Here is a 57,671-nt window from a genome sequence, read left to right as displayed (position 1 = left end):
ATATTAATGTTACGATGCTGGTGTCCGATATTAGCGTCGTACGCATGTTGACTAACAATGCCGCAGATGTGGGTATGTTGAGTTTAGACAATGCGCTTGCACTCCAGTCACGAGGTGGTGATCAGTATTGTGTGGCTCGCGTTATTTTCAGCTCTCATGGCGCTGATGCGGTGATTGCAGGGCGGTCATTCGCTTCCAAGTTATTAGCGGGCAAGCCGATACGAGTGGGTATGGAAGACAGTACCTTGTCACGTTATATCATGGCACGGTGGCTGCAACAAACCGGTATTGATGACAGCCTAATCCAACGGCGTATGTTGGTACCAAACGGCCATGCGTCGGCATTAATGAATAATGATGTGGATGTGATCATTACGTACGCCCCCTTTACGCGTCACTTGATTGACGACGGTGGGCTAGTTATTTTTTCAAGTCAGGATATTCCTGACGAAATTATTGATGTCATGATTGTTCGTACGCAAACGTGGGACGAACATCGTGAGCGGTTGCTTGAGTTTGCAACAGTGTCATGGGATGCTGCCTTAGCTAATATTGCCGAGGCGGAATCCGAGGTCATGGAAACGATTGCGAAGCTATCTGAGCTTCCCCAACCTGAGTTGTTATCGCTCATGAGTCAGATTAAATATTTCTCGGCTGCCGCTAGTACCGAATTTCTCCAGCAAGATTTTGAGCAAACCAGTACCCTAATTGGTGATCAACTGATTAATGCTGGTGTCATTGCTCAGTTACAGCGTCTTCCAGTGTGTGCGGGCATACTGGAATGAAGCTTCCATTACATCGCCGGCTTAGCATTCAAATAACCGTTCCTATTGTTATCATTGCGCTCTTTATTTTAGCGTCGTTAAGTTACTATTTGATTAAAGCGCAGCAAGAGGAATCCTATCGACGTGCTGAGCTCGAGCTGCGTTCAATGGTCATTGTTGCGCAAGGTTCATTGAGTCGAATTCTGGCGGTCGATCGTAATGATCTGCTCGCGGAATTAATCAGCGAGATGCGAGTGCATCCGCAAGTGCAGCACGTGTTTTTGCTCGACAGTAATGGGGAATTTATTGCTGATTACACCGTGAACCGAGCCTCCCGCTCGGTGGCAGAATTTGTTCATGAACTTGACCCAGCATTACTGCAACAAGTGGCTACTACCGAAGAAACCGATATTTCCTATCACCAAGAGCACAAGCATTTTGTGGCATTAGTCCCCGTCATTGCTGAATCAACGATCAGTCAGCAAGTTCGCCGTAATATCTTTGTGGTGGTGTACGACCATGATTACAGCTGGTTACAACTCAGCTCGTTAGCTATTTTCGAGCTCGGATTATTCCTTGCTGTGTTACTTACGCTGGGACTATTGCTTTGGTTAGGATTGCAGTTTGCTATCGTTCGGCCTGTGAAAACCCTAATGACTGGGGTGGAACGACTGGCGCGCCGTGAATCTCTTGATGATTTGCACGTCCCAGCATATAACGAGCTGCGGTTACTCAAAATGGCATTGATTAATGCGGCGAAGTCTCGGGACAAATATGAGGAGCGACTGCGGCGGCTAACTACCGCGGTCGAGCAAAGTAACGACAGTATCGTCATTACCGACCTTGATAATCGCATTCAATATGTGAATAAAGCCTTTACCACCATTACCGGCTATACCCCAGCAGAAGTGATGGGACATGATCCTAAACTGTTAGCGTCAGGGAAAACCCCTCGCGATACCTATCGTGCGATGTGGAACGCACTCCGTAATGGGAAAACATGGCAGGGTGAGTTATTTAATCGCCGTAAAGATGGGGTTGAATACCGTGAGTGGGCAACGATCTCACCACTTCGTAACGAACAAGGTGACATTATCAATTACCTTGCCAGTAAACAAAATATTACCGAACGCCGCGCGGCCGAAGCCCAACTTAATTTCTTGGCTAACTATGATGCATTAACTGGCTTGCCTAATCGACCGCAGTGTATTGCTAAGTTAACGGAATTCTTGGCGCAATGTAAACCTCATCATTTTGGTGGAGCCTTATTATTTGATGTGGATGATTTGCAACGAATTAACGATGTGCGTGGCTTTGAGTTTGGGGATGAGATTTTGCTGAAACTCAAGCAGCGCATTAGTCAGGTGGTCACCCAAGAACCAAATATACAGCTGGGAAGTTTGGGTGGTGATTTATTTATCGTGATGATACCTCCCTTTTATCACCATGATGCTTTGCAACAGTATTTGAAAAATCTCGCTGAGACAATACTGAAAGAGGTGCGCGAGCCTATACATATTTGTGGGGAACGTATTATTGTCACCATGAGCGCAGGCTTGGTCATTTATCCAGAATTTGGTAATACAGCAGAAGCCATCATTCGCTATGGCGAAACGGCCGTGCATCATGCGAAGGATGCAGGTGGTAACCAGCTGATGGTGTTTAACCCGGCCTATCGCGAAGCGCTGGAGCACCATTTCGAAATTGAATCGGCACTGCGTGATGCCATTGGCACCAAACAGCTCCACTTAGCGGTGCAACCGCAACATACCCCTGATGGCACCATGCATGGCGTCGAAATACTTTGTCGCTGGCAACACCCTGAACTCGGGCGAATTTCGCCGGGAATATTTATTCCGATTGCTGAAAAAAGTGATTTGATTGTGGAATTGGGGCAGTGGATTGTGGCCGAAGCACTACAAGTTGCCGCGCAATTACCCGATCATTTAACCGTGGCCATTAATATCAGTCCGCGTCACTTCCGTGAGCCGAATTTGGTGGAGCAAGTACTTGAGCAGATTCATCTGAGTGGGGTCAAACCATCACGTTTGGTGCTGGAAGTGACCGAAAACCTCTTGGTTGATGACCTGCAAGGAATCACGAATAAAATTAATCAGCTCAAAACACTGGGGGTGCAGTTCTCTATCGATGACTTTGGCACCGGCTATTCATCGCTTAGCTACATCAGTCAATTGCCTATTGATGAACTGAAAATTGACCAAGGGTTTGTGCAAGGTATTGGCTGTGAGCAGCAAAACAAAATTGTGGAAACCATTGTGTCGATGGGGCAACACCTTGGCTTGCGTGTGGTTGCTGAAGGGATAGAAACGAAGGAACAACTTGACTTCTTGGCGAGCTTATCGGACACCATTGTGTGCCAAGGGTATTATTTCCATGCGCCAATGTCGCCGAGTGCGTTGTTAGATGAAATTGCCCATAGTGCACATGTGCCAGCGGAGTAAGCGTTGTTGCTTACTCCGCCATCTAATACTTAACTGACGCCGTGTTCTTCAGCGACGCGATCAAAGTATTGCAGCACCTGTTTTGCATAGGCACGTTTAGCTAAGTAATCACCTGCGAAGAAATTTTTCTTAAAGCCGTAGGCGACAATATCTTTCAAGCGTTTCAATGGAATTTCCACTGCGGAAAGGGCCAACTCATATTCTTGCGTGACTGTGGTACGCGACACCAAGCGGTTGTCGGTACAAATAACAGTCGCAATCCGGTTGTGATACATGTGCTTGAAGTTATGGTTTTGAGCACTGCCAATGGCAGGATTGGTCTGTAAGTTACTCGTCATACACACTTCGATAGCAATCCGACGGTCGGCAATAAAGGATGCCAAACGTTGAGCGTATTCTTCTTTATCAGTGATGCGCGGATCTTGAATCATCTCTGGCGAAAAGAGCGAATAGCCGTGTCCCAGACGATCGGCATAACATAAGGTTAATGCTTCAAAAATACTTTCGGCCCCGTATGCTTCCCCCGCATGCACGGTTTTTAGCATAAAGTTTTGATGAGCAAATTCGTACACTTCTTTAAATTCGTGGGCGGGGTAGCCCATCTCTTGCCCCGCAATATCCAACCCCACAATGGGGAGGCCTTCTTCATCCCGCAACCGAACGCTGGCGCGAATCATTTCCATCGCCGCTGTTTTGATCACTTGCTTGGGTTCATGATCACGCAACATCTGGAATAGATGCGTGTAGTAAGGTGAAAAGCCTTTTTTGCCAAACATCCGCATGGCGCAATTGATAATGCCGTAATCAAACGGCGGGCGAGTACCGGCTAAGACGTCACTTTGGTTGTTGTACTCTGCCTTAGCGCGGGCTAAGCCACGGTTGACGCGGTGCATTACCGTATCGAAATCGATGCCACGGGCTGGATCCATCATGAGCTGGGGAGCAAAGCGAACTTCAATATAAATGACGCCTTCGGCAAGGTTGTCTTGGGCGAGCTCGTAGGCGGCTTGTTCAAGGTTTTCCATGTCGCGCAATACTGCACAGGTATATTGAAAGCCGTTCAGGTACTCCCCTAAACTTTGATACGACTCTTTAAATACCAAGTCGTATAAGCCTTCCACGGTGTACGAGGGCAATTCCACTTTGCTGCGCTTGGCCATTTCGATGAGGCCGGCAGGGCGTAGGCTGCCATCTAAATGCAAATGAAGGTCAGCTTTAGGCATCGCTTTTAAAAATGCGTGCGAGTATGCTTGCGTCATGAAGGTCTCCTGTCTGAATTTGGGGGAGTATATCAAATTCGCTGTGGTAAAATCACAGCCAATCGGTTTCAATCTCGACAAAATGTCACATAACTATTACAAACTATCATGGCTTCACTTTATTTTACGTATTCGGCGATGAACGCCGGTAAAAGCACTGCATTGCTGCAGGTGGCTCATAACTACGAAGAGCGCGATCAGCGTGTGTTGTTAATGACGCCTGCCATTGATAAACGTGCCGGGTATGGGCGGATTGCCTCACGTTTGGGCTTCGGCCGGGAAGCGCTCGCGTTTACCCCCACCACCGACCTTGCAGCCTTGGTTGAGGCACGGCACCAACGTGATCCGCTGGACTGTGTCCTGATTGACGAAGCGCAGTTTTTAACTGAGGCGCAAGTGTGGCAATTGACCGACGTTGTGGATCGGTTGGAAGTACCGGTCATGTGTTACGGTATTCGCAGCGACGCCTTTGGGAATGCTTTCCCAGGTAGTGCGGTGTTATTAGCCGTGGCAGATAAACTGGTGGAAATGAAAACCATCTGTTTTTGTGGTCGAAAAGCCACCATGAACTTGCGTGTCGATGAGCACGGTGAGGCGCTGCGTGAAGGTGAGCAAATTGCGATAGGTGGAAATGAGCGCTATTTGTCATGCTGCCGGAAACATTGGAAAGAACGACTGGGGAGATAATCGCCGTTTTTATATGAAACGGGGTATAATATGACTCCTTTCTTTCGCTAACGAATTCTTGAGGTGACTATGCAGTTGTCAGAACTGACGATACCAACCCCCGATGATTGGCACCTTCACGTGCGTGATGGTGACTTGCTTGCTACGACAGTACCAGCGACTGCCGCGGTGTTTGGCCGGGCGGTGATCATGCCCAACCTAGTCCCTCCGGTGACCACCGTTGAGCAGGCGCTGGCCTATCGTCAACGGATTCTCCGCCAACGTCCTGCGGGCAGTAAATTCATGCCGTTAATGGCGTTGTATTTAACCCAAAACACAACGGTTGAAACCGTGGCTGCGGCAGCGGCTGATTCTGCGATTATTGGGTTCAAACTCTATCCTTCCGGTGCAACCACCAACTCCGATGCCGGGGTGACTGATATTGAGGGGCTGGACGACGTATTTGCTGCGATGGCGCAATTGCAGGTTCCGTTGTTAGTGCATGGCGAAGTGACCGCGGCTGAAATAGATATCTTCGACCGCGAGCAAGTATTTATTGATCGCCAACTGCGCCCCTTGATGGCCCGTCATCCAGAACTAAAATTGGTGTTAGAGCATATTACAACGGCAGATGCGGTACGTTTTGTGGAATCGCAAGGGCCGAATGTTGTGGCCACCATCACGCCGCAGCATTTACTCATGAATCGTAACGATTTACTGGTGGGGGGCGTGCGTCCACATCATTATTGCTTACCGATTTTAAAACGCCGTGAGCATCAACTTGCGTTGCAGCAAGCCGCTATTTCTGGCAACCCGAAATTTTTCTTAGGCACTGACTCTGCACCCCATGCGCAATCGAAAAAAGAATCTGCGTGCGGCTGTGCGGGGTGCTATTCAGCGCCGGCCGCATTGCCATTGTATGCAGAATTTTTTGAACAAATGGGTGCGCTGGATAAATTGGCCGACTTTGCCAGTCACTTTGGGGCAGATTTTTATGGGCTGCCGCGACCAACCACGACCATCACCTTAGTTCGTGAGGCGTGGGAAGTTCCTGAAATCGTTGAAACAGCCGTAGGCCCTATGGTGCCTTACTGGGCTGGAGAGACCTTAAATTGGCAAATTAAACAATAATTTAACAAACGACTGAGCATTTTAACATTATAGATATTGCACTGAAGCCATGGTCTTATAAAGCGTTACCAGTCATAATATCTGTTATATTAAAAAGCATACATTTAAGGATGTCGCGTTGATTAATTGGTGGCGAACAAAACAGCAAAGTCACGTGGCGCTGGTGTTCGCAATTGCCAAAGAACAAGTCTCTTTGATGATTGCGGATATCACGCGAGCGGAACCCGCATTAATCGTGTCCGATCATTGTGAGGTAACTGACGGTCAGTGGGCCGTCGGTATTCAAACGCTTGTGCATCGTTATGAAAAGCAACTCAAAGGCAAACCACCTGTTTTGCTGGTGGTCAGCCCGTCCCTCTATCAAAGCTTCCAATTGGATCGCCCACAGTTACCTAGCGCGGAAATCACGCAGGCGCTGAAATATCATCTGCGTGACTTAGTGCCGCTGGCACCCACAGAAATTATTGCCGACTATTATGATAATTCGGTGCAGTTGGCAGGGCAGGACAAAATTACCGCCATTGTGATGGCGAAAGCCATGTTGGTGGAAATCCTCGCATGCATTGACCCCATCAGTGATAAAGTGCAGGGTATTGTAACTGAAGAGCAGGCCATTGCGGAATTATTTAGTGAGCTGATGGAACCGACCGTGGTCGTTCATAAGAACAGTAGCGAGCCCGCCTTATTACAGGTGTATCAGTTGGGGGCCCTGCAAGTGAATCGGCAGGTGCGCACCCTGGATGGGGTCGGGCAATTAACCACCAAAGACATTGAGCAAGGCGACGCTGGGGCACTGAGTGTCGAAGTGCAACGCTCAGCGGATTATTTTGAACGTCAATTGCGGCAACGACCCATTCGTCAAGTGGTGTTGGCGCTGAATGTTGAGTCTCGCTCTGCGTTGCAGCAACAGCTCGCCAGTGATTTAGGGCTGGCCGTGCAATGGGCTGCTTATCCGGTGTGGGCGCAAGAGCTCGGCCGCGGTGATTATGCGGACTTTGCCGCGCTCGGCGGCATGCTCTTAGTACAAAAAATGGTGGCCACCTCTACCCAGGAGCGCGCTGCATCATGAAGCATCTAGCGAACCTATATGTAGCTGAGCTGCAACCTAATCGTGATCCTTTGACCCTGAAAGTAGTGGTCACCGTGTTCGCTGGAATGATTGCCTTGGTAGCCTTGCTGGCGCTGGGGGGCGGCTATTATGTGGCATCCCAACAAGCCCTTGCGGCGGAACTCTCTTCACGCAATGCAGCCGTGCAACGGCAGGTGAAGCAGGTGCAAGAAGAATTGCAGCAGGCGTTGCACGATCGTCAACTGATCAACGAAATTGAATCGTTGCAACAAAGCATTGCCCAACGTCGTCGTCTCATGCATCAGATGCAGCGCCTGACTCAAGCTGGCCAAGCAAGTTTTGCTGAGGTGTTGACCGATTTAGCCCGAGTAGATAGTGACCAAGTGTGGTTAACTCGAATTCTGCTGGCCAATTACGAAATGACCTTACAAGGGCAGACGACCGTCGCTCATGCGTTACCCCATTGGTTAGCTAATTTTTCTCATTATAGCACCTTGCGGAATCGCCATTTTGGTGTGTTTGAACTACGAGATGAGGACACCGGCTCGCTGCATTTTGTGGTCGGTAGTACAGCACATAGCACCCTATTAGAAGAACATGCTGCGGATGAAGTGGGCGTGGCTCCAATTCAGGTGCTGCCTCAAGTGGTTCCAAATGCTGGGGAGGTGCGCCCGTGAAACGTTGGGAACTCTGGCAACAACAGTTTTTAACCGTGTCATCTAAACGCCGCAAAATTTGGGTTGGCGTGGCGATTTTAGTGCTGCTGTATGTCGCGCTCTGGTGGGTGGTGGCACCCTTGCAGCAGCAATTGCAAGAAGCGCAAAGCACTCAACGTCAGCAGCGTTATGAAATTGGCCTTTATGAACAAGAGCTTAGCGCTTTACAACAGCGCTTGGCGGGTGATCCGAAAGCCGAAATACGCAGTCAGCGGGGCCAATTGCAGCAGCAACTCGCCACTCTGGATGCTACCTTAACAGCACAATCTCATTACGTGAGTGCGGCCGATAACCGTCACTTATTGAAAGCTTTGTTGGATGCGGCGGTCAACGTTCGAGTTCAGGCAGCACAAGCACTGCCGCCAGAGCAGGTTTACCAAGAACCGCAAGATGCGAATACCGCCATTTATAAGCATCGCTTGCAATTTACGGTGAGTGGTGATTTCTTTTCGTTACGCGATTACCTGGAATCATTAGAACAATTGCCGTGGAATTTTTATTGGCAAAAAATGGATTATCGCGTGCTGCAAGCACCCCAGGCCGAAGTTGTGTTTGAAATTTATACCCTCAGTTTGGAGCGTGGCTATGTGGCGAGTTAAGCATGGGCTGGTACTCTGCCTAGGAAGCTTATTGTGCACGGCAAGTTTCGAGGCGTCGGCGCAAGCATTACGCGACCCCACGGCACCGCCGCGGGCTCCTGCGATAACGACCGTTGAGCGCAATGCCACCACGGCGATGAAATTACAGGCCATTGTTTGGCGAGACAACCAGCGCAGTGCCGTGATCAGTGGGCAACGCGTGGCCGTGGACGACCCTATTTCAAATTATATCGTACAGGCTATTGAGATGAATCATGTGACGCTATTGGATACGAGTAACCAGCAACGTATTGATCTCAAGCTGTTCCATTCGGTGCAGCAAGAGGATCTGACCACCACGGGTAAGTCAGGGGGACAACCATGAGGTATTCGTTACGGACTGCGCTTCTATGTTTTTTACTCGCTGCCTGTGCTCAGCAGCCGACACCACCAGCTCCGGCATTGCAGCAGGCACTGCAACCCCAAGCGACGGGGACCGCAACGGAACGCCCGCCTCTTCCTGATTCGGTGCGAGCCAGTTTAGCTCGAAATTCTGAGCAACTGCGTGCGGCAAGCTCTCAATTATTAGCAGAGCCGCGGTTCTCTATTGCCGCGAAACAAGTACCTGCCCATGAGTTTTTTGCCGGGTTGGCGGTGGATACTCCCTATAACTTTGCCATCCATCCGGAAGTAGAAGGTTCCATTACGCTTAGCCTGAAAGACGTTACGTTGGCGGAAACATTGGATGTGGTGAGTGATATCTACGGATACGATATTCGTCGAAACAATCAGTTGGTACAGGTTTTTCCAGCGGGCTTACGTAGCGAAACTATTACCTTGGATTACCTTGCGTTACGCCGCATGGGCTTATCACAAACCAGTGTGAGCTCTGGGGGCGTGAAAGATAACGATCGTAACAACCGCAGTGGTTATGGCAGCAGTGGCTTTGGGCAAAACCCCAATAACCAACTGCTTGGGAATCAAGGGGGAGCCAACTCTCTGGCGGGTGGTATGCAAGGCATGCAAACCAATGGATCATCCATTAGTAGCTACTCTGAAACCGACTTGTGGCAAGACTTGCAAGGCGTGATTGAAGGCATTATTGGCACCGGCGAGGGTCGCCGTGTGGTGGTTGCTCCGCAAGCTGGGTTAGTGACCATTACAGCCTACCCTCACGAGTTACGAGCGGCCCGCGAGTTTATTGGGCAAGCGCAAGAGCGGCTACAGCGCCAGGTGATTTTGGAGGCGCGGATTGTTGAAGTGGTGCTGAATGATGAGTATCAGCAAGGCATCAACTGGAATGATTTGTTCCGTGCAGGGAATGGCTCGGGTTCCATTAGTTTTTCGGGCGGTGAAGTATCGGCCGGTGGCCTTGGTGGCGTGTTTGGTATGACACTTGATATTGGTGACTTTAGCGGAGCACTGAACTTACTCCAGACCCAAGGCAACGTGCAGGTATTGTCAAACCCGCGCGTGAGTGCTGCGAACAACCAAAAAGCGGTGATTAAGTTGGGTGACGATGAGTATTTCGTGACCGACGTATCGACCACAACAATTACGGGCACCGCGACAACTTCGACCCCGAACATTGAACTGACGCCCTTTTTCTCGGGGATTTCGTTAGATATTACCCCGCAAATTAGTGAAGGTGGGGAAGTGATCTTGCATGTGCATCCGAGTGTGGTGCAAACCCAAGAACAAGAAAAAGTGGTGAAATTAAATAATGACACCTTTGTTTTGCCACTGGCCCAAAGCAATATTCGTGAAAGCGATACGATTGTAAAAGCTCGCAACGGCGAAATCGTGGTGATTGGGGGCTTGATGCAGACTTCGTATACCGACACGGTCGCCAAAACGCCGTTGTTGGGCGACATTCCAGGGCTTGGTAATTTATTCAAGAACAAACGTCGGGTGGAGCAGAAAAAAGAATTGATTATTTTAATTCGCCCCACGGTGATCGGTGCGGAAACGTGGCAAGATGAGCTGAAGCGTTCCAGTGAAATTTTGAATCAATGGTACGGCATTCAGTAGCCTGCAACAGCATGGGAGCGGCGCATGTACCAAAACCATTTTGGCTTACGTGAACCACCGTTTACGTTAACCCCGAATACGGACTTTTATTGCGATCTTGACGGCCATCGTGCGGCACTTGAAGTGTTGGTGACGGCGTTAAGTACCGGGGAAGGGTTTATCAAAGTGGTTGGTGAAGTCGGCACTGGGAAAACCTTGCTGTGCCGAAAATTGCTCAATGAGTTGCCATCCAAGTATGTGAGTGCTTACATTCCTAATCCGTATTTGCAGCCTGATGAACTGCGGCTGCAAATCGCCCAAGAATTGCAGGTGAATGTAGAGGGTGAGCCGAGTCAGCAATGGCTCAGTCACGCTTTACAGCAACGTTTGCTAGAAATTAATCAACAAGGCCAAATCGTGCTGATTGTGCTGGACGAAGCCCAAGCACTCCCCAGTGAAAGTCTGGAAGCGTTACGGCTGATTTCTAATTTAGAGACAGAGTCACGAAAGTTACTGCAGATTGTGCTGTTTGGTCAGCCAGAGTTGGATGAGCGCTTGGCGCAACGAGCTCATCGCCAGCTCCGCCAACGGATTTCATTTAGCTATCACTTGCGTGCCATGAGCTTGCCCGAAGTCGCGACCTATATTTCCCATCGGATGCAGGTGGCTGGCTACAAAGGCCCGCCATTAATGTCGCCTCGAATTGTTGCCATGATGCATCGGTCGAGCCGAGGTATTCCACGGCTGATTAACGTGTTATGTCATAAAGTATTGCTGTTGAGTTACGGGGAAGGCACTTATGTGATTACCCCTCAACAGATGCGACTGGCAGTCGCCGACACAGAGGATGCCACACCGTTACCGCCTCGTTGGTTAGCCTGGGGAGTGGGGGGCGGTTTGCTATTATTCTTATTCTTAGGGGTGGCGTGGTCCATGGGATGGTTTGCGGAGTATCTATTATGAGCGTGATCAATCGCATGCTGCGCGATTTAGACCGGCGTGAGCAGCGCCAAACAACGACAACTGCACCAGCGGCTGCAATCGCGCCGCATCCAACCCGTTGGCTGCGCGTATTGCTTATCGGTGCCATCGTTATTTTGGCGATTCTTGGCTTGCGCGCGGTGCTGCATGAAGGGCAAGAATCCTTGGTGCGAGACTCAGCCACTACAGAATCCAGCGTGGTGGCGGCCATTGAGTCGATGGTTGAGCCAGCCGTTGAGACATCTGCTAAAACCTCAGCCGAGCCGCTCGCCATGGTCGACGAGCAGCCGAACCAAGTCATGGTTCCGCAGCCTATTCCAATTCCATTGCCGCAACAGCCGTCGGTTCCTGCAACCGCTGCGGCTGAAATGACTCAACCTGAACCACCCAGCACACCCGACCTTGCCATTGCGTCAGAGCCCACACCGCAGCAAGAGCCTGCACCGGCCGCTAGCATGAAAGTGGAGCGCGTGGAACTCACAGCGGAGCAATTGGCGTCAGTGAATTTACGCCGTGCGCGCGAAGCATTGTTGCGCGGTGACCGCGATGTGGCGCAAGAGTTATTCGAGCAAGCGCTGATTTTGGAACCTCTTAACGTCACAATTCGCAGTGAGCTGGCGGCCTATTGGTATGGACGAGGCCTGTCATCGCGGGCGTTACTATTGTTGGAACAGGGCTTAGAAGCAAGGCCGGATGAACCCGCGTGGCAGCTCATGTACGCCAAGATATTGGAGCGGGTGGGCTACGTTGAACAAGCGTATTCGGCGCTAACCAATATTCGTGTAGGCACGCCGGAAGCCACGGAACTATTAGAACTTCGAGCCATGGCTGCCCAGCGGTTGGGCTTACATGGCGAAGCGGCAAATGATTATCGCGAACTCGCTCGTATAGCGCCGCAAGGGCGTTGGTGGTTAGCCGCGGCCGTTGCCTATGAAGATGCCAAGGAACCTGTGGCGGCACTCGCAGCTTATGAGCAAGCGCGTCAGCAATTGGATCTAACGGCGGAAGCGCGGAACTACATCAATGACCGTATTGCTGTGCTGGCTCCCTTGGTGAAGGAGATGAATTAAGATGCGCCCTCGTTTGAAAATGCGCTTAGGCGACTTGTTGGTACAACATCAGCTGATTACCGAAGAACAACTGCAACAAGCACTGGATGATCAGCGTATTAACGGCCGTAAGTTAGGGGTGACCCTGATTGATTTAGGACTGATCTCCGAGCGGGCGTTGTTGGAATTCTTAGCCAAGCAGATGGATATTCCACTGCTGGACTTACACGAGCGTAAAATTGCTCAAACAGCGGTAAACTTAGTGCCAGAGGTGCAAGCCCGTCGCCACCGAGCGTTGGTGATTGATGCCGATGATGACACCGCATTGGTCGCCATGAGTGACCCGGCCGATCTAGCCGCCGTTGATACGATTTCAAATTACCTGCAACCGCGCAAAATGCGTTTGGCAGTGGTTTCTGATAACCAATTGCATGCTGCTTTCGATAACTTGTACCGCCGCACCAAAGATATTGTTCATTTTGCGAAAGAACTGCAAACCGAAACGGAAGAAGGCACCGAGTTTGATCTTGGCGCTTTATCGTTGGATGCAGAAGCCGATGACGCCACCGTTGCCAAATTACTGCAATCGATTTTTACCGATGCAGTTCAAGTTCGTGCCTCGGATATTCATATTGAACCCGACGACAATGCCCTGCGGATTCGGATGCGGGTTGATGGCGTGTTGCAGGAAAACGTGTTGACCGAAGCCAATATTGCCAATGCACTGGTGTTACGCCTGAAACTGATGGCAGGTTTAGATATTTCCGAGAAACGACTTCCACAAGATGGCCGTTTCAATATGAAAGTGCGCGGCCGCAGTATTGACGTGCGGGTTTCAACCATGCCAATTCAGCATGGTGAATCCTGTGTCATGCGGTTACTGGACCAATCAGCCGGCTTATTGGATTTAGAGCAAACCGGCATGCCGGCGGACATTTTGCGCCGCGTGCGCCAATTAGTGCATCGCCCATACGGAATGTTTGTGGTCACCGGACCGACTGGCTCGGGGAAAACCACCACCCTGTATGGCGCACTCAGCGAACTGAACCGTGCGGAAAAGAAAATTATTACCGTTGAAGACCCGGTTGAATATCGCCTGCCACGGATTTCACAAGTGCAAGTGAACCCCAAAATCGGCCTCTCCTTTTCGAATGTTCTGCGAACCACGCTGCGGCAAGACCCGGACATTATCATGGTGGGGGAAATGCGGGACCAAGAAACTGTTGAAATTGGTTTACGCGGGGCAATTACCGGACACTTGGTTTTAACTACTTTGCACACCAACGATTCGATTACCAGCGCCTTGCGGTTAATCGACATGGGAGCGGCCCCTTATTTAGTGGGGGCAGCCTTACGCGGGGTGTTAGCTCAGCGATTGATTCGTCGGGTGTGCCAGGTGTGTCAAGGCCCCGCGACGTTAGAACCCCAGCAATTAGCACTGCTGCAGCGAATGAATCCCAGCATTACCGCCGATGATACGCGGTTTGTTCAAGGACGCGGTTGTCGAAACTGTCACGATACGGGGTACAAAGGCCGAATTGGGGTGTTTGAACTCTTAGAGGTGAATGAAGCCATGGTGGATGCGTTGCGGGAAGGCAATATGCGTGATTTCGCCCGAGCTGCCAAAGCAACCCCCGGGTTTAAACCGCTGGCGCAAGTTGCGTTGGACTATGCGTTGCAGGGGATCACCACTGTCGACGAAGTGTTGTTCCTAGCCGAAACCGTTGAAGAACAAGAGCTTCGCATTACGGCAATAAATGAAGGCGGCGAGACCACCCATGGCTAACTATTCCTATCGTGGGCGTAATGAGCATGGCCAGTTGGTGCAGGGTGAGGTAGAAGCCAACTCGGAGGCGGGGGCGGCCGATAACTTAATTCGGCGCGGCATTACTCCCATTCAAGTAACTCCTTATAAGGCGCCCAGCAGCTTTCAGTTGGATGTTTCCGAGTTATTTGGCACCGGTATTAGCAGTGATGATTTGATTGTTTTTACTCGGCAAATGTACGCTTTAACCAAAGCAGGGATTCCGCTGTTACGGGCTATGCAAGGGCTGGCCGAAAACACCGGTAACCGTCGTTTGGGCAAGGTTTTAGCGGATGTGGTTGAGCAATTGGAACGCGGGCGACCACTTAGCATGGCCATGGCGGCCCACCCAAAGGTATTCCCCCGCTTGTTTGTTGCCATTGTTCATGTAGGCGAAAACACCGGTCAGCTCGAACAGTCATTCATGCAACTGACGGAATATATGCAAAAGGAACAAGATACTCGGAAACAGGTGAAAACCGCCATGCGGTATCCCACCTTTATCTTGATCACCATTGTCATCGCCATGTTCATCTTAAACCTGTTTGTGATTCCATCGTTTGCCAGTATGTTCGCGCGATTTGATGCCGAATTACCCTTAACCACTCGAATTCTGATCGGCACGTCGGACTTCTTTGTTCACTGGTGGTTTTTGTTATTAGCGGGAATCGGACTCACTGTCTATAGTGTTTATCGGTACATTCATACGCCTGACGGTGAGATTCGGTGGGATTATCTCAAGGTGCGGATGCCCTTGGTGGGCGACATTATTTTTCGGACCTTGCTGACCCGATTCTCTCGGAGCTTTGGCACCATGCTGCGTGCCGGCGTGCCACTTACCCAAGCGCTTGGACTGGTGGCCGATGCAGTCGATAACCGTTGGATGGGGCAAAAAATTAATGATATGCGCCGCAACATTGAGCGGGGTGAAAGCCTGTCGCGCGTGGCCCGTAGTAGTCAACTGTTTACCCCGTTGGTGTTACAGATGTTGCAAGTTGGTGAAGAAACCGGGCGTATTGATGAAATGCTGAACGAAGTGGCGGAGTACTACGAACGTGAAGTGGACTACGATTTAAAAAGTCTGACCGCCAAAATTGAGCCTATTATGCTGGCAATTGTTGCAGTTATGATTTCTGTTATGGCGTCCGGAATATTTTCACCCTTGTGGGACATGATGAACGCATACCAAGGGCGATGAAACGAGAATTAACGCAAAATTAACAATTGGGCTTAACTTTTAATTTTTGCGAAAAAATTGGGTGCCGTTGATAATATGCACAACGGAAATTACTAGGGAAATAGGATGACGCATCAGCCGGTTCAACCACTAAGAAATGGTGGTTTCACATTGATTGAATTAATCATTGTTGTCGTAATTCTAGGGCTGCTTGCAGCCTCTGCATTGCCTCGTTTTACTAGCGTGACCGCAGACGCGGAAGATGCCGCGGTTGAAGGTGTTGCTGGTGGTTTTGCCAGTGCTGTCGGGTTGGTGCGAGCGGAATGGGAATTACGCGGCCGACCCAAAGGGAATGCGGATGGCGCTGGCGCCGAAGTGATCATGGATGGCATTACCGTGAATGTTGATGGCAGCACGGGCTATCCGGTGAGTGGGAACAACAACTTAGACGCCCACGATTTAAATATGACCAGCGAAGATTGCCGCACACTCATGCAGGCAATTTTGCAGGGGGCACCTACAGCCACCACCAGTTTTACCCTGTTGGGTGAAAACCGTTACTACGTGGTACGTGAGAGTAACGGGGTTAATGATATTTGCGTGTACTACCTCGCAAATACTATTAAAAACTTAGCATCGGCTCCTAGCGGAACTGATTACCTAAGCGTCGGTAATGCGTTTGTATACAACCCTCGCACGGGTGGGGTGAGTATTTTTAGTAATAATTAAGGTTCGTTTTATTCATTAAGTTTGGGGATTCCCATTTTTTAAAAGGATGTGCTACATGAAAACACAACAAAAAGGTTTTACCTTGATCGAACTGATCATTGTAATCGTGGTATTAGGTATCTTAGCTGTCACTGCAGCACCACAGTTCTTTAACTTCTCGTCAGATGCTCGTGTTGCAACCCTAAAAGGTATTGAGGGTAGCATTAAAGGTGCAAACCAAATGGTTTATGGTCGTGCATCAATCCAAGGCGCAACTCTAGGCGCTTCTACTGTTAAAGTTCGTGGAAATACTACCGTCAATACTTATAACGGTTATGTACAGGCGGCGGACTTAAAAGAAATTTTGGATGCCGCAGACTTTACTTTTATTGTAAAAACGGCTGGCAATTACACCGAGACAGCTCCTGGTACGCCTACCACCCCAGGTGTTTATTATGTGATTTCTTCCGATATTACATTAGCTTCAAATGATGCTGATGGCGTTGAAGCAGCAGCATGCTACTTGAAATACACTGATTCGGCTTCAGCTAATGCTGAACCGACTATAGATATCGAGGATGATGGCTGTTAATCACTAACAAGCTAGCGAAAAGCCAACAAGCGTTGCTTGTTGGCTTTTTTATTGGCTGGCGTTTAGCGAGTGGGCAGTTGATTACAATGAATAATGCCAAATTCAACCCTGAACTCTACGCTTTTGTGGTACCCAGCTGTAAGCAATTGAGGTATGGTTAAAAAGTTGTTATTAAGATGGTGGCAAAAGGATCATGAGTATGTAGTGGACGAAACAATTCAGTGGTAGTGCTTTCTTGAAGCCGGTGCTGGCAGTGCTGGCGCTGATGGCATTAATCAGCGGCTGCGGTAGTGAGCATCCCGACCAACAACCTGGGGGCAGCGCGAACCCTTATCCAACTGTATCCTTACTGACTAACAGGTGAGCATTTCGTCGCTTTTTCTGAACAGATTGACTTTGTTGCTGGGGATACCGAAGTCTTGGTGCCGGTGACCTTGTCTCGGGCGCCGCTTGGTATGACAGAGCCCTTATTTTTTTGTAGATTAGTGCAGCTACCAACGTAACCTTGCCTAACCCGCTTAATTGAACTTTCGGTAAACCAAGGCAGTGCTATTGAAGGTCGTGATTTTAGCGGTATTTTAGATGAATACGCCTTTGCTAAGCACGATGACGAAATCGTTATTGATTTGACCTTGGTGGGTTCTGCTTATACAGAAGAACGTCAGTTTTCCTTGGTCGTAACCAAAGCGAGCAATTTGCAGCTAGAACAGTACCGAAGAGCAAACCATAACAATAATTATTGAGGCGCCGTAACCGCAGCTCGATAACAACGACTCTAACAAGGTTGTCAAAACTGCTCTAGTTGCGCCGCTCTAACCAAAAGATAATACGATCATTACCACGGTACTGGCCAAAACCGGCGGTGGCTGAGGGATCTTCAAGGGGCAGACTGGAGTCATTACTCCAATCAAATTCTAGCCAAGGTTGAGTATCATACTCAAAGATAAACTCGCCTACGGCACCGGGGGCTTGCCACCACCAAGTGCCGGCAGGCACCTCACCGTTAACCAAGATGCCAGTGCTCGCACCTCCAGCCGTTGCATTGAGGCCGGCTGGGTCGGCTAAAATATTCAGGTTAGCGGCGTCGTAAGCAAAGCAATTGTCATCGATGTTGGTGATAAAGCCATGCCCATCAAAGTATTCGTTGCGCATTACTATGGCTAAGTTCTCAACGTCAGGTCCATAGACGTCCACTAATAGAGTGCGGCCATACACCGCATGAATGCTTCCTGGAATTTGAGCCGCATTTCCTTGCACACTGGTAAAGAGTACCTGATCGGCGTGCCAGTCAATCGTATCTAAGCCGTTATTTTCGACCTGCAAGCCAAACCTTAATTGAGGGTAGGGGCCATCGATCAATGCTGGCACTGGATGGCGCAAAAATGCCGCCGCTGAATCGATAACGGTCAAGGTGCCATCTTGCCATTGTTGGTGTGCCGTCATGCTCACACGCTGATCAAATTCATCGGTAGCCACATCAGTGAGGCTGCTGGCGATGACTTTGATCGTTGCCGTATCGGCATTGGCTTGAGCATAACGCGCCGTATCGTAGTTTTTAGTCACCTGCCCCAAGGTATTTAAAGCACGCAGCTGATATTGTAATGAGATGGCAGGTTCACCCATGTAGGTGAAACCACCAGCGGGACAGCTATCGGTCACGTTGGAAAATGTCAGATCGAGCGCAAATGCCGCTGGAATAAAGCGTCCGGTGGGGATGGCTGGACGCTCGACGGCATCACCGGCACCGAGAAAATCAATGGCAGCAGCTTGTAGATTGAAAGTTCCCGCCTCCAACCATTGGTTATCGTGGCCGATATAGTGCCCGGTATTGCCACCGCTAGGAGTAAAAGTGCCGCTCACCAATTTGCTAGCATTACTGTCGGTTGCCGCAGGGTTTGGAAACACCATGGAATGAAATCCTGCGGTGACGGTGGTAGTGGGGAACTCATTGCCAAAGTTAGGCGTTACCGCCCCGTCGCTGTTCTGGCCTTGTACGATTACACTGAACGGCTCGCCAGCAGCTTTAAATACCGGCTGCGGGGCGGCGCCGCTGGCAATGACAAAGTTACTCTCATCATCAATAGCCGCAGCGACTAACCGGTAGGGTTTTACCACAAAATCATTCATGCTCTGCCCAGTTAAGGTCATGGCTGGGTCGGGTACTGCAGGTGGATTTTCTGCGCCTTCAGCCAAATCAATCTGGGCATGTAGCCGTAGCAAGCCCACATCGGAATAATTATTAGCCACCAAAGGAGCATTACCGTTGGCGTCAAAAGTGACATTAACAGGTTCATAATTAGTCACGTTGCCGGCGTTATTGAGACCGATGGCGGTGCCATTGATGGTGTAGGATTGGCCAGCTTGGCATGCCCCCGGATTTAAGCATTCCATGCCTAAATTCACGGTTTGTGCCCCTTCTAGCCGGGCTTCACAGGCACCGGTCGTGGTATTGGTGCGCACCGCACGCAAGACGCTATTGAAATCGTCCCCGGCAATCTGTGTAGCCAAGGGCAGATCAGGAGCAGCGCCTACGATAACTAACCCTGCCAAATTGAAGGTCACTTCACAAGAGGTGGCTGTGGTGCCTGATAGGTCATAACATTCGGTCGCTTCGACCGCTGTCGGCGTCGCATTGCTGAGGGTTAAGACTGCCGTACCCCCGCTGCTGTTGCGTAACCCGGCAAGGCCGCTACCGTTGCTAAAATTAAGATTAGCGCTGGTGCCGCTGCTGCTACTGATGTCACCGCCTTGCCAACTGCTATTGGCTAGCGCAGCCGTCACCGTGATGCCCACCGGATCATCAAAGGTTGCGCTACAGGTTGCATCCGCACAAGCTTGAACTTGCACCACAGCCGCATAGCAAGCAACGGTTTCAGTGGTATGCAGCAGCCGATAATGATGAACCTCAGCATCAACTGGTGCACAACCCAGCGCATCAACCACCGCTGCTTGTACCTCAGGGGTGTAAGTAATCTCGGTATTGTTACCAAACGTGATATTACCAGGCGTTAAAGCACCGCCCTGAAAGTTAGTATTGTTGCCAAAGGTGATGTCGGTGGTGGCATAAGGGCTGTAAATCAGGCCGTTAAAGGTAAACTTTGGGCAGTTATTGCCACCATTACAATAGTTACCTACGGTGAAGTCGGCACCTTCATACAAATAGACCACTAAATTACCCACCGAGCCATTGGTATTAAAGGAGATATCATTACCGCCTGTAATGCCGTTCAAAACATAGATGCGAACCAAGCCAGCAGGTGAAATATTGATGCTGGAGTTGTTTCCTAAAATCATGTTTTTGACGAAATAATCACCAGGGCCGAGTTCTAGCGTATTATTGTTCGTTGAAAAACGTATCGTGTCTATGTAATAGGTACCACCACCGGAGGTTGATGAAAACCCATTATTTTTATCAGTAAAGATGGTGCCATAGGTGCCCGGCGGCGTGTTAGTTTCGTTTTTTAGTTCGGTGCCAGGACTGCTAAAGCTCGGAAACACTGCTGGGTTTAATGGCGGAAAATCTAAATCTATCGTAGCAACTAGGCCAATAGGCGTCGGCGTATTACCTTTACCTACGATATTATTATTGTTAATTTCAGAATTGTTGCCCGCATAAAACCCACTGGAGCCCACAATACCGTAATCGGCAAGGTCATTAAATAATTCGCATTGGTCACCTGGGCTAGGTCCTGGGCCGGGACCCGGATCGGGTGGAGCAGCGGTACAAGCGAAAGCATGGTTTTGGAAACGGGAGCTGCTGGAGTCACAATACTCTCCGCCACCAACAGGGTCTTTGTTACCGCTATCGTTTCGGATGTGAGGTGCTGTCGCATCGCCACCGATACTTCCAGCCCAACCAATGATGATTTCATTGGTAGCTGTCGCATCTCCAGTAATGTATGCATTTGCATCTAACATCTTGATGGTGTCACCACTCACTGCACTGCCGGTAATCCCTGAGCCACTCTCAATAAGAATATCGCCGGCTGAGCTAACATCTCCAGTAATATCTGAATTCGATGCACGAATGCGAACACTCCCCGCGTTAACATTGCCCGTAACTTGGCTGCCGCTGGCTAGATCAAAAATACCCGTGGCGGTGATATTACCGGTCAAATTAACGTGACTATCAGTTGTGATGTCAGTACCGCTGATGTTGCCATTAACTTGGTTCCCGCTACCAATAAAAACCGGACCGTTAGAGATGATATTGTTACCGTATTGGCTCCCTGGTGACAGTAATGACACGGATAAACTGCCAGTAACAGGGCCCGTGACTGAGTTCTGTGAACCGAGAATGACCGCGGTTCCGGAGACCGAACCCCCGATGGTGACATTTGAATCAGTGTTCACCGTGGTGCTCGACATAACATTACCACTTATATTGTTTCCGGAACGAAGTGTTACTGACCCTGCATCGATTGAACCGTCGATGGTGACATTTGAGTTAGTCGTAATTTGGCTGGCTGAGACATTACCGACCAATTGGCTTCTACTCCCAAAACTAACATTGCCATCGGCATTGAGCGAGCCTCGCATGGCGAAATCTGAGCCAGTAGTAATATTGCCCGTGGCATTGATAGTGACCCCGGCATTGCTACCCACATTGATTTGGGCATTTTGCAAATTCACATCGCCCGTAACATTAATCACCAACACCTGACTCGCATCGATAATATCGTTCCACTTCAAATTCAAACCATTGCTACAAAATACCGGGTTATTCCCTTGCTGAGTGCAGCCTGGCGGCACATTTTGCTTTAAGTTGTACGTTGCGGCAGCAACACTCTCACTCGCTAGCGACAAAACTAGCGCAATGACCAGTAGGGCAAGGTTGTTAAAGTGACGCATTGCTTGCCTCCAGCATGATTTCGCGTGAATAAATCATGTCGCCGGCATCACAGCTGCCTTGAGCGACGATTCGATAATGGTTGACGACAACGGGGCTGGTGATTTCAGCCACATCACAATAGACAGTGGCAGTACAGTTTTGTAAGCCCGCTTCAACAAAGTTATAAGTGTTAGGGCTGCTATCGTTATCGGTAGGGTCGAACGTACTGGTGGTACTACGGTTAGCGCAGAGCCCTGTGGTTACCATGCCTTCGTTCTCAAACAGTGCTACCAAAAATATTTCAGCGCCGGAGCGAGCTGCGTTGTTGGCGCGAGCGCCAATCACATCGCTGACGACGCCTTGGGTCGCATCGCCAATAACTCTGACCATGGCCGCCCCGAGCAGGGCCATCACCACGATGATAAAAATCGCTACCGGCAGGGCAGCGCCACGACTACGGTGGTACTGGAGGGGCTTATGGCACATTAGGAACATGAACCTCCTGCAATAGTTGTAGGCGCTCTGTGTCAGCGGCGCGGGCAAAGCGTAAATCTAGATGCACTAAACTATTCCTGACCAAGGTGGCATCGTCCACTATAAAGGGCCGCTCAGGTGTGGTTAAGGTTAAATCGTTGGTGAGATTTTCAGCCATCACTTCGGCGCTAGTGGTAAGCGCACGTTGCAGTTGGGCTAGGGTTGATGCGTTGGCATTGAGCCCATAGCCGGTATAACGCCAGAGTTGGCCCGTAGCTTGTTGATAGCACCAACTGATGGGCTGGCCTCCGATAAAATAACGCTGTGCGGGGCTGTTACCGGTAAAGTAACTGATGCTATCGGTGTACGCTATTTCAACCACATGATCATCGCCGGTGCTGACGATAGCGTCAATAATCTTGCGTCGCTCGGTTTGCGTCGGGTTGTAGATAAAATTGGGTGTCGATGCATAAATCAGCAGGTATTGGCCGATCAAATTGACGCCTTGATCCGCTCGCGGCTCGATAACTAACAGCGGGTCGCTGGCGCTAGGTCCTTGTCGTGGTACTTGCAGATATTGGCTGCTAGCAAGAATCGGCATAAATTCAATACAGCTGTTATCAGCGGCTACGCGGACACTGCGTGGCACGGCATTACGAATTTCTCGGGTGAGGCGTTCTACAGCAAATCTTGATTGCGACATCAGCTGCTCGCGAGCAGTAGTATCGACGTAGATTTGCGCCCCAAAACCAACGTACGAGAACACATAACCGCCAAGAATACCTAAAATAACGATAACGACGATCAGTTCGATTAAGGTAAAGCCACGTTGAAGGTTAGAGCGGGGCAGTGGGCTTAACGTGTGCCGCAAGTTATTCATCAAAAATTTCCTCGCACGGCGCTAAATTCAAAGTTTTGTCCTAAGCTGGTGGTGATGGTTATGGTTATTAGTTTATAGCGGGTGATATTGGCCTGATCGGCACCCGAGTTTGGGTCGTAATAGGACACTTGAATTTCGTAATCAAAGCCGTTGTAGCGAGCAGCGATATCGGCTCCGAAGACGTCGGTTAAATTGGTACTTGATGATGTTAAACCGCGGTAGTCGTCGACATCGTTGAAATCGCTTCGTACCTCACCATCGTCGCCGAGATTAGCAGGTAGCGTACAAGGAGGAGCAGCAGCTTCAACGCTACAGCGCTCGATACCACTGCTGCGGTCGCTGTTTTCATCAAAACTTTTACTCATGATTTCGTTGAGGAGGGCTTGGCCTAGTCCGGCTGCCCGAGTTTGTAACAAGGGTTCGGCACTGCGTTGCGCCTGCGGGAAAATCAGCACAGCAAGCATCACCACGGACAAGCTGAGCACTACGATCCCAATAATGAGCTCGACTAATGTAAAACCTTTATTGGTGCGTGGAGTAACGCCAAAAGTGCGCATGCAGATCCCCGTTAATATCGATTGGTCTAGATTACCTGTTTTTTATACCGATGTTTATATATTGTTCTTCATACTGTGGTTTTTTAGTTTACACTACATACTAGAAATTCGGTAAAATACGTGGTGCGGTATTTATCAGCTACGAGCAGCACTAAGGTGAACCATCTATGACAAGCTTAAGACCTATGCGGCAACGAGGTTTGACGCTGGTTGAGTTAATTATTGTTATCGTGTTGGTAGGGATTTTAGCCGCTACCGCAGGGCCTCGTATGTTTGGTAAAGCAGGGGTTGAAGAGGTGACTTATCAAGGGCAGCTGATGAGTCTGTTGCGCTTGCAACAGCAGCGCGCAATGCAGGATACAATTCAAGACTGCTACGGAGTTAACTTTTCTGCAACAACAGTAACCCCCGTTGATTGTGGTGCGGTAGTTGTCGCCGAACGAGTTTTGACGATTCCCAGTGCACTTGCAGTAAATGTGGCGTCAAGTTTACCTAATGCGAGTAATGGAATTCGTTTCAATAGTTTAGGCTGTCCGGTATCAACGGCCCATGCCAGCACTCCAGAATGGTGTGGCAATGCGCCAATAGAGATAGAGATTCAAGGGGTTAACTCCCGCTATATTTGTATTCAGAGTCAAGGCTATATTCGTCAAGGCCAATGTACGAATTAATTCAGGGTTAATAGCGCAAGTAAAGCTAGGTTAAAAGCCATGCAATGACGCTTGCTCGCAGCATGGCAGCTTGATAAAGTTACATAGTTAACAGTCCACCCCATTTACGAGTAAGGGAACATCCCCTCATGTTTAAGAAGTTACGCGGAATTTTCTCAAATGATCTATCGATCGATTTAGGAACAGCAAACACACTGATTTATGTCAAAGATGAAGGCATTGTTCTCAATGAGCCTTCGGTCGTAGCGATTCGTCAAGAACGCTCGGGTGGACCGAAAAGTATTGCAGCTGTTGGTACTGCGGCGAAGAAAATGCTGGGCCGGACCCCTGGCAATATTCGCGCTATCCGTCCGATGAAAGACGGGGTGATTGCTGACTTTTATGTGACTGAACAAATGCTGAAACACTTTATTAAGAGTGTTCACGATAGCCATTACTTCCGCCCAAGCCCACGAGTCCTAGTGTGTGTGCCTTGCGGTTCAACCCAAGTTGAGCGCCGGACAATTCGTGAGTCAGCTCTCAGTGCTGGCGCGCGTGAAGTGTATCTCATTGATGAACCGATGGCCGCAGCAATCGGTGCCGGGTTGCCAGTGTCTGAGCCAACGGGCTCCATGGTGGTCGACATTGGTGGTGGAACCACTGAAGTTGCCATTATCTCGTTAAATGGTGTGGTTTATTCCTCCTCGGTTCGAATTGGCGGGGATAAATTTGATGAAGCTATTGTTAGCTATATTCGCCGTAACTTTGGTTCTTTAATCGGTGAAGCGACGGCAGAGCGCATTAAGCATGAAATTGGCTCGGCCTTCCCGGGGGAGGAAGTTCGTGAAATTGAAGTGCGCGGACGTAACTTGGCGGAAGGGGTTCCGCGTTCCTTTACCTTAAATAGCAATGAAATTTTAGAAGCCTTGCAAGAGCCGCTGATGGGAATCGTCAGTGCGGTGATGACAGCACTCGAACAATCACCTCCTGAATTGGCGTCAGATATTTCTGAGCGCGGCATGGTTCTAACCGGCGGTGGCGCTTTGTTGCGTGATCTTGATCGCTTGTTAATGGAAGAAACAGGGATTCCAGTCATCATTGCAGATGATCCGCTAACCTGTGTGGCTCGAGGCGGCGGCATTGCACTCGAAATGATTGACATGCACGGCGGTGACCTGTTCAGTGATGAATAAGAGGGCCTATGAAATCGTTGTTTGAACGAGGGCCCTCCCTACTCACTCGTTTGGTCCTAGCGCTGTTATGCGCTGCTACCCTGATGTTTTTAGACCACCGGCTCAATACCATGCAGCCGGTGCGTTCGTTTTTATCGACCCTCGTGACGCCAGTACAATATCTTGCGGTGTTACCCGAACAGACCCTTGACCGACTCGTGTATTTGTCGACCACGCGGTCCATGTTACGCGAGCAAAATGAAGCCTTACGGCAAGAGCTGCAAGAATTGCAAATGGCCGTGCAACGGCTCAATTTCCTTGAGAATGAAAATGCTCGGTTACGGCAACTCTTGGGGTCGGATGTGCGTCAGGCAAGCCGCCGGATGGCTGCCGAAATTGTGGCGGTGGCCACGGACCCATTTTCCCACCAAGTGGTGATTAATAAAGGCTCCGCCAACGGGGTGTATGAAGGCCAACCGGTGCTAGATAACCGGGGGGTTTTAGGGCAAATTTCCAGTGTGGGGCGAACCACGGCTCGGGTGTTATTGATTTCTGATCAAAGTCATTCGCTGGCGTTACGGGCGGAGCGGAATGATATTCGGGTATTGGCCCGAGGCACTGGTGATTTACAACGACTGGAGTTGCTGTATATCCCTCATTCAACGGAACTGGAAGTGGGCGATAAACTCATGTCTTCGGGGCTGGGTGGTGTGTTTCCCGAAGGCTACCCAGTGGCAGAAGTCATCGAAGTAAACCGTGACGAGCGGTATCAATATGCTCGGGTCACGGCACGGCCGTATGCCCAACTGGATCGCATTCGAACGGTGTTGCTGCTATGGCCACCAAGCGCCATTGAGCAGCCCGTATTTGATGACATTGTGGTGGATGAGCATGTGGATTAAATCTGGGTTGATCCCGTTATTAATTAGCTATCTAGTCGCGCTGATTTTAATGGTCATGCCGATGCCGGTGTTTTTAGAAGCATGGCGTCCCGATTGGCTCAGTCTGGTTATTTTGTATTGGGTGATAGCGCTTCCGCATCGAGTGGGAATCGGCAGTGTGCTGATTTTAGGGTTAGTGGCCGATATTTTGATGGGGACGGTCTTTGGTATTTATGCCACCGCTTTATTGGTGATGGCGTACCCTGCAATTCGACACTTTCAGCGCATTCGCAACTACTCATTCACGCAGCAAAGCGTCATTGTTGCCTTGCTTATTCTAGTCAAGCGGGTGATTGTGTACGAACTTGAGCACATTTTAAATGATGCCGTTTTTAATCTTGCGTACCTTTACCCCGTGATTTCGTCAGCAATTGCTTGGCCGTGGGTGTTTTTGATTTTACGTAAATACCGGAGGCATTACCTTGTCCGTGAGTGAGTTGGTGTTGGCTTCGGGCTCACCACGCCGTTTTGAATTGCTACAGCTACTTGATCGCCCATTCAACGTGGTGCACCCCAATGTCCCAGAACAACGTCTCCCTGCAGAAACTGCGGACGACTATGTGCGTCGGTTGGCATTAAGTAAAGCCCGAGCAGGCGCCGCAATGGTTACGCCAAACAGCACAGTACTGGGCCGTGGTGGGGCTTCCTGTCTACGAAACCGAGCAGTTAATTCAATTCATTGAGGGGGATGCATGAGTACAGAAATTTTAATGAACGTCACCCCAACTGAAACTCGGGTGGCATTAATTGAGAATGGCATCCTGCAAGAAGTTCACATTGAACGCCAAGCGAAGCGTGGCCTGGTGGGTAATATTTACGTCGGTAAAGTTTCGCGCGTGCTACCTGGCATGCAAGCAGCGTTTGTTGATATCGGATTGGATAAAGCGGCATTCTTGCACGCGTCCGATATTGTAAATCAAATTGAGCAAGCAGAGGGGCTCGTGCGTGGCACCATGCCTGTTGCAGACATCGGCCAGTTGGTACGACCGGGACAACACATTCTGGTGCAGGTGGTCAAAGATCCGTTAGGAACTAAAGGAGCACGACTGACCACGGATATCACCATTCCTTCTCGTTATATGGTGCTCATGCCGCAGTCCCCACACGTGGGAATTTCCCAGCGCATTGAAGACGAGCAAGAGCGCCTTCGGTTAAAGCGTGCCGCCGAGCCTTATTGTGATGACGAAGGTGGGTTTATTGTCCGAACCGCAGCAGAAGGTGCGAGTGATGATGAACTGCAGCGCGACGCCAAGTTTTTACGCCGCTTATGGGACATGATCCAGAAGCGCCGCAAGAGTATGCGTAAAATTGGCTTGGTTTATGAAGATCTCAACTTATCCTGTCGGATTTTACGAGACTTTGTTGGGGATGAAATTGAGCGAATTCGAGTGGATTCACGGGTTACGTTTGATTTGCTCAAAGAGTTCGTGAAAGAATTTATTCCAGAGCTTGGACCTGTCTTGGAGTATTACGCGGGCGAGCGACCTATTTTTGATTTGTTTGACGTCGAAAACGAAGTGCAACGTGCCCTTGATCGCAAAGTTGAACTGAAATCGGGTGGTTCCATCATTATTGATCAAACCGAAGCCATGACCACCATCGATATCAACACTGGTGGCTTTGTCGGGCATCGTAATTTAGAAGAAACTATTTTTAATACCAATATTGAAGCAACCCAAGCCATTGCCAGACAACTTCGCTTGCGGAATTTAGGTGGGATCATCATTATCGACTTTATCGATATGCAGAATCCTGACCACCGGCGGCGTGTGCTGCACAGTTTAGAACAGGCATTGGCAAAGGATCGGGCAAAAACCTCCATTAATGGATTTACGTCGTTAGGCTTGGTTGAAATGACCCGTAAGCGCACCCGTGAAAGTTTGGAACATGTGCTTTGTTCCGAATGCCCCGTGTGTGCCGGTAGAGGCTTCCTCAAAACTGCTGAGACCGTCTGTTATGAAGTGATGCGTGAAATTGTACGAGTGAATCGTGCTTACGCGGCGGATCATTTTATGGTGTATGTTTCACCGGCGGTTGCCGAGATGCTATTGAATGAAGAGTCCCATGCATTAGCAGAGTTGGAGGTGTTTATCGGCAAGCAAGTTCGAGTGTTCTCTGAGCCCATGTATAACCAAGAACAATTTGATGTGGTTATGATGTAATGGCACTTCGCAACGCGGTGCGCTGGCTCTGGCGCTCATTGCTCTATACCTTGGCCACAGCCTTGGTCTTATTCGCCTTATTGTTGAGCGCGTTGCGTTACCTCCTGCCCCAATTACCCGATGTGACCGAACACGTCGAGCAATTTCTAGCAAACCAATACGCACTTGATGTGCAGTTAGCACAAATCAGCGCTGACTGGAGTCGTAGCGGACCTGAACTAATTCTCCATCAATTCGTGTTACTGACCGATGATGAACAAGCGACTCGGGTCGAAATTGATGAAGCACGGGTGGTGATTGATTTTTGGGGCAGTGCGCGGGCGTTCAATGTGCAGTTAGCGCAGGTGCAGTTAAATGGCATGCGATTGCACTATGACTTACGCGACAGTTACGGTAAAAGTAGCTCCCAACCTCTTCAATTATCGACTAATTTAGGCAATTTGCTGCTGGATCAATTAGACAATATTGAGGTGCGTGAGAGTTCTGTTGAGCTGGTGAATTTGATGGGCGTGATGCGTACCATCGATATTCAAGAATTGCGGTGGGCCAACCAAGGTCAGCGCCATTATGGGGTCGGGAAGCTGGCCTTTTCTGAGGTGACCGAAAACACGCTGGACGTGATGATTGATATGCATGGCTCAGAACTGCATGCATTGAGCGGCCAAGTGTATGTGGCGGCTAATCAGCTGGATATCACGCCTTGGGTGCAGCAACAAATTATTGATACACAGATTCAAGCGGCCACCTTTAATTACAACATGTGGTTGAACTTTGAACAAAACCAGTTTACCGATGGGTTACTGCAATTGGGGGAACAAAAGTTACAGTGGCGGGTCGGTGAGCAACGCCATCAACTTCGCATTCCCCACGGAGAACTCAAGTTACGCCCGTATGCAGATGGTTGGCGCGTGAATTCGAACCCGCTGACCATTGAGCACAATGATCGCAGCTGGGTGTTGCCCACCTTTAGTTGGGAAGATACTCCGACCACCACCGCCATGAGTTTGGAAGGGATGCCGCTCGCACCCTTGGTGGAACTATTGAACTTGTTGGGCAGTCAGGGCGCTAAGGTGGTTGAGCAATTCTCTGAACGAGATACACAAGGTGTTCTTGATCTCGCCTACTATCATCATGTGGAACAAGGAGCACGCTGGTACGCCGCAGGCGAAAACCTGAGTTGGGGAGAGTTCGCCGGAGTGCCAGGGTTAAGCAACGTAAATCTTAAGGTGCACGGGCGTGATCAACAGATGGTGTGGCAGTTGTATGGCACGGATGCAGCTTTTCGTAGTGACGCGCTGGATGAAGACGACGCTTGGCCAATTGATCAACTGACGGTTGCCGGCACCTTTTCGTGGAGTGCGGACAGCTGGCGTTTACAAATTGCTCCGGATAGTGAGATTCGATTACCTGGCTTGCCCATCGGCGTTGCCGCGACCATCACCCCCTCTTCTGAGTCCGTACATATTGATGCGCTTGCGCGTAGTTTAAACGAAGTTCCAATTTCTGCTGATGTGCTTCGACGCCATCTACCTATTGTGATGGGGGATAGTCTGCATGACTATCTCTCGATGGCGATTCAGGATGGTTATGCCACTGATCTTGCCATGGTCTGGCGAGGCGCCTTAGAAGATTTCCCATACCACAACAATGAAGGATTATTTGAAGCGCGGGCACGTATTTCAGGGTTGTTATACAAGTTCCAGCCTGATTGGCGGCCGGTGTATGATGCAAACGCCATCGTGAACTTTAGAAATGAGCGCATGCATATTACGGCTACCGATGGACTCATTGGGTTGATTGATGTGGCACGGGCCGATGTGGTGATTCCAGACTTAGTGGCAGGCGACGATGCGCGTTTAGATATTACCGCAAGCATCGCCGGCAACGCCAACGAGCTGAAGCCCGTTTTTGATGACAGTCCGTTAGCTGGAAGTTTAGGGGGAACCTTAGCTGAAGTTCAACTGAGTGGGCCAGTGACGGGCTATTTGGAGTTAATGATTCCGCTAACAAACTCCCCGGATGTGGTGGCCAAAGGCTACGCAGATTTAGCTGGCGCAGAAATTTATGTGCGTAGCTTAAAAGAAACCTTCACTCAGGTCGACGGCCGTATTCACTACCATAACGATGTGATCACCGCACCCACGCTAACCATGAACTGGCGTGACTTCCCACTTGCAGCAGAATTGTCCACCCAACAACGAGAGCAGGATTATTTTGTGGCCATGCAAGTGGATGGCCGTTGGCAATTGGATGAATTCGCACCGCTACTGATGGGAACCATGCCGTGGCAAGCAGACTTCAATTTAAGCCTGCCCAATGAGGGGGGGTATTCATTCCGCTGGTATCAGTCGGCCTCTTTAAACGATGTGAGCGCCCACTTACCTGCGCCGCTCGGTAAAGAGCAAGGGGTTGCCCAAGAGCTAGAACTTACCGTATCGGGCGACCCTGATAGTGTTCTTGTCAATGCAGAAATTGGCGAGTATGGTTTGCTGGAGCTCCAGCTCAATGGTGATCTGAGCGAATTACAAAGTGGCTATGCACGAATTGGCCAACTGCAACAGCCTACGCTGGGGCTGAACAGAGGGCGACACGCACCGCTCTTTAATGTGGAAATTGGCCTGGAGACGGGAGTGATTGATGACTGGCTCGCGGTCATGACTCAACTGAACCGCTGGCTCCCTGAAGGTGCCGGTGAAAGTGATGTGGCTCGGGTGTTGCGCCCAGATTTAATTCAGTTTGAAAGTCAGCAGCTCCGTTGGCTGGACATGCCATTCGATGGCGTGCAAATTGTGGCTCACCCTGAACAAGATGATTGGCAGTTGCGCGTTGAAGCAGAGCAAGTGTTGGCGGATGTTTATTGGCGCCAAAAGAATGCTGAACAAGCCGCCCAAATCCAAATCGATGCAGAGTATATAGATATCCCTCGAATCGAATGGCAACAGCATGATTCTGCTGCTGTCGCGGCCGAGGACGCGACGCCGACGTGGTTGCCGAGTAACTTTGCTGGGCTTCCTGAATTGCTGCTTGATTGCAAACGTTGCCGCTATGACCACTATGAGTTGGGTGAGGTGAGTATTCACTTACGTGGCGAGGAACACCAATTAGAACTGGCTAAGCTGACGGCGCATTACCGCGGGCATCAGCTCGACGCTAAAGGACACTGGCTGTTAGAAACAGCGGAACAGTACCCCCAAACTCGTCTGTTCGGGCGCTTTGAAAGCAGTAATTTTGGCGAGTTTCTCGATAGCTACGATATCACCTCGATGGTTCGCGATAGTAGCGCGACCATTGATTTCGACCTCCACTATATGGCGGCTCCCCATCAGTTAGAGCTTGATACCTTAAATGGTAGTGTTACTTGGGCGCTCGGGCAGGGTTACTTAAATGATGTGAGTGACCGTGGAGCGCGCTTATTCTCACTACTAAGTTTGGATAGTATTTTGCGCAAACTGCGGTTTGATTTTCGTGACGTGTTCGCCAACGGTTTATTTTATACCAACTTTTCGGGTGAGTTTGAGGTCGCCGATGGGGTGGTGATGACTCAGAATACGCAACTCAATGGCAGTGCAGGTGATATGGAAGTCAAAGGCAGCGCGAATTTAACAACCCGCGAGCTCGCCTATGATTTACAGTTTGTGCCAAAAGTCACTTCGAGTTTGCCCGTGATTTTTGCTTGGATGATTAATCCGCCGTCAGGTTTAGCAGCATTAGTGATTGATCGCATGCTGCATGATGCTAAGGTGATTAGTCGATTGGAGTATCGAATTTCCGGCACCATGGATGATCCTGTTATTGAAGAAGTGGCGCGTGATTCGCGCGCAGCACCGATTCCCGCTGAGGAGTTGAACCATGTCGAATCCGACAATCCCGCAGGTGCAATTGACCGCCCTGCAACTCACCAGTAGTCCAGATCCCCACCAGAACTTGCAGCAAATTGAACAATTGCTGCAACAGCTGCCGGAGCATCGGCCGCAGTTAGTGGTATTACCCGAGGCTTGCCTTTGCTTTGGGGCAGCGGATAAACGCCAGCGACAATTAGCCGAGCTGCCTGGGCAAGGTCCATTGCAAGAGGCGCTCGCCGCGTTAGCAAAGCGCTACCAAATTTGGCTTGTGGCCGGGACCTTCCCCTTAATTGATCATGTCGATGCCGTTAAATTTAGTGCTGCAAGCTTGGTCTTTAATCCACAGGGCGAATGTGTTGCTCGTTACAACAAAATCCATTTATTTGATGTGACGGTGGCCGATGGCACCAAACATTATCGTGAATCAGCGTGGACGCAGCCGGGCACCGATATTGTCACCGTGACCACTGAATTTGGCGTGTTAGGCATGGCGGTATGTTATGATGTGCGCTTTCCGGAATTATTCCGCGCCTTACGGTTAGCAGGCGCTGATATTTTGTTATTACCGTCGGCTTTTACACAAGTGACGGGTGAGGCACACTGGCATACGCTAACCCGTGCTCGCGCCATTGAACAGCAAAGTTATTTAGTGGCTGCCGCCCAAACTGGGGTGCATGCAAATGGCCGACAAACATACGGTCATGCATTGATTATTGACGGCTGGGGCCGCATTTTAGCTGACACTGACCCCGACCAGCCGGGGATTGCCACTGCGCTCGCTGATGCTAGTACATTAGCAAGTATTCGCCGAGACATTCCGGTCATCGAACATTTTCATTGGAGTCAAAAGGTATTTCATGCAACTACCGAACGTTGAGCACAATTTACTTCACCAACACGAGCTAGATCGTGATGCTTTGCAACAGTCATTAGCCACGCTGTATACCGGTGCCATTGATTTTGCGGATATCTATTTACAAAGCAGCCTGCATGAATCCTGGGTGCTTGAAGATGGCATGATTAAAGACGGTTCCTTTCATATTGAAGCGGGGCTAGGCGTGCGCGCTGTCCATGGTGATAAAACGGGATTCGCCTACGCCGATGAAATTTCTCTGATCGCATTAAACCAAGCGGCAGCTGCTGCTCGCGGTATTAGCCAAGCGGGGCAAGCGAAGCAACTGCAAGTGCTGCACCGTGTGGTCGCGGCCGAACGTTATGCAGCCATCAACCCACTTTTCCAATTTTCAGAAAATGCCAAAATAGAATTGTTGCAGGCGATTGATGCCTACGCACGCAGCCAAGATCCGCGAGTGGTTGAGGTGATTGCTAGTGTGACGGGAAGCTACGATGAAATTCTTGTCGCCGCAACAGATGGCACCTTTGCCACCGATGTACGCCCGTTGGTGCGTGTTAATTGCACTATTTTAGTCGAACAGAATGGTCGTCGAGAGCGCGGCAGCGCCGGCGGTGGGGCACGGGTTGAGTATCACTACTTCTTGGAGTCAGGGGAGGGTACGAAACCTCGCTGGCAACACTATGTGGATGAAGCGGTACGACAAGCACTCATTAATTTAGAAGCCCGTCCAGCCCCTGCTGGCACCATGCCTGTGGTCTTGGGGCCAGGTTGGCCTGGCGTATTGTTACACGAAGCGGTGGGGCACGGGTTAGAAGGTGATTTTAACCGCAAAGGTTCGTCCGCTTATGCCGGTAAAATCGGCGAGATGGTGGCGTCTGAACATTGCACCATTGTGGATGATGGGACGCTGAATCAGCGTCGTGGCTCGCTCAGTGTTGACGATGAAGGAACCCCAGCTGGGTACAACGTCCTGATTGAGAAGGGACGCTTGGTTGGTTACATGCAGGATAAACTGAATGCCCGCTTGATGGGGGTAGACCCTACGGGCAATGGTCGTCGGGAGAGCTTCTCCTGCTTGCCAATGCCGCGTATGACGAATACCTACATGCTGGCTGGTGAACATGACCCAGCAGAGATGATCGCCAGTGTTAAGCGCGGTATTTATGCCCCTAACTTTGCCGGTGGGCAGGTAGACATTACCTCAGGAAAGTTTGTCTTTTCAGCATCGGAAGCCTATCTCATTGAAGACGGCAAAATTACCGCCCCTTTGAAAGGCGCTACCTTAATTGGTAACGGGCCTGAAGCCATGCGACAAGTCTCCATGGTCGGTCACGACTTAAAGCTTGATGATGGGGTAGGAGTGTGTGGTAAAGACGGTCAAAGCGTTCCGGTTGGAGTGGGCCAGCCCACCCTGAAGTTGGACGCCATGACCGTGGGTGGCACCGATTAAGCGGTGGCCACCTGCCGCATGTATTTGAATAATTCACGTTGAGCTGCGGGTGGTTTCCCCTGCTCAGCTTGTTTCGTGGCTTGCCGATAGAGTTGACGGAGGCGTTGCCGGTCCGCTTTGGGGTAAGCATCGATAAAGGCTTGGATAGCGTCATCACCGTGCGCCAAAATCGCATCCCGCTGTTTTTCCAATTGATGGAACAACGCGTTTTGTTGGTGGTGAGACTGTTCTAACTCAGCGAGGGCTTGCTCAATTGGAGCGATATCCCGACTTCGCATGAGTTTGCCAATGAGTTGCAACTGACGCCGAAAACCTTCGCGGGTTCCGCGAATGCGCTGGGCGAGTCGAATGGCTTCAAGTAAGTCATCATCGAGAGGGATTTTTGCTAATTTTCCCTCTGGTAGTTCGACCAGTTTTTCGCCGAGTTGTTGTTGTGCTTCAGCAGCACGTTTTAATTCGGATTTGCTGACGAACTCGTCGTCATCGTACTCAAATTCGCTCATGGATAAACCTCTTGGGTGACCAGCGAATTGTACCTGAATCCCATAGCAATAGAAAAGGCGTTCTGAAGAGACGCCGGCACAGGAGTAAAAATGACACCGGATATTCGCGAGCTTGAAACTGAAATGCAAGACGTTAAACAGGCCGTTGCTGACGCACTCAATTATGCCCAACAATTAGGAAATAGTGCGGCAGAATGTGCCATCAGTCGGAGCCGAGGAATCAACGTAGGCACGCGTTTGGGTGAAGTGGAAACCGTTGAATTCAATCAGGACGGAGCACTCGGCATCACTGTTTACCGAGGCCAACAGAAAGGCAGCTCATCCACCACGGATTTGACCCCGCAGGCGATTCGAGCGGCGGTAGATAAGGCCAGTAGTATTGCTCAATTCACCTCGGCGGACCCTTGTACGGGCTTGGCACCGGCAGCCTTGATGGCCACCGATATTCCTGATCTTGAATTGTGTCATCCCGCTGACCAGAGCGCTGAGTTTGCCTTGGCCCAAGCACTTGCGTGTGAGCAGCATGCATTGCAGCTTGATCCTCGAATTGTGAATTCGGATGGTGCTGGCTACAGCAGCCACGTAGGCTTTCGTGTTTACGGGAATACCCATGGGTTCTTAGCTGGTTACACCCAATCACGCCATGTGTTGAGTTGCTCCTTGATTGCCAAGAGTGGCGATGCCATGCAACGCGATTATAGCTACACCATTGCCCGCCATCGTGATGACTTATGGACGCCTGAGCAAGTGGCCGAGGATGCCGTCCAAGCTACCGTAGCGCGTTTGGATGCCCGTAAAATCAGTACTGCTAAGGTGCCGGTGATTTTCCGCGCGGACATCGCCAATAGCTTATTTAGCCATTTAGTCAGTGCGATCAGTGGCGGCAGTTTGTATCGAAAATCCAGCTTCTTATTGGACCATTTGGGGCAACAGATTCTCCCGTCGTGGCTTACGATTCACGAAAAACCTCACTTACCGCGCGCGTTGGCAAGCAGCCCCTTTGATCACGAAGGATTAGCAACTCAAGCACGCGATATTGTCAAAGATGGTCAGTTAGAAACTTATTTATTGACCAGCTATGCGGCGCGTAAGTTAGGGATGCAGCCAACTGGACACGCCGGCGGCATTCACACCTGGCAAGTGAGCCATCAAGTGGCTGATTTAAAAACCTTATGTCAGCAAATGGGAACGGGCTTGTTAGTCACCGAGTTAATGGGGCAAGGGGTGAATATTGTCAACGGTGACTATTCTCGCGGCGCGGCAGGTTTCTGGGTGGAAAATGGTGAAATTCAGTATCCAGTGGAAGAAATTACCATTGCTGGGAACCTCATGGACATGTTCAAAAACATGGTCGCGATTGCTGGAGATATTGACTACCGTCACGGGGTTCAAACCGGCTCAATTCTGATTGAAGAGATGCGAATCGCTGGCGTTTAAGACGTCAGCGAACCAAGCAAGGTGCTAACGGAAGGCGTTACTGCTCTTCATCAAACCGGGCTTCAACCAATTGCGCAACAGCATCTGCGGCTGCTTGCGCATCGGGTCCTTCGGCAACAATTTCAATTTGCCGCCCCTGACCGCTCGCAAGTAGCAATAAACACATCACACTCGATGCATCCACTTTTTGCTCCCCTTGGATAATTGAAACCGTGGCGGCAAATTCATGGGTAAGTTTCGCCAGCTTGGTCGCCGCGCGGGCATGGAGTCCGAGCTTATTGCGAATCGTCACTTGGCGGCGAACAATCTCAGTCATAGGCGGTGAGTTTAGGTGTTTGTGGGTTGACGATGACGGCTGGCCTCACGGTGCCGTACTTGCACTTTACAGGGGTGATCGGCAAAGCGTTTGGCCAGTTGTTCGGCAATATACACTGACCGATGTTGTCCACCAGTACAGCCAATACCAATGGTTAAATAACTGCGGTTACTGCGTTGGAAGTGGGGCAGCCAGGTTTCAAAAAACACCTGCAACTGATGAATGAATTTGGTGACTAACGGCTGCTGCTCAAAGTAATGCTGCACCGCTGGATCACTGCCAGTTAACGGTTTGAGCTCAGGCACCCAGTGCGGGTTTGGTAAAATTCGAGCATCAAAGGCGTAATCGAGATCGGTGGGCAACCCATACTTGTACCCAAAGGATTGAAACACCACGATGAGTCGCGATGCCGTTTTCCCTAGGACGCGCTCAGCAATCTGTTCACTCAGTTGGTGGACGGTTAAATCGCTACTATCTAAACGCCAGGTCGCTCGCTCCGCTAAGGGTTCTAACATGACCGCTTCAACGGCTAAGGCATCGGCGAGAGGCATCTCTTTTTGCGAGAGCGGGTGCAAACGACGAGTTTCACCGAAACGACGCAGTAATACTTGGTCGGATGAATCAATATAAATAATTTCGGGTTTGATTTTTTTCGGCAAAAAATCGAGGGCATCGGTGAGTTCGCTGGGTTCCGCTGGAAGGTTACGAACATCCACACTGACGGCAACTTTGTCGTATTGTTCAACCACCGCATGCACCAAGGTCGGCATGAGTGTAATCGGTAAGTTATCGACACAATAATAGCCAAGGTCTTCAAGCACTCGAAGTGCAATTGATTTACCTGAGCCGGAACGGCCTGTGACAATAATTAGTTGCATGATCCTACCAACTTAACCTACGAATAAGTCGTAGAGCTCTTGATCACTTTGTGCGTCGCGGAGCGCTCGCGTCATTGTTTTATCATTCAGTCGTTGAGCGACAGCGGCAAGTGTCTGTAAATGTTGCTCATGCTGTTCTTCGGGAACCAACAGAGCAAATACAATATCGACCGGTTGGTTATCAATCGCATCAAAATCAATCGGAGACGATAAGGTCAATAAAACCGCGATGGGTTTATGAATGCCGGCTAGGCGACCATGTGGAATGGCAACCCCTAGGCCAATCCCAGTACTGCCGAGACGCTCCCGATTTAATAAGCTTTCAAAAACCTCGAACGATGCGGCGCCAGCTAACCGCGATGCAGCTAGCTGGCCGATGAGTTCAAGGACTTTCTTTTTGCTTGTTCCTTCCACTGCGCAACGAACGCAGTCAGGACTCAGTGTGTTGGATAAATCCATGTTTAGCGACGATTTAATTTTTCTTTGTGTTTAATAACTTGTCGATCGAGCTTATCGATCAACCCATCTATAGCGGCATACATATCTTGATGCTCGGATTCTGCATAAATCTCACCGCCATTCACATGCAAGGTAGCTTCCGCTTTTTGCACTAACTTTTCAACACTTAAAATGACATACACGTTGTTAATGTTGTCAAAGTGGCGTTCCAGGCGCTTAAACTTGGTGTCAAGGTACTCCCGCATAGCGTCAGTGATTTCGATATGGCGACCAGTCAGATTGATTTGCATAACATCTTCCTTCTGTTTTCCGAGATTTAAATAAGACGCTTCCGTTGACTCGAGGGCGGAATATTCAATGCTTCTCGATATTTTGCAATGGTGCGTCTAGCTACTTGGATTCCTTGTTCTGCTAGGAGTTCAGTTAATTTACTATCACTCAAGGGCTTCTTGGGGTTTTCTGCTGCTATGAGTTTCTTTAACAATGCCCGAATGGCCGTTGAGGATGCATCACCTCCTGATTCTGTGGCTAACTGACTTGAGAAAAAGTACTTCAATTCAAACACACCTCGGGGCGAATGCATATACTTTTGCGTTGTCACCCGAGAAATTGTTGATTCGTGCATTTCAATTGCATCGGCAATGTCGGTAAGAACCATGGGTTTCATGGCCTCTTCACCGTACTCAAAAAACGCCTGTTGCCGTTGCACAATGGCAGTCGCAACTTTCAATAAGGTCTCGTTGCGACTCTCGATGCTGCGGATAAACCACTTTGCATCCTGCGCATGCTGTCGAATATAACTTACGTCTTCACCATGAGAAGAATCTTGGCACAAGTCAAGGTAATACTGATTGACTTTAAGTTTAGGCATGGTTTCAGGGTTTAGCTTAACAATCCAACGATTATTTTTTTTATGCACCAACACATCGGGAATGACATAGTCGTCAGGGGCCGCTTCGAAGGCTTCGCCAGGCCGCGGAGAGAGGCTTTGGATGAGGGCAATAATCGCCGCTAGCTCAGCTTCTGTGACGCGTAATTTGCGCATCAATTGCCGATAATCTCGGGTGCCTAAAAGCGCGATATGTTCGTTGACGGCTAACAGCGCTTCGGCGCGCCAAGGGGTTGTTGGAGAGCAATGTTGGAGTTGAATGGTTAAGCACTCGGTAACGTCTTGTGCCCCCACCCCAATCGGGTCGAAATGTTGAATGCGTTTCAGCACCACTTGAGCTTCATCCAACTCAATATCAAGGCCATGCTGCTGATTCAGCCCTGCCACAATCTCAGCCAATGGTTGGCTTAAATAGCCCGCATTATCAATCGCATCAATGATAGCAATAGCAATGAGGGTATCGGTGTCAGTAAAGGGAGAAAGTTGCAGTTGCCACAGCAAATGGTCGCGCAAGCTGGTCTGCGTTTCACCTTCATACAAGGTGTCTTCGCCATCATAACGATAACTGGCTTGGCCTATGCCGGCGGAATATTGGTGGTCCCATTCGTGTTCTTCGGTGATGCTGGCTTCTCCCTCAGCATCACTTCCTTCCAGTTCTAATAAGGGGTTTTCGGCCAACGCCTGTTGAATTTCTTGGTGAAGCTCAAGCGTGGATAGCTGCAGCAATTTAATCGCCTGTTGCAACTGGGGAGTCATTGCCAGTTGCTGCGACATTTTAAATTGCAAACTTGGTTTCATGGTGTGACCTACAGCGTGAATTGCTCACCTAAATAAACGTCTTTAACCTGCTGGTTATTCAGAATGCTTTGGGCGTCACCGCTGGCGATTAAAGCACCGTGGCTCACAATATAGGCCTTTTCACACACTGACAGCGTTTCACGCACGTTGTGGTCGGTAATCAGGACGCCAATTCCTCGATTGCGAAGGTGCTCGATAATTTTTTTGATATCGATGACGGAGATAGGATCAACGCCTGCAAAGGGTTCATCTAATAAAATAAATGTTGGGTCGGCCGCTAATGCGCGAGCAATTTCGACGCGGCGACGTTCGCCTCCCGATAAACTCATACCTAAGCTGTTGACTAAGTGACCAATACTGAATTCTTCCAGTAAGGAATCTAACCGTTCCTCTCGGCCGTTGGCATCCAAATCACGGCGGGTTTCGAGAATGGCCATAATATTGTCACGCACCGACAGCTTGCGGAAAATCGAAGACTCTTGCGGTAAATAACCAATACCACGGCGCGCACGAGCATGCATGGGGAGCAAGGAAATGTCTTCGTCGTCGATTAAAATACGGCCTTTATCATGATTCACCAGCCCGACAATCATGTAAAAGGTGGTGGTTTTGCCCGCGCCATTAGGCCCTAACAGACCGATGATCTGACCTGCTTCAACGGTTAAACTGACGTCTTTAACGACTTGTCGCTTATTATACGATTTTGCAAGGTGCTCAGCGATTAGTCGGCTCATTAGGTTGGTCGCTCTTATTTTTAGGAAGAAAAATAGTGGTGACGCGCTCATTTTCGCCGCGGTTTGCGGATAATTGTTGCGTCGCAAAGTTATAAATAATTTCGTTCCCTTGAATCAAACTATTGTTTTGGGAGACTTTTACATTGCCAGATAACACCAATAGTTGCTGGTCTTGATCGTAACGAATTATTTCAGCTTCCGCTTGAATGGGGGAGCCATCGTCAAGCAGTTGTTGATAGACCGCCGGGCTTCCCGTCGCGGTAAAGCTATCCGATTGATCCCCACGACGGGTCACCTCCAGATGATCGGCTTGAATGGTTAAGCTGCCCTGACGAATCAGCACATTGTTTTCGAAAACCGCAATTTTATTGGCGACATCGAACCAATCGCGATCAGCATTAATCTCAATGGGCTGGGAGAAGTCTGCACGACCTTGGGCCCAGGCTGTTCCCCAACTACTCGTTGTTATCGCTAGGATTGCGACGACCGGTATAAATTGTTTCAACATGCTTTATCATTTCCACTGTTTGTGCGTGCAAGTCTGCCCGTAAACCTTCCCCGCGAGCTGTAAAGTCGGGGCCGATAATCAGAACTGGTTGCTCCGTCGTGACCATTCCTGCGTCGGTATCTATGGTTAAATAACTGGTCTCGATGCGTTCGATAAACTCGGCTGCGGTAAGGCTGGTCATTTCAATGTTACGTTCAAGGACCAAGCTATTGTCTGCATAAAAGGAGCCTTGTTCGGCTTGCACTTGCCAAATATCATTCCCTTGGTTTAACTGCAAAATGTACGTTGGCGCCATCAGCTCAGTTAATCCAACGGGGCTGTAGTGTGTCATTTCTTCGGCAGCAATTCGGTGTGCGAGTTCGCCTTGTTCATCATAAACCCGAACAATGAGCCCAGTGGCAGTAAAATCTGGCTGGATTTGTCGATAACCCGCTTCTTGTTCCAATGGGCCAGAGTCGTCAAAAGGGCGCCAAATCAGCACAGCTGCGGCTAAAAATATGACCCCAATAATGATGACGATGTTCCGATTCAAAGGCTGACGCCTCCCGTTAATTGCAATTGCCCTTGGGCTTGTAAAATCAAATCACTCAATTCTCGTACGGCACCGTAACCGCCTCGTGCGGAGGTGACATAGTCGGCTTGCTGCCGCACGTAAGGATGCCCGTCACTCACGCAAACCCCAATTGCACTTCGCTGAAGCATGTCCAAATCAGGAATATCGTCACCAATACTCGCTACTTGAGCAGGCGTTAAACCGAGTTGCACCACTAACTGCTCAAAGCAATGTTGCTTATTCGATTGCCCTTGATAGATGTGCTTCACCCCTAATGCTTGCATGCGGTCTTCGACAATTTGGGATTGGCGTCCCGTAATCACGGCCACGTCAATGCCTGCATTGAGCAACGCTTTTACTCCAAGCCCGTCGCGGGTGTGAAAGGCTTTGAGTTCCTCGCCGGCATTCCCCATATAGATGCAGCCGTCTGAAAATACCCCATCCACATCGCAAACCACGAGTCGAATTTGTTTGAAACGTTCAAACAACTCTGCTTCAAGGGGGCCGTACCACGTATCGATGACACTCATTACAAGACTCCTGCTTTGAGTAAATCATGCATGTTCAGCGCACCTTGTGCAATGCCTTCTGCATCGACGACGAATAAGCCATTAATTTTACGGTCTTCCATCAGCTTCAAGCCTTGTGCTGCCAACATTTCAGGCTCGATGGTGACGGGGTGGTGAGTCATCACCTGCTCGATGGGAGTTTGGTGCACATCAATGCGTTGATCCAGAATACGACGTAAATCACCGTCGGTGAAAATTCCCAGTAATTGCCGCTGACCATCGGCAATGCCCGTCATTCCTAAACCTTTGCGCGACATTTCAAGAAGTGCTTCAGATAAGGTCGCATGAGGCGGTACCAAAGGAATGCGATCGCCGGTATGCATGACATCACTGATGCGCAGCAATAAGCGACGGCCAAGACTGCCGCCGGGGTGAGACATCGCAAAGTCGTCAGCGGTAAAGCCACGAGCGTGTAACAAGGCAACGGCAATGGCATCGCCCATGACTAAGGTGGCAGTGGTTGATGAGGTTGGGGCTAACCCTAATGGGCAGGCTTCTTGCTCCACGGCAATGCAGACATGCACATCGGAAAGCTGGGCCAAGGTTGATTGTGGATGCCCTGTGAGACTCACAAGCTTTACCCCGCGCCGTTTAATTAATGGGGCAATGGCGAGGACTTCTTCCGTTTCACCTGAGTTGGAAATAGCGAGTACAATATCTTGTGCGGTGATCATCCCTAAGTCACCATGGCTGGCTTCGCCTGGGTGAACAAAAAATGCGGGCGTTCCGGTGGATGCCAAGGTAGCGGCAATTTTGCCGCCAATATGTCCAGACTTGCCCATGCCAATTACAATCACGCGACCTTGGCATTGGAATAACAGCTCGCAGGCCTGCTCAAACTGTGAGTCCAAATAACGTTTTAACCCAACAATCGCAGCTGTTTCGATGTCAACAACGCGCTCCGCGAGAGCACGAAATGTAGTAGTTGAAGATTTTATTGTCACGGGAACGCTCCGGCCCAATGAATCAGAATAATCGCTTGTTGGCAATAATAACCGATTGAACGGTGAAATACAGACGAAATCGGTAGGGAAGGTCACGTTTTGTCACAAATTTTACTGGCTCCGGCTGTAGCAATAGCTCCAATTCTGATACACTTGCCGGTCAGAACAAGGGAGATATCAAAGCAATGCCAACAGCATCTCAGGTACCGAGTCAGCCGTCTCCAGCTCAGGTTGATGAGCCTCTTGTGGTGATTGACTCGATTGATTTTGCACATGGGTTTGGTGCACATCAGGTATATCGTGGATTATCCATGCAAATTCCCAAGGGTAAAATCACTGCGGTGATGGGCCCAAGCGGAATCGGGAAAACCACGCTGCTCCGTTTAATCGGTGCCCAGTTGCGCCCACAGCAGGGCAAAATAACCTTCGCTGGGGTGGATATTCATGCCCTCGGTCGCACTGAACTATACGAGCTACGTAAGCGCATGAGCATGCTATTTCAAAGTGGCGCGCTCTTTACCGATATGTCGGTGTACGACAACGTGGCGTTCCCACTGCGTGAGCACAGTGATTTACCCGAATCGATTATCGATATCATCGTTAAATTAAAACTCGAAGCGGTTGGGTTACGGGGCGCTCGACACCTCATGCCGGCTGAGCTTTCGGGTGGGATGGCACGGCGCGCAGCCTTGGCTCGAGCGATTGCGCTGGATCCAGAGCTCGTCATGTATGATGAGCCATTTGCAGGGCAAGACCCCATTTCGATGGGTGTTATTGTGAAGTTGATTAAAGAATTGAACCAATCACTGGGGTTAACCAGTATTGTCGTAACTCATGACGTTACCGAGGTCATGACCATTGCTGACTACGTTTATATTATTGCCAATAAAACGGTCGTGGGGCATGGCACGCCAGCGGAGCTTGAACAGTCCTCGAATCCGTTAATTCATCAATTCCTGAATGGCAACGCAGACGGGCCTGTCCCATTCCATTTTGCGGCGCCGAGCTTGGCTGACGAGTTATTGGGGAAACAAAATGCTCGATAAAATTGCTGGATTAGGGCGCGTCATTCTCGATTCGATTGCGGGCGCAGGGGCGGCACTGTTGATGTTGCTCAGAGCCTTAATTGGGAAGCCTAATATCCGTAAAGCATGGCCACTCCTGATGCAGCAAATGTATGCAGTAGGAGTCCTCTCACTCATCATTATTGTGGTGAGTGGCTTGTTTATTGGCATGGTGTTGGGGCTGCAAGGGTATAATATTCTTGTCGATTTCGGTGCCGAGCAGTCGTTAGGGCCGATGGTTGCTCTGTCATTGTTAAGAGAGTTAGGGCCGGTGGTCACTGCACTACTATTTGCCGGCCGCGCGGGGTCATCATTGACCGCGGAAATTGGCTTGATGAAAGCCACGGAACAGCTATCAAGTTTAGAAATGATGGGGGTTGACCCCTTGCGTCGGGTCATTGCACCACGTTTTTGGGCCGGATTTTATAGCATGCCGATTTTAGCTTTAGTGTTTTCAGCCGTCGGTATTTTCGGTGGCTACTTAGTCGGTGTGCGCTGGCTCGGGGTGGACGATGGGGCATTTTGGTCCGTCATGCAAGCAAGTGTCGATTGGGGTCAGGATATCGTCAACGGCATTATTAAGAGCTTAGTCTTCGCATTTGTTGTGACGTGGATTGCGTTGCATAAAGGGTATAGTTGCACGCCCACTTCGGTCGGCATTAGCCGAGCCACCACCTCAACGGTGGTCACCGCGTCGTTAGCCGTACTCGGTCTCGACTTTGTATTAACCGCATTGATGTTTGGGTAACACTATGGAATCAAGAAATACACAACTCGCCGTAGGTCTTTTTGTCATTATTGGCATTCTTGCATTGCTGTTTTTAGGCTTGCGGGCAGCGAACACGAGCGCGGTCACGACCGGAGAAACTTATCGGTTGTATGCCAAATTTGATAACATTGGCGGCTTGAAAGAACGCTCCCCAGTTAAAGTGGGCGGCGTGGTGGTAGGGCGTGTAACCAAAATCACCTTGAGCGGTGAATACTACGAGCCGTTGGTGGAAATGACTATCAGTGCCACCTATGACAAATTTTCAGATACCTCCTCCGTTTCGATATTAACGTCGGGGTTACTGGGGGAGCAATACATTGGGCTGAACCCTGGTTTCGTGGATGAAACCGTAGAAATGCTGCAAGACGGTGATCAGATTTATGACACCAAATCTGCGTTAGTGCTCGAAGATTTGATTGGGCAGTTTTTGTTCAGCCAAGGAAACGATTAAGGAGTTCGTATGAAACAGTGGTTGCTAGCTTTAAGTGTTGCCTTGGTGACTGCCGTCATGCCAATGGCTGCGAGCGCTGAGTTGATTCGCGATGATAACCCTTACGTGCTGCTCGAAAAGGTGGCCAATAAAACATTGGCACGAATTGCTCAAGATCGCGATTTGATTGAAGCAGACTTAAACCATACACGGGTGATTATCCGCGAAGAAATGTTGCCTTATGTGGATTACATTTATGCCGCGAAGCGGGTGTTGGGTCGTAATTTGACGCAAACAACCGAAGAGCAGCGGCAACAATTTTATACGGTTTTTCGTGATTACCTCATCACGACGTACGCGGGCGCATTTACCCAGTATGATGAAAGCAAACATACCATCGAATTTAACCGTGCCGGTCGTTTTGAAGAAGGCAGTCGGATGGTGGTAGTCAATACGCGTTTGATTGAACAGGGTGGGCGTCCTCCCGTGCGCTTGGATTTCAAAATGCGTTACGACAACACTGACGAGGTATGGAAAGCCTATGACTTAGTGGTGGAAGGGGTGAGCTTATTGAATAGTAAGCAAGCTGAAATTGCGTCCGTTATTCGTGCCAATGGCATTGATGGAACCATTCAGTTGCTGCGCGAAAAAGCCCAAGAAGCCGTGAAGCCTTATGAAGAAACTGAGAATTAGGCCATGAGTGAATGCAAATGGCAGCGGCATGAGAATGAAATTAAACTGCAGGGGGAACTGAGTCGCGTCACCGTGCCAGCCCTGTGGCAGCAGCGGCAACAGTGGCTACAAGGCACGGATACTGTTACCTTAAATTTCGCCGGCGTTGAGAAGGTCGATTCGGCTGGTGTGGCGATGTTAATTGCAGCACAACGAGAACTTCTTGATGCTCACCGTGCTCTTAAGATCACCCATGCCACGGCACAATTACGTGCCATGGTACAAGTGAGTGGCGTTGAGTCCATTCTAGAACTCAATGATTCAATGAGAAAGTGAAATACCAATGAGTATGTTGACAGCAGAAACCATTCAGCAGCAATTGCTGAATGAATTAGAGTTAAGTGAAGTATTAGTGAAGCTCGACGGTAGCCACGCTGTGGTTACAGCCGTGGGCGATGTGTTTGCTGATTTGTCTCGAGTAAAGAAACAACAACTGGTCTACGCGCCATTAAAAGCGTGGATTGCATCGGGTGAACTTCACGCCGTCTCCATTCGCACCTACACAGACGCTGAATGGCAACGCGAGAAAAAACTCGCTATGTTAAGTTAACAACGGGACCTTTCATGCAAAAATTTGTTATCCGTGGTGGTACGCCACTGCATGGGGATGTCGTCATTTCGGGTGCGAAAAACGCTGCTTTACCGATTTTAATGGCTTCGATTCTCCCCTCAGAAACGGTGACTCTTAGCAATGTGCCTGCCCTCCAAGATGTGCAAACCAGCCTCAAGTTATTGCATGAGTTAGGTGTTTGTAGCAAACCATTGGGCCCTAACAGTTATCAAATTGAACCACAAGGGCTTCATCACCATGTCGCGAGCTATGAATTAGTCAAAACCATGCGCGCTTCCATTTTAGTGTTGGGGCCGCTATTGGCGAAATACGGAAAAGCGCGAGTTTCGTTACCAGGTGGGTGTGCCATTGGTGCTCGTCCAGTTAATCTCCATATTGATGGGCTGCGCCAAATGGGGGCAGAAATCACTGTAGAAAATGGCTACATCAACGCAACGGTGAATGGCCGGTTGCGGGGCGCCAATATTTTAATGGATATGGTGAGCGTTACTGGTACTGAAAACTTAATGGCAGCGGCCGCGTTGGCAGACGGTGTAACGGTGATTGAAAATGCCGCGCGCGAGCCAGAAGTCGAAGATTTAGCGAACTTTTTAAATAGTATGGGCGCAGATATCCGGCATGCTGGAACTGAAACCATTACGATTTATGGTAAAGAGCGGCTCCATGGTGGCAGCTATCGGGTGCAGCCTGATCGCATTGAAACAGGTACCTTCTTGGTGGCAGCGTTGGCGACCGGTGGTGATGTGACTTGTCGCAATACCAATCCGAAAATGCTCGACGCTGTATTACGGAAATTAACCGATGCTGGCGCCCTAATCACGCAAGGCGAGGATTGGATACGGATTCAGGCGCAAGGGCGCCCCAAAGCGGTCACCATTGTGACGGCCCCACATCCTGCCTTTCCAACAGACATGCAAGCACAGTTCTGTACGCTGAATGCGATTGCAGAAGGTTCCGGTTGGGTGCGTGAAACCATCTTTGAAAATCGTTTTATGCACGTTCCAGAACTTTGTCGTATGGGCGCGAACTTTGAAGTTGAAGGCAATATGGCGATTTCGAAGGGGGTTGAAAAGTTGACCGGGGCGCAAGTGATGTGTACTGATTTGCGGGCATCGGCATCGCTGGTGATTGCCGGCTTGGTCGCCGAAGGTGAAACTGTGGTGGAACGGATTTACCACATTGACCGTGGCTATGAATCGATTGAATTGAAATTAGCTGCGTTAGGCGCAGATATTACTCGCGTTAAATAAGTGCACGCGGCTATTGGAGCCGCGTGATCACCACATCTACCGTTTTCAGCTGATTATCGCGTAAGAACTTCACTGTGATGGTGCTGCCAGGCTTGGTTTGAGCAACCTTGGCCAAGCCTTCAGTGGCGGATTGCATCGGCTGTCCGCCAATTTCGATGATGTAGTCATCGGCCCGCAACCCTGCTTGCTCAGCTGGGCTGCCCGCATCCACGCCAGTGACATAGATGCCAGGTTGATTATGATGATTCGTTTGGGGGCCGTCGCCCACTTGTACGCCAAGATAACCGCGCACCACTTCTCCTTCACGGATCAGCGTATCCATCACCGATTTTGCTAGGGGATAGGGGACCGCAAAGTAAATACCGTCAATGCCTTGGCCCCGAGCATCACGAAACTGAGCGTTATTAATGCCGACCAAATAGCCTTGGGAGTTAATCAAGGCTCCCCCTGAGGCGCCTTCGTTAATTGCCGCATCCATCTGAATTAAATCGGCATGGGAGTGAATAATCCCCATGCGGCCACCGGTTGCGCTGATAATTCCTTGAGTGATGGTTTGGCCTAAGTTATGCGGGTTCCCAATGGCTAACACCACATCGCCTACCAAACTTTGCAATGACTCATTTTGGGGGATGACCGGTAGATTATCCGCTTCAATGCGGACCACGGCTAAATCGGTGACCGTGTCGTAACCAATGACTTGACCGCTATAATTTCGCCCATCTTGCAAGGCAACTTGAATTTCATTGACTCCGGCAACAACGTGATAAGCTGTGAGAATATGCCCCAAGTTATCCATAATGACGCCAGACCCAAGCCGAAAAACTGTCGTGGGGCGACGGGAATAGTAGGAGCCCCGAATGGAGCCAATGCTATAAATATTGACCACGGCTGGTGCTGCGCGCTGAACTGCAGTGGCAAAGCTCATGGGCTGTTGTAATAAATTGACGGGAGGCGAGAGTTGTTGTTTGGCGTTCGGAACCACCAATATCACGATAGCAGCGACGGCTAAGCCCAATAGAACTGAACGTAGGATGTACCAGAGCAGGTGCTGCAATCGCATAGATAGATGTAACCCAGTGATTTAAGAATGAATCACAGCATAGCATTGTTTAAAAACGAAGGCAGCATTTAGCTGCCTTCGTTATGTAGAAATTACCCGCCACGGAGGACCAGGTAAATTTGGGATTGACCGCGACGAATATTCAGCGCAATCACACTGCCCGCATCACTTAAGGATTCACGTAACTCACTGACACTATTAACCGGGCTGCGGTTCACTGCCAAGATGACGTCATTCTTGCGAATGCCGTAGCGCTCAGCGACCGAGCCAGCTTCAATTTCGGTGACTTTTAAGCCGCCTTGCTCATCGGGCGCTAAGGTCACACCATTAAAGGCCGGGTGAATCGATGCCGCTGATACGGCTTGTTCTTCGGCAGACAAGGTGACTTTGAACTTGCGTTCCTTGCCATCGCGTAACACGGTGAGTGTTAACTCTTTGCCCGCACCAATGGTGCCAACTCGAGCACCTAAGTCCGCAAAGGTACGGATAGGTTCACCGTTCACGGCCGTGATGACGTCACCAGATTTTAAGCCGGCGCGATCTGCCGCACCGTCAGCAATTACTTCTGCAATGAATGCCCCTTGATTGGCTTTCAAGTCCAACGCTTTAGCAATGTCGTGCGTGAGGTCGTTGCCGCGGACGCCTAAGACACCACGACGTACTTCACCAAACTCCACCAATTGGGCAACAAGGTTTTTCATCATATCGGATGGAATTGCAAAACCAATACCAATGTTACCGCCATTGGGGCCAAGAATTGCAGTATTAATGCCGATGAGCTCACCGTTTAGTGTCACCAGTGCACCGCCGGAGTTGCCACTGTTAATCGCCGCATCGGTCTGAATAAAGTTTTCAATCTCTTCAATGCCTAAGCCGCTGCGGCCAAGCGCACTCACAATTCCGGACGTCACGGTTTGCCCTAAGCCGAATGGGTTACCAATCGCCACCACGAAATCACCAACACGGAGATCAGCCGAACGGCCGATGGTAATTTCGGTGAGATCTTCACCGTCTTTAATTTTTAGTAACGCGATATCAGAGCGATTATCAGTTCCAATAACGGTGGCATCAAACTGACGACCGTCTTTTAAGGTCACGAGGATTTCTGTGGCACCATCGATAACGTGGTTATTGGTGACCACATAGCCTTCTTTGGCATCAATAATAACGCCCGAGCCTAAGCCCTGAAAGGGACGCTCTTGCACTTGTTCACGCGGGCCGCCGGGGCCAAAGAAAAAGCGGAACATATCGGGAATACGTTGGCGTACTTCTCGCTTGCCTTTCACCGAAATGTTCACCACGGCAGGGGTGACCTCTTCCAACATTGGGGCCAAGGTCGGCGTTTCGTTTTTTTGACTAAAAAACGGGATGCTGGCTTGGGTTGGCGTTAATACCAACGCACTCGCCAACGCTAGAACTGCGAATATCTTCACTTTCATCAAGGTGACTCCTATTTCATGAATTGAAGACTGCACTGCATGCAGATCCTCTCAACCAAGAGACGATGCAATTACAGACTAACTTCTATGAAATAAGTTCACCTTGATTGTGTTTCAAGGTGTCTTTTATGAGGATTTAAACAATCCCGATTGTTTCTCACTGTAATCGCGTGGCATGTCGGTGACTGCTTTATCGTCACTGCGGCGTTTTTCGGGCCGCAACTGGTTCGTCATATGAAGTTCACGCAGTGTATCTTCAGAGAAAAACGGCAAGCTGGGTTGTTCAACCTCGCGTTGCAGTAGGTCAGCACTGTGGTACAAGTATGCTTTTAGCTTATCTTGAGTTTCTTCGAGCTGTTCAACTAACGCTTGTGCGGTGGATAGGTGTTCAGCCACTTCGCGGCGATAATCGGCGAGTTGTTGCTTGGTTTGGGTGACCTGTTGATTGAGCTCGGCCTCATCTGAATGCTCGGATAACCAGTAGCGGGCAAGAAAGAATCCTACGACCGTGCCGGCTAAAACGAGTAAAAAACCTACAATCCAGCTCATAAATACTCCTTAATAATGCGTTCCGCATGGTAAACTATTCCCCACTAGCATAATCCAGAATAGAGTCGAAGTGGTAGTGACAACAAACAAACTTCCCCCAATCTTAAAATACGAACGTGATTTAGCCTCTGGTCATTTTCAACCCGATGAAGCGCAACGCCGTGCGGTCGAAGCGTTACAACGGCTTTATGATGAGTTGGTCGCCATGCAGCAAACGGTGCAAGGGGGCTTTTTAACTCGGCTGAAGCAGCGCTTTGTACGACCTGCAGCGCCGCGCGGAATTTATTTCTGGGGCGGAGTGGGCCGTGGTAAAACCTATTTGGTTGATACATTTTTTGATAGCCTACCCTTTGAGCGTAAGTTACGACTCCATTTTCATCGTTTTATGCAGCGCATTCACGATGAGTTAAAGGAACTCAAAGGACAGAGTGACCCCTTGCCAATCATTGCTGATAAATTGGCGGAAGAGGCACGGGTGATATGTTTTGACGAGTTTTTCGTGCAAGATATTACCGATGCCATGATTTTAGGAACGCTCATGCAAGAGTTGTTTGCCCGAGGCGTGGTGTTAGTCGCAACTTCGAATATCGTGCCAGATGAGCTTTACCGCAATGGTTTGCAACGGCAGCGATTTATTCCTGCCATTGAGCAAATCAAGCAACACTGTGATGTCATCAACGTCGATAGTGGCATCGATTACCGGTTGCGCACCTTAACCCAAGCTGAAATTTATCATGCGCCTGCGGATGCCGCCGCCGATGCAACGCTGCAAGGCTACTTTCATCAACTGGTGCCCAATTACGATGGGGCTGCAGCAGCCACCTCAATAGAGATTAATCGCCGTGAGATTCCAGTTCGTATGGTTCATGATGGGGTCGCGATGTTTTCGTTTGCGGCACTTTGTGAAAGCGCTCGGTCACAGAATGACTATATTGAAATAGCTCAGTATTACCACACGGTGTTAGTCAGCGCTGTTCCGCAAATGGGGGCGCATAATGATGATGCTGCTCGACGCTTTATCGCCTTGGTTGATGAGTTTTATGAGCGCCGCGTCAAATTGATTATGTCGGCTGCCGTTTCGTTGGAAGAATTGTATACTCAAGGGACACTGAGTTTTGAATTTAATCGTTGCATTAGCCGCTTGCGCGAAATGCAAAGCCACGAATATTTAGGACTTGCACATAAATCATGACATTAACAGATTGGGGCCTCGCGCTGGGTGGGCTGGGTTTATTACTACTCGGCATGCAGTTAATGACCGACGGGTTAAAGTCAGCTGCCGGTCAGCATTTACAAGGGTTCTTAGAGCGCTCCACCCAAACCCGTGTGCGAGCAGCGCTTACTGGTTTCACGGTGACCGCCGTGGTGCAATCCTCAACAGCCGTTGTCGTCGCCTTATTAGGTTTTACTAATGCCGGGATGCTAAAACTACGCCAAGCTGCGTGGGTGGTATTTGGGGGAAACGTAGGCACCACATTAACGGCTTGGATTGTGGCGCTGATTGGGCTCAAAATTAATGTTGGCGTGTTCGCATGGCCCCTGATTGGCTTGGGCATGCTGCTCAATTTGATCCGATCAAATTCTCCTTCGGGCTATGTTGGCTTGGCGCTCGCTGGATTCGGCGTATTATTCGTCGGGCTGGATACCTTGCGCGTAGCATTTGAGCAGGTCGCATTGAATTTCCCGATTGGTTACCTCAACGTCGATGGTATTGGCGGTATTTTAGTCGCGATCTTGGTCGGCTTTATTTTAACTGTCATTATTCAGTCATCCACCGCCGCAATTGCGATTGTTTTAACAGCCTCTGTCAGTGGTATGTTCACCCCCTTAGCAGGCGCAGCGTTGGTTATTGGTGCCAACATAGGCACCACGGCTACTGCAATTATCGCCAGCATCAATGCAACACCACACGCGAAACGGTTAGCGGCAGTCCATGTGCTGATGAAAACGGTGACCGGGGTTGTCGCCGTCATTTTATTAGCGCCTATGTGGTGGGTTGCGCAATGGCTATCCGGTGGGGAGCAAGTGGCGAATATCAGTGCTGGTTTAGCGGTGTATCACACCTTATTTAATCTGCTTGGCATTAGCTTGATGTGGGCGTTTGATGAGGTGATTTTCCGCCGCGTTGAGCGCTGGTATCGGATCCCCCATTTGCGTTCCGGTGAACCACGGTATCTGGATAAAACCGTACTTGAAATACCCGCCATGGGGTTGAATGCGATCCAGCAAGAATTAAATCGCGTGCAGCGTCAATATTTAGTGCGGCTTCGAAATTTACTGACCGAGCAGCCTGAGCACGAGGAAACTGAGGAAGACATCGCAACTGGCGTGTTGCTCGGGCATATCCATGAGTATCTAACAAAGCTGAGTGCCCAACATCTGACCGGTACAGAAGCATTATTGCTTGCCAAGTTGTATCGCGAGCATGCCCAGTTGAGCGATTTACGGTTATTGGTGGAAGGCTTACGGAGTGCTACACCAGAGGAACTAGCACTGAGTTTGAATGCCCAGCTGCGTGAGTTATTACTTGAGTTATTTAGTGCATCGGCAATGAAAGAGCGGCCTTTAGCCAACTGGAATGCCTTGATGAGTTCCATCCGAGCGACTCGGAATGCGTTACGCCATACGTGGTTTAATGACATTGCCGAAAATAAATTAAGTGCGACTCAAGGTGCAACATTAATGCAGCTTACGAGTATGTGGGAACGTAGTGCAGAAGTGATTGCCGCATTAAAAACGCAAACCGTTCCAATGGAAAATGCTTCAGCATCGTTGATCTTTTAAACACATTTCCATATAATCCGCGCAGCCCACGTTACAGGTACAACAAATCGCCATCCGTGCGGTTGTTGTGGTTCGCGGGGAAGCCCGGAACTACTGTCGTGAACTTTACTATAAGAGATGTTCTTAATGAGTACATTTGTAGCAAAACCAGAAACTGTCAAACGTGACTGGTATGTCATTGACGCTGAAGGTAAAACTTTAGGTCGCTTAGCCACTGAAGTGGCGCGTCGTTTACGTGGCAAGCATAAGCCAGAGTACACTCCTCACGTGGATACTGGTGATTACATCATCATCGTTAACGCTGAGAAAGTGAACGTTACTGGCCGTAAAGCGCAAGCCAAAATGTATTATTCGCACACGGGTTACCCAGGCGGTTTGAAATCAATCAACTTTGAAAAGTTGATTGCTAAGAAGCCTGAAATGGTAATTCAGAAAGCGGTGAAAGGTATGATGCCAACAGGTCCATTGGGTCGTGCCATGTTCCGTAAACTGAAAGTGTACGCGGGAGCCGAGCACAATCACGCTGCTCAGCAACCAAAGCAACTTGAAATTTAATACGGAGCATGACAACTATGGCACAGAATCAATACTACGGTACTGGTCGTCGCAAAAGCTCAACTGCGCGTGTTTTCTTGCGCCCGGGCAGCGGCAACATCAGCATCAATAATCGCAGCTTAGAAGAATACTTTGGCCGTGAAACCGCTCAGATGGTTGTTCGTCAACCACTTGAATTGGTTGATATGGTTGAAAAGTTTGACCTATACATCACTGTTAAAGGCGGTGGTGCGAGTGGTCAAGCAGGCGCAGTACGTCACGGTATTACCCGTGCGTTGATGCAATACGATGAAACTTTACGCGGTGACTTACGTCGTGCGGGTTATGTAACTCGTGACGCACGTCAAGTTGAACGTAAGAAAATCGGCTTGCATAAAGCGCGTAAGCGTCCACAATTCTCGAAGCGTTAATTCTTCAGAATTTGCAGTACGACAAGAACCCGGCCACCGTGCCGGGTTTTTTATTTTCCATCTAGGAGAAGACCAATGCAACGATATTTATTCATTTGCGCTTTGCTGTTTCTATTGAGTCCTCATGCAGAATCAACGACGTGTGAGGAAAACCCTTCGTGTGAATCAACTACGGTGTTTCCGAGCGCATATAACGCAATTGAAGTTGACGAATCTCAATCGCGGGGGTTGGCTGACAGAGTTACTAGTGAAGTCCAAAATATAACTCAAGCGGGACATAAGCTGATAAGACATAAGGTGGTGAGAATAAACGAAACCGCTCTGTTAGCCGTGAAAAGTTATGCGACTGATATTTTACAAAATTCGGCGGACACTTTTTCTCATCCGTTGAAAAGTGAAAATTTAAAGACCAAAAATATAGCTTTGGCAGAGCAATCAGAGTACCCGCTGAATGTTTCGTTCAATTTATTCGAATCGGGAATTTTAAATGAACTAAATGTGCAATCCATAACACTATCGTCAACTTTAGATGGTGATTTTAACTATCTAGTTGTCTCGTCTACGGGGAAGCAAAATGGAAGTGATTATCACGTTTCGATAAGTTACAACTCTGATGGCGAAATCTCCATAAAAATTTACGGTGGTTATAATTATTCTATCTCACCCTTACAAAATAGACAGAAACTTCACTTACTAACGGTTACGTCATCACAGAATAAGGAGGTAACCCCAAACGCTGAAAAAAATCTATCGACATTAGCAGGATCTTAGAGGTTGAAAAGTCTATTAGACAAATAAAGAAGCAGCGAGAAGATAAACTTAGCGCGCAATCATTAAACGGCACCATTAGCGCTTCAAGTGGTGATTATACGATTAATCTAGGCGTATTCTACGATGAGGGCGTTAACATTCAGACCACGCAATCAAGTCTTATTGTTCCTAGTATCAATCTGATTAACTCAATTTTAATAAACGACAATGTTCGAGATCAATATGGGAATGTTATACAGTTCATGTTCGGACAGATTGATGAAATACCTAGTGGGTGTGGCAGTACTTCAGCCTGCAATGTATCGTATTTAGATCATTTAAACTCAGAAAAGTGTCAACTACCTTGAAAAACGCCGCCCCTCCAAAGCATCGGTTAGAGCTGTAAATCGCCAAATCACTGCATCACCATGGAACTATAAAAATTCTGTTACAGGCTCGATAAAAAACTTATATAACACAAAAATAAATAGAGAAAAATTAATTGAAAGCAATACCTTCAACTCGACACATAGTGGCTTCCAATTCCATGGATGATAATAAAATGAGAATGCCTTACTCATAAGTTCAGGGGTGTTGTAAAAAAGCCCATTTTCAAAATAAATCTTGCATATGTCTCCATGCCTTCTATTTAAAAAAATATAAATGACAACCTGAAGAAAAACAGAAAATAAGGCCACACTCAAAACAATAGGCATAACTTAGGTCTCACATTTACTTTTATTACAATCTAATAATTTCCCGCTTGCCTCGAGCCCGGCGCCGCCAAATACTCCTAATCCTATTTCAGGAGCAACTTCTAGTGTCACACCGTTCGTTCCAAACTGACCAGAACCTGTTGCTAATATGCCCATCCCGTATGAAGCCTTAACTTTTGTGCCTTTAAGGTAGTCAGGTATTACCACCAATAAATCACACAAATCCACAAACAAACCAAGGGGGTCTATATACATAACGGGGTTAGATAGCGCATACGCGTAGGTATTAATTCCACCGCCCAGTCCTATCGGGTCGCTCTGCAAGTAACGGCCAGAGCTGGCATCGTAATCCCGAAAGTAGTTGTACCAACTTTGTTTCTCACTATCCCAGTATTGCCCCGGGAAACCAATGTTAAACGCTCCGATACTGCTGGTTAATACTGTACTATCAAAGGCTTCGAGTTGCGCTCGCCAAACGACCGTGGCCGAGCTATCGGTGATGACTTCAGGACGACCTAAATGGTCGTTATGCACATAATAAAGCTGATTGTTTTTTATATACCCCACCAGCTCACCGCCCAAATAAATATATTGCGCTTGCGTTCCCTCAGCCAATAATTGCCCGGTTGGTGAATATATAAAATGCGTGCTCACGCTCCCTGTCGTTTTTCGTGCTCGCTGTCCTAAAGCATTATAGTCGTATGTGGTAGCACCTGATTGCACCATTCGGTTATTAGCATTGTACACATAGCTTCTGCTTTGCCCGTTAAAACCCTGCTGTCTTTATAGTTTCATTGGCGATTCAACCATTTACGGGTATTTCCCTATGAAAACGCCAACCGATATTGGCGGGACAGTTGTAAAAGTAAACTGGGAACAACTGGATGGAAAATGGTTTGTTTCCCATCCTTAGCTGTCGTTAATCTGGGTTTGTTAGGGTCATCTTGTTTGAGTGAATTATGTACCCTTTCAGCCCATCACTTGTTTCAACTTCATATGCCAAATAGTCCTTGCCATATTCCTTGGAAAGAATAACAACTTTAGTTCCCGTTGGTAGAATCGCAATTTGCTTATCGGGGTTGTCCAAATTCTGCAACCCCGGTTCCTTCAACATTACTGTAGCTTCATGAAGTTGAAGACTTTCTTTAGAAGAACCACATCCAGTCACCAGTCCAAGCACCCCTAGTAATAATAAGAAGAGTTTTATTTTGCCCATGGCGCAC

General features: G+C 49.3%; 58 protein-coding genes (1 of these 58 running past the window's edge). 37 read left to right on the top strand and 21 right to left on the bottom strand.

Annotation, left to right across the window (positions count from 1 at the left end):
* Positions 1–785 carry the 3' portion of an ABC transporter substrate-binding protein gene (locus BLP64_RS06385; RefSeq protein ID WP_176754936.1) on the top strand. 43 nt of this gene lie to the left of the window's left edge, so only the last 785 of its 828 coding nucleotides appear in the window; its start codon lies beyond the left edge, outside the window; it ends in the stop codon at positions 783–785.
* A complete protein-coding gene (locus BLP64_RS06380) occupies positions 782–3,226 on the top strand; it encodes a putative bifunctional diguanylate cyclase/phosphodiesterase (protein WP_092592864.1) in 2,445 nt (814 codons plus the stop codon). The genes BLP64_RS06385 and BLP64_RS06380 overlap by 4 nt, the downstream gene beginning before the upstream one ends.
* 29 nt (positions 3,227–3,255) lie before the next feature.
* Here the strand turns inward: BLP64_RS06380 and BLP64_RS06375 are convergent, their stop codons facing one another.
* Positions 3,256–4,485: an adenosine deaminase family protein gene (locus BLP64_RS06375; RefSeq protein WP_092592862.1), complete on the bottom strand. Its 1,230-nt coding sequence runs from the start codon at positions 4,483–4,485 to the stop codon at positions 3,256–3,258.
* A 108-nt stretch (positions 4,486–4,593) separates the two neighbouring features.
* On the opposite strand from BLP64_RS06375, the gene BLP64_RS06370 reads away from it, so the two are divergent.
* From BLP64_RS06370 to BLP64_RS10990, 13 genes are all read left to right on the top strand, one after another.
* Entirely contained in the window at positions 4,594–5,172 is a 579-nt protein-coding gene (locus BLP64_RS06370; RefSeq protein WP_092592860.1) for a thymidine kinase, read from the top strand.
* Positions 5,173–5,247: 75 nt separating this feature from the next.
* Positions 5,248–6,282: a dihydroorotase gene (gene pyrC / locus BLP64_RS06365; RefSeq protein WP_092593021.1), complete on the top strand. Its 1,035-nt coding sequence runs from the start codon at positions 5,248–5,250 to the stop codon at positions 6,280–6,282.
* A gap of 118 nt (positions 6,283–6,400) precedes the next feature.
* Complete coding sequence (locus BLP64_RS06360) at positions 6,401–7,351, top strand: hypothetical protein (RefSeq protein WP_092592858.1); 951 nt, start codon at positions 6,401–6,403, stop codon at positions 7,349–7,351.
* The gene (locus BLP64_RS06355; protein ID WP_092592856.1) at positions 7,348–8,028 is read left to right on the top strand and encodes a PilN domain-containing protein; all 681 of its coding nucleotides are present in this window, start codon (positions 7,348–7,350) and stop codon (positions 8,026–8,028) included. The genes BLP64_RS06360 and BLP64_RS06355 overlap by 4 nt, the downstream gene beginning before the upstream one ends.
* Positions 8,025–8,666 carry a G protein-coupled receptor family protein gene (locus BLP64_RS06350; protein WP_092592854.1) on the top strand — a complete coding sequence of 214 codons (642 nt, stop codon included), beginning with the start codon at positions 8,025–8,027 and terminating at the stop codon, positions 8,664–8,666. Before BLP64_RS06355 ends, BLP64_RS06350 begins: the two co-directional genes overlap by 4 nt.
* Positions 8,653–9,030, top strand: coding sequence for a hypothetical protein (locus tag BLP64_RS06345; protein ID WP_092592852.1), 378 nt, complete (start codon positions 8,653–8,655; stop codon positions 9,028–9,030). The genes BLP64_RS06350 and BLP64_RS06345 overlap by 14 nt, the downstream gene beginning before the upstream one ends.
* Positions 9,027–10,676, top strand: coding sequence for a pilus (MSHA type) biogenesis protein MshL (mshL, locus tag BLP64_RS06340; RefSeq protein ID WP_092592850.1), 1,650 nt, complete (start codon positions 9,027–9,029; stop codon positions 10,674–10,676). Before BLP64_RS06345 ends, mshL begins: the two co-directional genes overlap by 4 nt.
* Before the next feature lie 24 nt (positions 10,677–10,700).
* Complete coding sequence (locus tag BLP64_RS06335; RefSeq protein WP_092592848.1) at positions 10,701–11,618, top strand: ExeA family protein; 918 nt, start codon at positions 10,701–10,703, stop codon at positions 11,616–11,618.
* On the top strand, positions 11,615–12,706 hold the full coding sequence (locus BLP64_RS06330; protein WP_092592846.1) for a tetratricopeptide repeat protein: 1,092 nt from the start codon (positions 11,615–11,617) through the stop codon (positions 12,704–12,706). Before BLP64_RS06335 ends, BLP64_RS06330 begins: the two co-directional genes overlap by 4 nt.
* Position 12,707: 1 nt before the next feature.
* Complete coding sequence (locus tag BLP64_RS06325; RefSeq protein ID WP_092592844.1) at positions 12,708–14,471, top strand: GspE/PulE family protein; 1,764 nt, start codon at positions 12,708–12,710, stop codon at positions 14,469–14,471.
* On the top strand, positions 14,464–15,687 hold the full coding sequence (locus BLP64_RS06320) for a type II secretion system F family protein (RefSeq protein ID WP_092592842.1): 1,224 nt from the start codon (positions 14,464–14,466) through the stop codon (positions 15,685–15,687). Before BLP64_RS06325 ends, BLP64_RS06320 begins: the two co-directional genes overlap by 8 nt.
* A gap of 105 nt (positions 15,688–15,792) precedes the next feature.
* Positions 15,793–16,395: a pilus assembly FimT family protein gene (locus BLP64_RS06315; protein WP_092592840.1), complete on the top strand. Its 603-nt coding sequence runs from the start codon at positions 15,793–15,795 to the stop codon at positions 16,393–16,395.
* Positions 16,396–16,450: 55 nt separating this feature from the next.
* Positions 16,451–16,966 (top strand): type II secretion system protein, encoded by a 516-nt coding sequence (locus BLP64_RS10990; RefSeq protein WP_092592838.1) that lies wholly within the window; start codon positions 16,451–16,453, stop codon positions 16,964–16,966.
* Between the two features lie 798 nt (positions 16,967–17,764).
* On the opposite strand, the gene BLP64_RS06305 is transcribed toward BLP64_RS10990, so the two are convergent.
* Genes BLP64_RS06305 through BLP64_RS06290 form a run of 4 tightly spaced genes read right to left on the bottom strand, consistent with a single transcriptional unit; the run spans position 17,765 to position 23,708 of the window.
* Positions 17,765–21,817 (bottom strand): DUF6701 domain-containing protein, encoded by a 4,053-nt coding sequence (locus BLP64_RS06305; protein WP_092592837.1) that lies wholly within the window; start codon positions 21,815–21,817, stop codon positions 17,765–17,767.
* Positions 21,804–22,283: a hypothetical protein gene (locus BLP64_RS06300; RefSeq protein WP_092592835.1), complete on the bottom strand. Its 480-nt coding sequence runs from the start codon at positions 22,281–22,283 to the stop codon at positions 21,804–21,806. The genes BLP64_RS06305 and BLP64_RS06300 overlap by 14 nt, the downstream gene beginning before the upstream one ends.
* The gene (locus tag BLP64_RS06295) at positions 22,273–23,151 is read right to left on the bottom strand and encodes a PilW family protein (RefSeq protein WP_092592833.1); all 879 of its coding nucleotides are present in this window, start codon (positions 23,149–23,151) and stop codon (positions 22,273–22,275) included. Before BLP64_RS06295 ends, BLP64_RS06300 begins: the two co-directional genes overlap by 11 nt.
* The gene (locus BLP64_RS06290) at positions 23,151–23,708 is read right to left on the bottom strand and encodes a type IV pilus modification PilV family protein (RefSeq protein WP_092592831.1); all 558 of its coding nucleotides are present in this window, start codon (positions 23,706–23,708) and stop codon (positions 23,151–23,153) included. The genes BLP64_RS06295 and BLP64_RS06290 overlap by 1 nt, the downstream gene beginning before the upstream one ends.
* A gap of 167 nt (positions 23,709–23,875) precedes the next feature.
* On the opposite strand from BLP64_RS06290, the gene BLP64_RS06285 reads away from it, so the two are divergent.
* The 9 genes from BLP64_RS06285 to tldD all read left to right on the top strand — a co-directional run bounded on the left by BLP64_RS06285 (position 23,876) and on the right by tldD (position 34,781).
* Positions 23,876–24,379, top strand: coding sequence for a pilus assembly FimT family protein (locus BLP64_RS06285; protein WP_092592829.1), 504 nt, complete (start codon positions 23,876–23,878; stop codon positions 24,377–24,379).
* 128 nt (positions 24,380–24,507) lie between these two features.
* Positions 24,508–25,551 carry a rod shape-determining protein gene (locus tag BLP64_RS06280; RefSeq protein WP_092592827.1) on the top strand — a complete coding sequence of 348 codons (1,044 nt, stop codon included), beginning with the start codon at positions 24,508–24,510 and terminating at the stop codon, positions 25,549–25,551.
* 8 nt (positions 25,552–25,559) lie between these two features.
* The gene (mreC, locus tag BLP64_RS06275) at positions 25,560–26,432 is read left to right on the top strand and encodes a rod shape-determining protein MreC (RefSeq protein WP_092592825.1); all 873 of its coding nucleotides are present in this window, start codon (positions 25,560–25,562) and stop codon (positions 26,430–26,432) included.
* Positions 26,422–26,907, top strand: a complete 486-nt coding sequence (mreD, locus tag BLP64_RS06270; protein ID WP_092592823.1) for a rod shape-determining protein MreD — start codon at positions 26,422–26,424, stop codon at positions 26,905–26,907. The genes mreC and mreD overlap by 11 nt, the downstream gene beginning before the upstream one ends.
* Positions 26,900–27,154, top strand: coding sequence for a Maf family protein (locus tag BLP64_RS06265; RefSeq protein WP_092592821.1), 255 nt, complete (start codon positions 26,900–26,902; stop codon positions 27,152–27,154). Before mreD ends, BLP64_RS06265 begins: the two co-directional genes overlap by 8 nt.
* A 9-nt stretch (positions 27,155–27,163) precedes the next feature.
* A complete protein-coding gene (rng, locus tag BLP64_RS06260) occupies positions 27,164–28,633 on the top strand; it encodes a ribonuclease G (protein ID WP_092592819.1) in 1,470 nt (489 codons plus the stop codon).
* Entirely contained in the window at positions 28,633–32,538 is a 3,906-nt protein-coding gene (locus BLP64_RS06255) for a YhdP family protein (protein ID WP_092592817.1), read from the top strand. Before rng ends, BLP64_RS06255 begins: the two co-directional genes overlap by 1 nt.
* Positions 32,483–33,352, top strand: coding sequence for a carbon-nitrogen hydrolase family protein (locus tag BLP64_RS06250; protein ID WP_092592815.1), 870 nt, complete (start codon positions 32,483–32,485; stop codon positions 33,350–33,352). Before BLP64_RS06255 ends, BLP64_RS06250 begins: the two co-directional genes overlap by 56 nt.
* The gene (gene tldD / locus BLP64_RS06245; protein ID WP_092592813.1) at positions 33,333–34,781 is read left to right on the top strand and encodes a metalloprotease TldD; all 1,449 of its coding nucleotides are present in this window, start codon (positions 33,333–33,335) and stop codon (positions 34,779–34,781) included. Before BLP64_RS06250 ends, tldD begins: the two co-directional genes overlap by 20 nt.
* On the opposite strand, the gene yjgA is transcribed toward tldD, so the two are convergent.
* Positions 34,778–35,284 (bottom strand): ribosome biogenesis factor YjgA, encoded by a 507-nt coding sequence (gene yjgA, locus BLP64_RS06240; RefSeq protein ID WP_092592811.1) that lies wholly within the window; start codon positions 35,282–35,284, stop codon positions 34,778–34,780. The genes tldD and yjgA overlap by 4 nt on opposite strands.
* A 90-nt stretch (positions 35,285–35,374) precedes the next feature.
* On the opposite strand from yjgA, the gene pmbA reads away from it, so the two are divergent.
* A complete protein-coding gene (gene pmbA, locus BLP64_RS06235) occupies positions 35,375–36,721 on the top strand; it encodes a metalloprotease PmbA (RefSeq protein ID WP_092592809.1) in 1,347 nt (448 codons plus the stop codon).
* 37 nt (positions 36,722–36,758) lie between these two features.
* Here the strand turns inward: pmbA and BLP64_RS06230 are convergent, their stop codons facing one another.
* The 10 genes from BLP64_RS06230 to BLP64_RS06185 are packed head-to-tail and all read right to left on the bottom strand — an operon-like array spanning position 36,759 to position 43,363.
* Positions 36,759–37,037, bottom strand: coding sequence for an HPr family phosphocarrier protein (locus BLP64_RS06230; protein ID WP_092592807.1), 279 nt, complete (start codon positions 37,035–37,037; stop codon positions 36,759–36,761).
* Positions 37,038–37,048: 11 nt separating this feature from the next.
* Positions 37,049–37,915 (bottom strand): RNase adapter RapZ, encoded by an 867-nt coding sequence (gene rapZ, locus BLP64_RS06225; protein ID WP_092592805.1) that lies wholly within the window; start codon positions 37,913–37,915, stop codon positions 37,049–37,051.
* 12 nt (positions 37,916–37,927) lie between these two features.
* Complete coding sequence (gene ptsN, locus BLP64_RS06220) at positions 37,928–38,374, bottom strand: PTS IIA-like nitrogen regulatory protein PtsN (protein WP_092592803.1); 447 nt, start codon at positions 38,372–38,374, stop codon at positions 37,928–37,930.
* A 2-nt stretch (positions 38,375–38,376) separates the two neighbouring features.
* On the bottom strand, positions 38,377–38,664 hold the full coding sequence (gene hpf, locus BLP64_RS06215) for a ribosome hibernation promoting factor (protein ID WP_092592801.1): 288 nt from the start codon (positions 38,662–38,664) through the stop codon (positions 38,377–38,379).
* A 26-nt stretch (positions 38,665–38,690) separates the two neighbouring features.
* Positions 38,691–40,061, bottom strand: coding sequence for an RNA polymerase factor sigma-54 (locus tag BLP64_RS06210; RefSeq protein WP_092592799.1), 1,371 nt, complete (start codon positions 40,059–40,061; stop codon positions 38,691–38,693).
* An 8-nt stretch (positions 40,062–40,069) separates the two neighbouring features.
* A complete protein-coding gene (gene lptB / locus BLP64_RS06205) occupies positions 40,070–40,795 on the bottom strand; it encodes an LPS export ABC transporter ATP-binding protein (RefSeq protein WP_092592797.1) in 726 nt (241 codons plus the stop codon).
* Positions 40,776–41,303, bottom strand: a complete 528-nt coding sequence (gene lptA / locus BLP64_RS06200; protein ID WP_092592795.1) for a lipopolysaccharide transport periplasmic protein LptA — start codon at positions 41,301–41,303, stop codon at positions 40,776–40,778. The genes lptB and lptA overlap by 20 nt, the downstream gene beginning before the upstream one ends.
* Entirely contained in the window at positions 41,251–41,835 is a 585-nt protein-coding gene (gene lptC / locus BLP64_RS06195) for an LPS export ABC transporter periplasmic protein LptC (protein ID WP_176754935.1), read from the bottom strand. The genes lptA and lptC overlap by 53 nt, the downstream gene beginning before the upstream one ends.
* Complete coding sequence (kdsC, locus tag BLP64_RS06190; RefSeq protein WP_092592791.1) at positions 41,832–42,386, bottom strand: 3-deoxy-manno-octulosonate-8-phosphatase KdsC; 555 nt, start codon at positions 42,384–42,386, stop codon at positions 41,832–41,834. Before kdsC ends, lptC begins: the two co-directional genes overlap by 4 nt.
* Positions 42,386–43,363, bottom strand: a complete 978-nt coding sequence (locus BLP64_RS06185) for a KpsF/GutQ family sugar-phosphate isomerase (protein WP_092593019.1) — start codon at positions 43,361–43,363, stop codon at positions 42,386–42,388. The genes kdsC and BLP64_RS06185 overlap by 1 nt, the downstream gene beginning before the upstream one ends.
* 191 nt (positions 43,364–43,554) lie before the next feature.
* Between BLP64_RS06185 and BLP64_RS06180 the strand changes: the two genes are divergently transcribed.
* From BLP64_RS06180 to murA, 7 genes are read left to right on the top strand one after another with little or no spacing between them, the layout of a single operon-like run.
* Entirely contained in the window at positions 43,555–44,415 is an 861-nt protein-coding gene (locus BLP64_RS06180) for an ATP-binding cassette domain-containing protein (protein WP_092592789.1), read from the top strand.
* Positions 44,405–45,181: a lipid asymmetry maintenance ABC transporter permease subunit MlaE gene (mlaE, locus tag BLP64_RS06175; RefSeq protein ID WP_092592787.1), complete on the top strand. Its 777-nt coding sequence runs from the start codon at positions 44,405–44,407 to the stop codon at positions 45,179–45,181. The genes BLP64_RS06180 and mlaE overlap by 11 nt, the downstream gene beginning before the upstream one ends.
* Positions 45,182–45,185: 4 nt before the next feature.
* Positions 45,186–45,653 carry an outer membrane lipid asymmetry maintenance protein MlaD gene (gene mlaD / locus BLP64_RS06170; RefSeq protein ID WP_092592785.1) on the top strand — a complete coding sequence of 156 codons (468 nt, stop codon included), beginning with the start codon at positions 45,186–45,188 and terminating at the stop codon, positions 45,651–45,653.
* A 9-nt stretch (positions 45,654–45,662) separates the two neighbouring features.
* Positions 45,663–46,325: an MlaC/ttg2D family ABC transporter substrate-binding protein gene (locus tag BLP64_RS06165; RefSeq protein WP_092592783.1), complete on the top strand. Its 663-nt coding sequence runs from the start codon at positions 45,663–45,665 to the stop codon at positions 46,323–46,325.
* 3 nt (positions 46,326–46,328) lie between these two features.
* Complete coding sequence (locus BLP64_RS06160; RefSeq protein ID WP_092592781.1) at positions 46,329–46,640, top strand: STAS domain-containing protein; 312 nt, start codon at positions 46,329–46,331, stop codon at positions 46,638–46,640.
* Positions 46,641–46,647: 7 nt separating this feature from the next.
* A complete protein-coding gene (locus BLP64_RS06155; RefSeq protein WP_324615346.1) occupies positions 46,648–46,914 on the top strand; it encodes a BolA family protein in 267 nt (88 codons plus the stop codon).
* Positions 46,915–46,928: 14 nt separating this feature from the next.
* Complete coding sequence (murA, locus tag BLP64_RS06150) at positions 46,929–48,185, top strand: UDP-N-acetylglucosamine 1-carboxyvinyltransferase (RefSeq protein ID WP_092592779.1); 1,257 nt, start codon at positions 46,929–46,931, stop codon at positions 48,183–48,185.
* 10 nt (positions 48,186–48,195) lie between these two features.
* Here murA and BLP64_RS06145 read toward each other — a convergent pair whose 3' ends face one another.
* The 3 genes from BLP64_RS06145 to BLP64_RS06135 all read right to left on the bottom strand — a co-directional run bounded on the left by BLP64_RS06145 (position 48,196) and on the right by BLP64_RS06135 (position 51,233).
* A complete protein-coding gene (locus BLP64_RS06145) occupies positions 48,196–49,245 on the bottom strand; it encodes a trypsin-like peptidase domain-containing protein (protein ID WP_092592777.1) in 1,050 nt (349 codons plus the stop codon).
* A 92-nt stretch (positions 49,246–49,337) separates the two neighbouring features.
* Positions 49,338–50,684: a DegQ family serine endoprotease gene (locus tag BLP64_RS06140; RefSeq protein WP_092592775.1), complete on the bottom strand. Its 1,347-nt coding sequence runs from the start codon at positions 50,682–50,684 to the stop codon at positions 49,338–49,340.
* Positions 50,685–50,810: 126 nt separating this feature from the next.
* Positions 50,811–51,233, bottom strand: a complete 423-nt coding sequence (locus BLP64_RS06135) for a Z-ring associated ZapG family protein (RefSeq protein WP_092592772.1) — start codon at positions 51,231–51,233, stop codon at positions 50,811–50,813.
* A gap of 76 nt (positions 51,234–51,309) precedes the next feature.
* On the opposite strand from BLP64_RS06135, the gene zapE reads away from it, so the two are divergent.
* The 5 genes from zapE (at position 51,310) to BLP64_RS06110 (ending at position 55,753) form a co-directional block, all read left to right on the top strand.
* The gene (zapE, locus tag BLP64_RS06130) at positions 51,310–52,425 is read left to right on the top strand and encodes a cell division protein ZapE (RefSeq protein ID WP_407681263.1); all 1,116 of its coding nucleotides are present in this window, start codon (positions 51,310–51,312) and stop codon (positions 52,423–52,425) included.
* Positions 52,422–54,017, top strand: coding sequence for a Na/Pi cotransporter family protein (locus BLP64_RS06125; RefSeq protein WP_092592768.1), 1,596 nt, complete (start codon positions 52,422–52,424; stop codon positions 54,015–54,017). Before zapE ends, BLP64_RS06125 begins: the two co-directional genes overlap by 4 nt.
* Before the next feature lie 126 nt (positions 54,018–54,143).
* On the top strand, positions 54,144–54,572 hold the full coding sequence (rplM, locus tag BLP64_RS06120; protein WP_092592766.1) for a 50S ribosomal protein L13: 429 nt from the start codon (positions 54,144–54,146) through the stop codon (positions 54,570–54,572).
* A 17-nt stretch (positions 54,573–54,589) separates the two neighbouring features.
* The gene (gene rpsI / locus BLP64_RS06115) at positions 54,590–54,982 is read left to right on the top strand and encodes a 30S ribosomal protein S9 (RefSeq protein WP_092592764.1); all 393 of its coding nucleotides are present in this window, start codon (positions 54,590–54,592) and stop codon (positions 54,980–54,982) included.
* Between the two features lie 75 nt (positions 54,983–55,057).
* The gene (locus BLP64_RS06110; protein WP_092592762.1) at positions 55,058–55,753 is read left to right on the top strand and encodes a hypothetical protein; all 696 of its coding nucleotides are present in this window, start codon (positions 55,058–55,060) and stop codon (positions 55,751–55,753) included.
* Between the two features lie 698 nt (positions 55,754–56,451).
* On the opposite strand, the gene BLP64_RS06100 is transcribed toward BLP64_RS06110, so the two are convergent.
* Both BLP64_RS06100 and BLP64_RS10800 read right to left on the bottom strand, forming a co-directional pair.
* Positions 56,452–57,195, bottom strand: a complete 744-nt coding sequence (locus BLP64_RS06100) for an RHS repeat domain-containing protein (RefSeq protein ID WP_199286048.1) — start codon at positions 57,193–57,195, stop codon at positions 56,452–56,454.
* A 172-nt stretch (positions 57,196–57,367) separates the two neighbouring features.
* Positions 57,368–57,671 (bottom strand): SH3 domain-containing protein (locus BLP64_RS10800; protein WP_176754934.1); only part of this gene is annotated, 304 nt, incomplete at its 5' end.

The organism is Pseudidiomarina indica, assembly GCF_900104245.1.
Taxonomy (GTDB): Bacteria; Pseudomonadota; Gammaproteobacteria; order Enterobacterales; family Alteromonadaceae; genus Pseudidiomarina; species Pseudidiomarina indica.
Note: the sequence above shows the minus strand (reverse complement) of the source record. Positions and strands in the feature narration are given on the sequence as shown.

Coding starts and splice junctions, on each gene's coding strand:
- BLP64_RS06380 (WP_092592864.1), top strand. CDS start 782: ATGAAGCTTCCATTACATCGCCGGCTTAGCATTCAAATAACCGTTCCT.
- BLP64_RS06375 (WP_092592862.1), bottom strand. CDS start 4,485: ATGACGCAAGCATACTCGCACGCATTTTTAAAAGCGATGCCTAAAGCT.
- BLP64_RS06370 (WP_092592860.1), top strand. CDS start 4,594: ATGGCTTCACTTTATTTTACGTATTCGGCGATGAACGCCGGTAAAAGC.
- BLP64_RS06355 (WP_092592856.1), top strand. CDS start 7,348: ATGAAGCATCTAGCGAACCTATATGTAGCTGAGCTGCAACCTAATCGT.
- BLP64_RS06345 (WP_092592852.1), top strand. CDS start 8,653: ATGTGGCGAGTTAAGCATGGGCTGGTACTCTGCCTAGGAAGCTTATTG.
- mshL (WP_092592850.1), top strand. CDS start 9,027: ATGAGGTATTCGTTACGGACTGCGCTTCTATGTTTTTTACTCGCTGCC.
- BLP64_RS06335 (WP_092592848.1), top strand. CDS start 10,701: ATGTACCAAAACCATTTTGGCTTACGTGAACCACCGTTTACGTTAACC.
- BLP64_RS06330 (WP_092592846.1), top strand. CDS start 11,615: ATGAGCGTGATCAATCGCATGCTGCGCGATTTAGACCGGCGTGAGCAG.
- BLP64_RS06325 (WP_092592844.1), top strand. CDS start 12,708: ATGCGCCCTCGTTTGAAAATGCGCTTAGGCGACTTGTTGGTACAACAT.
- BLP64_RS06320 (WP_092592842.1), top strand. CDS start 14,464: ATGGCTAACTATTCCTATCGTGGGCGTAATGAGCATGGCCAGTTGGTG.
- BLP64_RS06315 (WP_092592840.1), top strand. CDS start 15,793: ATGACGCATCAGCCGGTTCAACCACTAAGAAATGGTGGTTTCACATTG.
- BLP64_RS10990 (WP_092592838.1), top strand. CDS start 16,451: ATGAAAACACAACAAAAAGGTTTTACCTTGATCGAACTGATCATTGTA.
- BLP64_RS06305 (WP_092592837.1), bottom strand. CDS start 21,817: ATGCGTCACTTTAACAACCTTGCCCTACTGGTCATTGCGCTAGTTTTG.
- BLP64_RS06300 (WP_092592835.1), bottom strand. CDS start 22,283: ATGTGCCATAAGCCCCTCCAGTACCACCGTAGTCGTGGCGCTGCCCTG.
- BLP64_RS06295 (WP_092592833.1), bottom strand. CDS start 23,151: ATGAATAACTTGCGGCACACGTTAAGCCCACTGCCCCGCTCTAACCTT.
- BLP64_RS06290 (WP_092592831.1), bottom strand. CDS start 23,708: ATGCGCACTTTTGGCGTTACTCCACGCACCAATAAAGGTTTTACATTA.
- BLP64_RS06285 (WP_092592829.1), top strand. CDS start 23,876: ATGACAAGCTTAAGACCTATGCGGCAACGAGGTTTGACGCTGGTTGAG.
- BLP64_RS06280 (WP_092592827.1), top strand. CDS start 24,508: ATGTTTAAGAAGTTACGCGGAATTTTCTCAAATGATCTATCGATCGAT.
- mreC (WP_092592825.1), top strand. CDS start 25,560: ATGAAATCGTTGTTTGAACGAGGGCCCTCCCTACTCACTCGTTTGGTC.
- mreD (WP_092592823.1), top strand. CDS start 26,422: ATGTGGATTAAATCTGGGTTGATCCCGTTATTAATTAGCTATCTAGTC.
- rng (WP_092592819.1), top strand. CDS start 27,164: ATGAGTACAGAAATTTTAATGAACGTCACCCCAACTGAAACTCGGGTG.
- BLP64_RS06255 (WP_092592817.1), top strand. CDS start 28,633: ATGGCACTTCGCAACGCGGTGCGCTGGCTCTGGCGCTCATTGCTCTAT.
- BLP64_RS06250 (WP_092592815.1), top strand. CDS start 32,483: ATGTCGAATCCGACAATCCCGCAGGTGCAATTGACCGCCCTGCAACTC.
- tldD (WP_092592813.1), top strand. CDS start 33,333: ATGCAACTACCGAACGTTGAGCACAATTTACTTCACCAACACGAGCTA.
- yjgA (WP_092592811.1), bottom strand. CDS start 35,284: ATGAGCGAATTTGAGTACGATGACGACGAGTTCGTCAGCAAATCCGAA.
- pmbA (WP_092592809.1), top strand. CDS start 35,375: ATGACACCGGATATTCGCGAGCTTGAAACTGAAATGCAAGACGTTAAA.
- BLP64_RS06230 (WP_092592807.1), bottom strand. CDS start 37,037: ATGACTGAGATTGTTCGCCGCCAAGTGACGATTCGCAATAAGCTCGGA.
- rapZ (WP_092592805.1), bottom strand. CDS start 37,915: ATGCAACTAATTATTGTCACAGGCCGTTCCGGCTCAGGTAAATCAATT.
- ptsN (WP_092592803.1), bottom strand. CDS start 38,374: ATGGATTTATCCAACACACTGAGTCCTGACTGCGTTCGTTGCGCAGTG.
- hpf (WP_092592801.1), bottom strand. CDS start 38,664: ATGCAAATCAATCTGACTGGTCGCCATATCGAAATCACTGACGCTATG.
- BLP64_RS06210 (WP_092592799.1), bottom strand. CDS start 40,061: ATGAAACCAAGTTTGCAATTTAAAATGTCGCAGCAACTGGCAATGACT.
- lptB (WP_092592797.1), bottom strand. CDS start 40,795: ATGAGCCGACTAATCGCTGAGCACCTTGCAAAATCGTATAATAAGCGA.
- lptA (WP_092592795.1), bottom strand. CDS start 41,303: ATGTTGAAACAATTTATACCGGTCGTCGCAATCCTAGCGATAACAACG.
- kdsC (WP_092592791.1), bottom strand. CDS start 42,386: ATGAGTGTCATCGATACGTGGTACGGCCCCCTTGAAGCAGAGTTGTTT.
- BLP64_RS06180 (WP_092592789.1), top strand. CDS start 43,555: ATGCCAACAGCATCTCAGGTACCGAGTCAGCCGTCTCCAGCTCAGGTT.
- mlaE (WP_092592787.1), top strand. CDS start 44,405: ATGCTCGATAAAATTGCTGGATTAGGGCGCGTCATTCTCGATTCGATT.
- mlaD (WP_092592785.1), top strand. CDS start 45,186: ATGGAATCAAGAAATACACAACTCGCCGTAGGTCTTTTTGTCATTATT.
- BLP64_RS06165 (WP_092592783.1), top strand. CDS start 45,663: ATGAAACAGTGGTTGCTAGCTTTAAGTGTTGCCTTGGTGACTGCCGTC.
- BLP64_RS06160 (WP_092592781.1), top strand. CDS start 46,329: ATGAGTGAATGCAAATGGCAGCGGCATGAGAATGAAATTAAACTGCAG.
- BLP64_RS06155 (WP_324615346.1), top strand. CDS start 46,648: ATGAGTATGTTGACAGCAGAAACCATTCAGCAGCAATTGCTGAATGAA.
- murA (WP_092592779.1), top strand. CDS start 46,929: ATGCAAAAATTTGTTATCCGTGGTGGTACGCCACTGCATGGGGATGTC.
- BLP64_RS06145 (WP_092592777.1), bottom strand. CDS start 49,245: ATGCGATTGCAGCACCTGCTCTGGTACATCCTACGTTCAGTTCTATTG.
- BLP64_RS06140 (WP_092592775.1), bottom strand. CDS start 50,684: ATGAAAGTGAAGATATTCGCAGTTCTAGCGTTGGCGAGTGCGTTGGTA.
- BLP64_RS06135 (WP_092592772.1), bottom strand. CDS start 51,233: ATGAGCTGGATTGTAGGTTTTTTACTCGTTTTAGCCGGCACGGTCGTA.
- BLP64_RS06125 (WP_092592768.1), top strand. CDS start 52,422: ATGACATTAACAGATTGGGGCCTCGCGCTGGGTGGGCTGGGTTTATTA.
- rplM (WP_092592766.1), top strand. CDS start 54,144: ATGAGTACATTTGTAGCAAAACCAGAAACTGTCAAACGTGACTGGTAT.
- rpsI (WP_092592764.1), top strand. CDS start 54,590: ATGGCACAGAATCAATACTACGGTACTGGTCGTCGCAAAAGCTCAACT.
- BLP64_RS06110 (WP_092592762.1), top strand. CDS start 55,058: ATGCAACGATATTTATTCATTTGCGCTTTGCTGTTTCTATTGAGTCCT.